Source organism: Providencia sp. UF-224, from assembly GCF_058245955.1.
Genome location: NZ_JBSICC010000021.1, coordinates 1 through 57,671, shown reverse-complemented (window position 1 = coordinate 57,671; position 57,671 = coordinate 1). Strand labels below are relative to the sequence as shown.

General features: G+C 41.3%; 50 protein-coding genes, 1 other RNA gene and 1 other annotated feature (1 of these 52 running past the window's edge). Of the genes, 16 read left to right on the top strand and 35 right to left on the bottom strand.

Going from position 1 to position 57,671, the window contains the following annotated elements; genetic code table 11:
* The 4 genes from sufB to ydiJ all read right to left on the bottom strand — a co-directional run.
* Nucleotides 1–337, bottom strand: partial view of a Fe-S cluster assembly protein SufB gene (gene sufB, locus AC4IFO_RS17155; protein ID WP_219248685.1) — the start only. Its footprint begins 1,163 nt before the window's first position; the window shows 337 of its 1,500 coding nt (coding positions 1–337); it begins with the start codon at nt 335–337; its stop codon lies beyond the left edge, outside the window.
* Between the two features lie 16 nt (nt 338–353).
* Nucleotides 354–722, bottom strand: coding sequence for a Fe-S cluster assembly scaffold SufA (gene sufA, locus AC4IFO_RS17150; protein ID WP_047757040.1), 369 nt, complete (start codon nt 720–722; stop codon nt 354–356).
* Between the two features lie 408 nt (nt 723–1,130).
* Nucleotides 1,131–1,547 (bottom strand): 1,4-dihydroxy-2-naphthoyl-CoA hydrolase, encoded by a 417-nt coding sequence (gene menI / locus AC4IFO_RS17145; protein WP_490736202.1) that lies wholly within the window; start codon nt 1,545–1,547, stop codon nt 1,131–1,133.
* A complete protein-coding gene (ydiJ, locus tag AC4IFO_RS17140) occupies nt 1,547–4,600 on the bottom strand; it encodes a D-2-hydroxyglutarate dehydrogenase YdiJ (protein ID WP_490736200.1) in 3,054 nt (1,017 codons plus the stop codon). Before ydiJ ends, menI begins: the two co-directional genes overlap by 1 nt.
* A gap of 256 nt (nt 4,601–4,856) precedes the next feature.
* Here ydiJ and ydiK point away from each other — a divergent pair, with 256 nt between their 5' ends.
* Nucleotides 4,857–5,972, top strand: coding sequence for an AI-2E family transporter YdiK (gene ydiK, locus AC4IFO_RS17135; RefSeq protein ID WP_490736198.1), 1,116 nt, complete (start codon nt 4,857–4,859; stop codon nt 5,970–5,972).
* A gap of 224 nt (nt 5,973–6,196) precedes the next feature.
* Nucleotides 6,197–6,307: antisense sRNA RprA (rprA, locus tag AC4IFO_RS17130), an RNA gene on the top strand.
* 372 nt (nt 6,308–6,679) lie between these two features.
* Here rprA and ppsA read toward each other — a convergent pair.
* Nucleotides 6,680–9,058, bottom strand: coding sequence for a phosphoenolpyruvate synthase (ppsA, locus tag AC4IFO_RS17125; RefSeq protein WP_490736197.1), 2,379 nt, complete (start codon nt 9,056–9,058; stop codon nt 6,680–6,682).
* Nucleotides 9,059–9,323: 265 nt separating this feature from the next.
* Between ppsA and ppsR the strand changes: the two genes are divergently transcribed.
* The 7 genes from ppsR to AC4IFO_RS17090 all read left to right on the top strand — a co-directional run bounded on the left by ppsR (nt 9,324) and on the right by AC4IFO_RS17090 (nt 17,020).
* Nucleotides 9,324–10,184, top strand: a complete 861-nt coding sequence (ppsR, locus tag AC4IFO_RS17120) for a posphoenolpyruvate synthetase regulatory kinase/phosphorylase PpsR (protein WP_490736195.1) — start codon at nt 9,324–9,326, stop codon at nt 10,182–10,184.
* Between the two features lie 124 nt (nt 10,185–10,308).
* Entirely contained in the window at nt 10,309–11,358 is a 1,050-nt protein-coding gene (locus tag AC4IFO_RS17115; RefSeq protein ID WP_490736193.1) for a 3-deoxy-7-phosphoheptulonate synthase, read from the top strand.
* A gap of 231 nt (nt 11,359–11,589) precedes the next feature.
* Nucleotides 11,590–11,823 (top strand): hemin uptake protein HemP, encoded by a 234-nt coding sequence (gene hemP / locus AC4IFO_RS17110; protein WP_490736191.1) that lies wholly within the window; start codon nt 11,590–11,592, stop codon nt 11,821–11,823.
* 85 nt (nt 11,824–11,908) lie between these two features.
* Entirely contained in the window at nt 11,909–14,059 is a 2,151-nt protein-coding gene (locus AC4IFO_RS17105) for a TonB-dependent receptor domain-containing protein (RefSeq protein WP_490736189.1), read from the top strand.
* Nucleotides 14,060–14,151: 92 nt separating this feature from the next.
* Nucleotides 14,152–15,201: a hemin-degrading factor gene (locus tag AC4IFO_RS17100; RefSeq protein ID WP_490736187.1), complete on the top strand. Its 1,050-nt coding sequence runs from the start codon at nt 14,152–14,154 to the stop codon at nt 15,199–15,201.
* A 15-nt stretch (nt 15,202–15,216) separates the two neighbouring features.
* Nucleotides 15,217–16,041, top strand: a complete 825-nt coding sequence (locus AC4IFO_RS17095; protein WP_490736185.1) for a heme/hemin ABC transporter substrate-binding protein — start codon at nt 15,217–15,219, stop codon at nt 16,039–16,041.
* Nucleotides 16,042–16,648: 607 nt separating this feature from the next.
* Nucleotides 16,649–17,020 carry a helix-turn-helix domain-containing protein gene (locus tag AC4IFO_RS17090; RefSeq protein WP_206084025.1) on the top strand — a complete coding sequence of 124 codons (372 nt, stop codon included), beginning with the start codon at nt 16,649–16,651 and terminating at the stop codon, nt 17,018–17,020.
* Between the two features lie 86 nt (nt 17,021–17,106).
* Here the strand turns inward: AC4IFO_RS17090 and lplA are convergent, their stop codons facing one another.
* From lplA to btuC, 11 genes are all read right to left on the bottom strand, one after another.
* On the bottom strand, nt 17,107–18,123 hold the full coding sequence (lplA, locus tag AC4IFO_RS17085; protein WP_490736183.1) for a lipoate--protein ligase: 1,017 nt from the start codon (nt 18,121–18,123) through the stop codon (nt 17,107–17,109).
* 63 nt (nt 18,124–18,186) lie between these two features.
* Nucleotides 18,187–18,675 carry a C40 family peptidase gene (locus AC4IFO_RS17080; RefSeq protein WP_490736181.1) on the bottom strand — a complete coding sequence of 163 codons (489 nt, stop codon included), beginning with the start codon at nt 18,673–18,675 and terminating at the stop codon, nt 18,187–18,189.
* Between the two features lie 91 nt (nt 18,676–18,766).
* Nucleotides 18,767–19,168, bottom strand: a complete 402-nt coding sequence (arnF, locus tag AC4IFO_RS17075) for a 4-amino-4-deoxy-L-arabinose-phosphoundecaprenol flippase subunit ArnF (RefSeq protein WP_490736179.1) — start codon at nt 19,166–19,168, stop codon at nt 18,767–18,769.
* On the bottom strand, nt 19,165–19,512 hold the full coding sequence (arnE, locus tag AC4IFO_RS17070; RefSeq protein WP_490736177.1) for a 4-amino-4-deoxy-L-arabinose-phosphoundecaprenol flippase subunit ArnE: 348 nt from the start codon (nt 19,510–19,512) through the stop codon (nt 19,165–19,167). The genes arnF and arnE overlap by 4 nt, the downstream gene beginning before the upstream one ends.
* A complete protein-coding gene (gene arnT / locus AC4IFO_RS17065) occupies nt 19,509–21,167 on the bottom strand; it encodes a lipid IV(A) 4-amino-4-deoxy-L-arabinosyltransferase (RefSeq protein ID WP_490736175.1) in 1,659 nt (552 codons plus the stop codon). Before arnT ends, arnE begins: the two co-directional genes overlap by 4 nt.
* 7 nt (nt 21,168–21,174) lie before the next feature.
* A complete protein-coding gene (arnD, locus tag AC4IFO_RS17060) occupies nt 21,175–22,068 on the bottom strand; it encodes a 4-deoxy-4-formamido-L-arabinose-phosphoundecaprenol deformylase (protein WP_490736173.1) in 894 nt (297 codons plus the stop codon).
* Nucleotides 22,068–24,053 carry a bifunctional UDP-4-amino-4-deoxy-L-arabinose formyltransferase/UDP-glucuronic acid oxidase ArnA gene (gene arnA / locus AC4IFO_RS17055; RefSeq protein WP_490736171.1) on the bottom strand — a complete coding sequence of 662 codons (1,986 nt, stop codon included), beginning with the start codon at nt 24,051–24,053 and terminating at the stop codon, nt 22,068–22,070. The genes arnD and arnA overlap by 1 nt, the downstream gene beginning before the upstream one ends.
* Nucleotides 24,053–25,045 (bottom strand): undecaprenyl-phosphate 4-deoxy-4-formamido-L-arabinose transferase, encoded by a 993-nt coding sequence (gene arnC, locus AC4IFO_RS17050; RefSeq protein ID WP_206084017.1) that lies wholly within the window; start codon nt 25,043–25,045, stop codon nt 24,053–24,055. Before arnC ends, arnA begins: the two co-directional genes overlap by 1 nt.
* Nucleotides 25,045–26,190 carry a UDP-4-amino-4-deoxy-L-arabinose aminotransferase gene (gene arnB / locus AC4IFO_RS17045; RefSeq protein WP_490736169.1) on the bottom strand — a complete coding sequence of 382 codons (1,146 nt, stop codon included), beginning with the start codon at nt 26,188–26,190 and terminating at the stop codon, nt 25,045–25,047. Before arnB ends, arnC begins: the two co-directional genes overlap by 1 nt.
* Before the next feature lie 128 nt (nt 26,191–26,318).
* Complete coding sequence (btuD, locus tag AC4IFO_RS17040; protein ID WP_490736167.1) at nt 26,319–27,086, bottom strand: vitamin B12 ABC transporter ATP-binding protein BtuD; 768 nt, start codon at nt 27,084–27,086, stop codon at nt 26,319–26,321.
* A gap of 5 nt (nt 27,087–27,091) precedes the next feature.
* The gene (gene btuC / locus AC4IFO_RS17035; protein WP_490736165.1) at nt 27,092–28,093 is read right to left on the bottom strand and encodes a vitamin B12 ABC transporter permease BtuC; all 1,002 of its coding nucleotides are present in this window, start codon (nt 28,091–28,093) and stop codon (nt 27,092–27,094) included.
* Between the two features lie 107 nt (nt 28,094–28,200).
* Between btuC and AC4IFO_RS17030 the strand changes: the two genes are divergently transcribed.
* Nucleotides 28,201–29,343, top strand: coding sequence for a hypothetical protein (locus AC4IFO_RS17030; RefSeq protein ID WP_490736163.1), 1,143 nt, complete (start codon nt 28,201–28,203; stop codon nt 29,341–29,343).
* A 68-nt stretch (nt 29,344–29,411) separates the two neighbouring features.
* On the opposite strand, the gene ihfA is transcribed toward AC4IFO_RS17030, so the two are convergent.
* From ihfA to fos, 14 genes are all read right to left on the bottom strand, one after another.
* Entirely contained in the window at nt 29,412–29,708 is a 297-nt protein-coding gene (gene ihfA, locus AC4IFO_RS17025) for an integration host factor subunit alpha (RefSeq protein WP_206084012.1), read from the bottom strand.
* A 4-nt stretch (nt 29,709–29,712) separates the two neighbouring features.
* The gene (gene pheT / locus AC4IFO_RS17020; RefSeq protein ID WP_490736161.1) at nt 29,713–32,100 is read right to left on the bottom strand and encodes a phenylalanine--tRNA ligase subunit beta; all 2,388 of its coding nucleotides are present in this window, start codon (nt 32,098–32,100) and stop codon (nt 29,713–29,715) included.
* 14 nt (nt 32,101–32,114) lie between these two features.
* Complete coding sequence (gene pheS, locus AC4IFO_RS17015) at nt 32,115–33,098, bottom strand: phenylalanine--tRNA ligase subunit alpha (RefSeq protein ID WP_048606990.1); 984 nt, start codon at nt 33,096–33,098, stop codon at nt 32,115–32,117.
* Nucleotides 33,099–33,221: 123 nt separating this feature from the next.
* Nucleotides 33,222–33,349, bottom strand: a sequence feature (Phe leader region).
* Nucleotides 33,299–33,343, bottom strand: a complete 45-nt coding sequence (gene pheM / locus AC4IFO_RS17010) for a pheST operon leader peptide PheM (RefSeq protein WP_219249469.1) — start codon at nt 33,341–33,343, stop codon at nt 33,299–33,301. Its footprint overlaps the feature before it by 45 nt.
* An 87-nt stretch (nt 33,350–33,436) precedes the next feature.
* Entirely contained in the window at nt 33,437–33,793 is a 357-nt protein-coding gene (rplT, locus tag AC4IFO_RS17005) for a 50S ribosomal protein L20 (RefSeq protein ID WP_004263714.1), read from the bottom strand.
* A gap of 45 nt (nt 33,794–33,838) precedes the next feature.
* A complete protein-coding gene (rpmI, locus tag AC4IFO_RS17000; protein ID WP_004263702.1) occupies nt 33,839–34,036 on the bottom strand; it encodes a 50S ribosomal protein L35 in 198 nt (65 codons plus the stop codon).
* A 95-nt stretch (nt 34,037–34,131) separates the two neighbouring features.
* The gene (gene infC, locus AC4IFO_RS16995) at nt 34,132–34,671 is read right to left on the bottom strand and encodes a translation initiation factor IF-3 (RefSeq protein ID WP_219249470.1); all 540 of its coding nucleotides are present in this window, start codon (nt 34,669–34,671) and stop codon (nt 34,132–34,134) included.
* Nucleotides 34,672–35,052: 381 nt separating this feature from the next.
* Complete coding sequence (gene infC, locus AC4IFO_RS16990; RefSeq protein WP_071524538.1) at nt 35,053–35,592, bottom strand: translation initiation factor IF-3; 540 nt, start codon at nt 35,590–35,592, stop codon at nt 35,053–35,055.
* 3 nt (nt 35,593–35,595) lie between these two features.
* Nucleotides 35,596–37,524, bottom strand: coding sequence for a threonine--tRNA ligase (gene thrS, locus AC4IFO_RS16985; RefSeq protein ID WP_490736159.1), 1,929 nt, complete (start codon nt 37,522–37,524; stop codon nt 35,596–35,598).
* A 258-nt stretch (nt 37,525–37,782) separates the two neighbouring features.
* Nucleotides 37,783–38,370, bottom strand: coding sequence for a hypothetical protein (locus AC4IFO_RS16980; RefSeq protein ID WP_490736157.1), 588 nt, complete (start codon nt 38,368–38,370; stop codon nt 37,783–37,785).
* A 70-nt stretch (nt 38,371–38,440) separates the two neighbouring features.
* Complete coding sequence (locus tag AC4IFO_RS16975; protein WP_490736155.1) at nt 38,441–38,890, bottom strand: methyltransferase family protein; 450 nt, start codon at nt 38,888–38,890, stop codon at nt 38,441–38,443.
* 99 nt (nt 38,891–38,989) lie between these two features.
* Nucleotides 38,990–39,388, bottom strand: coding sequence for a hypothetical protein (locus AC4IFO_RS16970; RefSeq protein ID WP_490736153.1), 399 nt, complete (start codon nt 39,386–39,388; stop codon nt 38,990–38,992).
* A gap of 149 nt (nt 39,389–39,537) precedes the next feature.
* Complete coding sequence (locus tag AC4IFO_RS16965; RefSeq protein WP_490736151.1) at nt 39,538–40,047, bottom strand: GNAT family N-acetyltransferase; 510 nt, start codon at nt 40,045–40,047, stop codon at nt 39,538–39,540.
* Nucleotides 40,048–40,064: 17 nt separating this feature from the next.
* Nucleotides 40,065–40,478 (bottom strand): fosfomycin resistance glutathione transferase, encoded by a 414-nt coding sequence (gene fos, locus AC4IFO_RS16960; protein WP_490736149.1) that lies wholly within the window; start codon nt 40,476–40,478, stop codon nt 40,065–40,067.
* Between the two features lie 462 nt (nt 40,479–40,940).
* On the opposite strand from fos, the gene AC4IFO_RS16955 reads away from it, so the two are divergent.
* The gene (locus AC4IFO_RS16955) at nt 40,941–41,645 is read left to right on the top strand and encodes a MarC family NAAT transporter (protein ID WP_219248748.1); all 705 of its coding nucleotides are present in this window, start codon (nt 40,941–40,943) and stop codon (nt 41,643–41,645) included.
* On the opposite strand, the gene AC4IFO_RS16950 is transcribed toward AC4IFO_RS16955, so the two are convergent.
* Nucleotides 41,639–42,298 carry a transglycosylase SLT domain-containing protein gene (locus tag AC4IFO_RS16950; RefSeq protein ID WP_490736147.1) on the bottom strand — a complete coding sequence of 220 codons (660 nt, stop codon included), beginning with the start codon at nt 42,296–42,298 and terminating at the stop codon, nt 41,639–41,641. The genes AC4IFO_RS16955 and AC4IFO_RS16950 overlap by 7 nt on opposite strands.
* Before the next feature lie 284 nt (nt 42,299–42,582).
* Here AC4IFO_RS16950 and AC4IFO_RS16945 point away from each other — a divergent pair, with 284 nt between their 5' ends.
* The 4 genes from AC4IFO_RS16945 to AC4IFO_RS16930 are packed head-to-tail and all read left to right on the top strand — an operon-like array spanning nt 42,583 to nt 46,123.
* Complete coding sequence (locus AC4IFO_RS16945; RefSeq protein ID WP_219248751.1) at nt 42,583–43,494, top strand: metal ABC transporter substrate-binding protein; 912 nt, start codon at nt 42,583–42,585, stop codon at nt 43,492–43,494.
* Between the two features lies 1 nt (nt 43,495).
* On the top strand, nt 43,496–44,386 hold the full coding sequence (locus AC4IFO_RS16940) for a manganese/iron ABC transporter ATP-binding protein (protein ID WP_490736144.1): 891 nt from the start codon (nt 43,496–43,498) through the stop codon (nt 44,384–44,386).
* Nucleotides 44,383–45,264, top strand: a complete 882-nt coding sequence (locus AC4IFO_RS16935; protein WP_490736142.1) for a metal ABC transporter permease — start codon at nt 44,383–44,385, stop codon at nt 45,262–45,264. The genes AC4IFO_RS16940 and AC4IFO_RS16935 overlap by 4 nt, the downstream gene beginning before the upstream one ends.
* A complete protein-coding gene (locus AC4IFO_RS16930; RefSeq protein ID WP_430252239.1) occupies nt 45,257–46,123 on the top strand; it encodes a metal ABC transporter permease in 867 nt (288 codons plus the stop codon). The genes AC4IFO_RS16935 and AC4IFO_RS16930 overlap by 8 nt, the downstream gene beginning before the upstream one ends.
* An 86-nt stretch (nt 46,124–46,209) precedes the next feature.
* Here the strand turns inward: AC4IFO_RS16930 and AC4IFO_RS16925 are convergent, their stop codons facing one another.
* The 4 genes from AC4IFO_RS16925 to AC4IFO_RS16910 are packed head-to-tail and all read right to left on the bottom strand — an operon-like array spanning nt 46,210 to nt 56,337.
* Nucleotides 46,210–47,559 (bottom strand): hypothetical protein, encoded by a 1,350-nt coding sequence (locus tag AC4IFO_RS16925; protein WP_490736140.1) that lies wholly within the window; start codon nt 47,557–47,559, stop codon nt 46,210–46,212.
* Entirely contained in the window at nt 47,556–53,849 is a 6,294-nt protein-coding gene (locus tag AC4IFO_RS16920) for a protein kinase domain-containing protein (RefSeq protein WP_490736138.1), read from the bottom strand. Before AC4IFO_RS16920 ends, AC4IFO_RS16925 begins: the two co-directional genes overlap by 4 nt.
* 15 nt (nt 53,850–53,864) lie before the next feature.
* Nucleotides 53,865–54,494: a 4Fe-4S single cluster domain-containing protein gene (locus AC4IFO_RS16915; RefSeq protein ID WP_490736136.1), complete on the bottom strand. Its 630-nt coding sequence runs from the start codon at nt 54,492–54,494 to the stop codon at nt 53,865–53,867.
* Between the two features lie 4 nt (nt 54,495–54,498).
* Nucleotides 54,499–56,337 (bottom strand): AAA family ATPase, encoded by a 1,839-nt coding sequence (locus tag AC4IFO_RS16910; protein WP_490736134.1) that lies wholly within the window; start codon nt 56,335–56,337, stop codon nt 54,499–54,501.
* Between the two features lie 269 nt (nt 56,338–56,606).
* On the opposite strand from AC4IFO_RS16910, the gene AC4IFO_RS16905 reads away from it, so the two are divergent.
* Nucleotides 56,607–57,473: a fructosamine kinase family protein gene (locus AC4IFO_RS16905; RefSeq protein WP_490736132.1), complete on the top strand. Its 867-nt coding sequence runs from the start codon at nt 56,607–56,609 to the stop codon at nt 57,471–57,473.
* The last annotated feature ends 198 nt before the right edge of the window (nt 57,474–57,671 follow it).

Genomic DNA, 57,671 nt, shown 5'->3' with positions numbered 1-57,671 from the left:
TTGCTTGGGTTGCCCCAGATTGTGAACCACAGGTATCATCACACGAGCCACAAGATGGCGCGGAATAATAGCTGTAATCCTGATAATCAAGATTTGGATATTGGGCTTTGAGCCAATGTGGCTCTTCCATGCCTTTCCAATGATTAAAGGCATCAAGGCGGAATTGTAACATCCACTCAGGCTCATTACGTTTCGCTGAAATAGCGCGGACAACATCTTCGTTGATCCCTTTTGCCATTTCATCTGTTGCGACTTCCGTAAAGAAGCCCTCTTTATAACGCTGGTCATCAAGCCAGCTTTGAACATCATCGCCAACTTCTACATTGCTCTGTGACATAATCTGACTTCACATGTTAAACGCCGAAGCTTTCACCACACCCACAGGCATGTTGGGCTTTCGGGTTATTGAATTTGAAAATTTGATTCAGCCCTTCTTGGACGTAATCAACGACTGTGCCATCAATAAATGGCATTGCTTCTTTTGGCACATAAAGGTGTGCCCCATCGAGTTCAAATAACAGGTGGTTGTCGGTTGGGTTTTCGATCATTTCAAATACATAACCGAAGCCCGCGCAGCCAGACTGTTTAACGCCGAGTGAAAGCCCTTTGGTGTTTGGGTTTTGCACCATCAATTTTTTGATTTGTTTTGCAGCGCTTTGTGTCAGGCTAACTCCCTGCCAATTGTTTTCATCAAATGAAAATGTCTCTACACCGTCAGTCATATTGACCCCACATTTCTTATGGCTTTTCAGCCTGTTATCAGGAGATTAACTCTGTCTACCCTATGGTAATGATTACCTATGCTACTTCAACCATTTGTTTTAAGAGGTTATAGCTATTTTAGTACTTTTTTTACTCAAACCAAGGTCATTTATTGAACAAAAGCAACCAGAAAACCATCTAAAACAATGAAAAATAACGAATAAATAGAGTTACATTTTTTATTTAATTTTGTACTAATAAATACACAAAAATGACACAAATTAATAAAGATGCATTTATTATACAACTTAATTTATTTGATAAAAATGAAAATGCATTCATCTGAATATGTAGATGGGGGCAATTAATAAAAACAACAACTCGTTTTCGAGATATTTTCCCGAAAACGAGGTAGACAAAGAAAGGAGTTATTCAAATAAAACGGCGGTTGTCAGACGTGATGTGCAACACAACTTGCCTTGCTCATTGAAAATTTCAATGTTCCAGACTTGCTGACGCCGGCCGAGATGGATGGGCTTGCAAACGCCACGTACAATACCTGAACGCGCTGCACGAACATGGTTCGCATTAATTTCAACACCGACCACACGCTGTTCACCTTCGGTGCACATATAACCTGCGATAGATCCTAATGATTCAGCCAATACCACGGATGCACCACCATGCAGCAACCCAAAAGGCTGCTTTGTTCGTTCATCCACCGGCATCGTGCCTTCCATATAATCGTCACCGACTTTGGTGATTTCGATACCAATGTGCCCTAGCATGCAAGTTTTTGACATTTCAGCTAATTGTGCTAAATCAAATTGACGTTTCCAAATCATTAAACAATCTCCAACAAAGCTTGAATCGGGTGTTTTATTAACGTATTTTCCATGCGTTTTACTTGGCTGCGGCAAGAGTAACCTGAACTTAAACAACGCTCTTTTGGCAGTGACGACATCGCCCCTTTCCAAGATAAGTTATAAATTCCTTTTGAGTTTTCAAAGTTTGCAACCTCGTGCCCATAAGTCCCTGCCATTCCACAACAGCCCACACTCACATTGTTAAGCTGCTGACCAAAGCGAGCAAATAAAGATGCCCATTGATTCGCACTGTTTGGCAGTGCTGTCGACTCGGTACAATGCCCGAAAAAGTACCATGGCTGTGCTGCACTTGTTTGTGCAATTTGTGGTTCAGGCAAAGTAATTAACCATTCATGCGCCAACATTACCGTAAATTGGCACTGGTCTTTACCTAAAATTTCATGATATTCATCGCGATAACACAAAACTAACGCAGGGTCGACGCCCACCATTGGCAATTGCAGCTTTGCCACACGATTTAAGAAATCTGCCGTTTTACGGGCTGTTTTCGCAAATTTAGCCAGAAAACCTTTAATATGTTGTGCTTTACCATTTGGGGAAAAAGGCAGTAAAACAGGTTTATAACCTAATTTTTCGATTAATCGCACGAAATCCGCAACCACTTTTGCATCGTAATAACTGGTAAAAGGGTCTTGCACCACCAAAACATAGTTTTCCCGTTGCCCAGCGCTCATTCCTTCAAGTTGCTCTAACGTTACGGCAACCGCCGCATGGCCTGAAAGCTCTTGTTTTAAGGTGGGTTGCGAAAACAGCGGTAAATCCACCATACCAATAGTGCGTTCACTTAATTTTTGCACGATGTTTTGACGCAAGAAAAAGTTAAAAACACCCGGCACTTTTGATAGCAACGGCGCGCTGGCTTCCACATTCGCGACGATATGGTCACGAACTGGGCGCAAATAGCGCCCGTGATATAACGCTAAAAATTTCGCTCTAAACGATGGCACATCAATTTTAATTGGGCACTGCGTTGAACACGCCTTACACGCCAAACACCCTGACATCGAGGCTTTCACTTCATGGGAGAAGTCATAATCCCCTAGCTTAGCTCGCCACGTGTTGCGTGTTTTATCAATCAGTCCACGTAAAGATGGTTGGCTCTGCGTGATACCTTTCTCAAGGTGCTCAGGTGTCACACCTTGCTCTGCAAGTAATCTTAGCCATTCACGCACTAACGTCGCACGCCCTTTTGGTGAATGAATACGCTGACCGCTGATTTTCATCGATGGGCACATTGGGCTTTTTACATCAAAGTTAAAACAGAGCCCATTACCATTACAATCCATAGCACCACGGAACTCTTGGCGCATCTGCACAGGGATTTGACGATCGTAAGTGCCGCGTTTGATGCCATCAACTTGTTTCATTGGCGCATCTAAACCCGCAGGTGGGCATATTTTGCCCGGGTTCAAACGGTTGTCAGGGTCAAATGCCGCTTTAATATTACGTAATTCACCGTACAGCACGTCACCAAAGAACTCAGGGCTATACTCCGCGCGGAAGCCTTTGCCATGCTCCCCCCAAAGAAGCCCACCGTATTTCGCTGTTAATGCAACAATTTCATCAGAAATTTGTTTCATTAATACTTCTTGCTGTGGATCGCACATATCCAACGCAGGGCGCACATGTAGAACCCCTGCATCCACATGACCAAACATACCATAGTTGAGTTTATGGTTATCCAGCAACGCCCTGAATTCAACAATATAATCCGCAAGATGCTCAGGTGGAACACATGTATCTTCAACAAATGGAATGGGCTTAGCGGCCCCTTTGCTGTTCCCCAGTAACCCAACCGCTTTTTTGCGCATATTATAAATGCGAGTGATATCCTCAAGATCATGACAGGTTTGGTAGCCAATCACGCCGGCTTGATTGCTTGACATTAATTCATCTAAGCGTTGGCATAGGCTTTCAGTCAATTGATTGATTTCATCTTCATCGTCGCCGCTAAATTCAACGATGTTTAACCCTAACATTTCTTTATTTGGCACATCTGTAATTAAGGCTTTAACGGAATGCCAAACGATGTCTTCTTTTGCAAGGTTAAGCACCTTTGAATCAACCGTTTCAACAGATAACGCTTTGGCCTGCACCATAAAAGGCGCATTACGCAAAGCAGACTCAAACGAGTCATATTTTACGTTGACTAAGCGACGTACTTTAGGGAGAGGCGTAATATCCAATGTCGCTTCTGTGATAAAGGCAAGGGAGCCTTCTGAACCCGTTAAAATACGCGTGAGGTCAAACTCTGTTAATTCATCATTAAGCACATGGCGTAAATCATAGCCTGTTAAAAAGCGGTTAAGCTTGGGAAATTTCGCTTCAATTAACGGACGTTGCTCAAGGCAGCGCTCTAATACTGTTTTATAGATACGCCCGACTACTGAATCTTCAGACGCAATCGTTTGGGCGAGTGCAATAGGCATAGCCCGTGTATCGAGGCATTCACCTCCCAATACCATGGCCTTAACGCCTAATACGTGGTCAGAAGTTTTGCCGTACACCAGAGAGCCTTGGCCCGACGCATCTGTATTAATCATCCCACCTAATGTGGCGCGGTTACTGGTCGATAATTCAGGCGAGAAAAAATAGCCGTATGGTTTTAGAAATTGATTAAGCTGGTCTTTTATGACCCCCGCTTCAACTTTCACCCAACCCTGCTCTGGGTTAATTTCTAAAATACGGTTCATATAGCGGGACATATCCACCACAATCCCTTCCGTTAAGGATTGTCCGTTTGTTCCCGTACCGCCGCCACGAGGGGTGAAAGTGAGCTCACGGTATTTTTCTTGCCCTGCAACGCGTGTAATAATTTGCACGTCAGCACTGGAGCGTGGAAAAACAACGGCTTGGGGCAACAACTGATAAATACTGTTGTCTGTCGCCATGGATAATCTTTCTGCATAACTGGTGCCAGTATCACCCGTAAAACCGTGTTCTTGTAGCTCATGCAAGAACGTGATGACGAGTTGGCTGAGATGAGGTGCTTCTGATATACGCGGGATCATTATTAACGATGACTCTTGTTGTTTAGTGTTCGCATTACTCGTTATGTACTATCTTTATTTTAAGTTGCACAATAGTGTCTTAGGTTTATGAAAAGCTGAGTTCACAGCCTGTAAAGACAGTACAGCCGCTGATGACATTGTCATCATGAACCATATCACAATATTGTTTTTTTTAACCGTGAAAAATAATTACGTTATTTTCGCCTTAAAAAACCCGACACATGCAGAATTTTCATTTGTTAAGGATCAATCATTAATGGAAAAATCGCAAAAACGTTTGGATCTTCCCAAACTTATTTTCGGGCTGCTATCCATCGTTTTAATGATAGCGGCCTGCTTTTGGGTACTTAATCCCTTTATTCTTGGTTTTGTTTGGGCAGGAATGATGGTCATTGCGACTTGGCCGCTACTATTACGCCTCGAGGCACGCCTATGGCATAAAAGATGGCTTGCTGCCTTAGTCATGGTTCTTCTCATTTTACTGTTGTTTGTGATCCCCCTGGGTATCTTAATCGGCAGCATCATTGAAAATAGCTCCCCGCTCATTGAGCTGGCAAAATCGCCATCTAGTCTCACATTACCCGATTTAGAGTGGCTAAACACAATCCCTATGGTCGGTGAAAAGATTTATTACGCATGGCATAGTCTTGTTGCCAGTGGCGGCAATGCCCTTCTGGCTAAAATTCAACCTTATTTTGGGCAGGCAGCTGGTTGGTTTGCGACACAAGCAATTAGTGCTGGGCGTTTTATTTTCCACTTAATGTTGATGCTTCTCTTCAGTGGCCTGTTATATCTAAAAGGCGAATCAGTGATGCTAGGCATTCGCCACTTTGCGGTTCGCTTAGCGGGGATCCGAGGTGATGCGGCTGTTGTCTTAGCCGCTCAATCCATCCGCGCAGTTGCACTTGGAGTGGTGGTAACCGCACTGATCCAAGCGATTGTGGGTGGCGTTGGTCTTGCACTCTCAGGCATTAGTTACGCCGCTATTCTAACGGTATTGCTGTTTATCTGCTGCGTCGCCCAATTAGGGCCATTATTAATTATGATCCCTTCAGTATTATGGTTATTTTGGACTGGCGACACTACGTGGGGCATTATCTTGGCTGTTTGGGCTGCTGTTGTTGCGACTATGGATGGGGTACTACGACCATGGTTAATTAAGATGGGCGCTGACTTACCGATGGTACTTATTCTTGTCGGCGTCATCGGCGGAATTTTATCATTTGGTATGATAGGCCTGTTTATTGGCCCTGTTGTTTTAGCGGTTTCATACAGCTTATTAAAAGCTTGGATGAACGAAGTCGCACTCCCAAGCGAAGACTTAAGCGAAACTGAAAAATTTCTTGAGGAAGAGTTCTTGATTAAGAAATAGTTTTATTAACCGAAACAGATATGTTTATTGAATGCATGTCTGTTTCATTAACGGGTTCATTCTCATTAATATTTAGAAACAATATTTAACATTCTAATGTTAGTATTCAGCTTAATTTATGTTAACATAAAACCATTGAATATTTCTCTTTACGTAACAATAGCTAATATTAATATTGAGAGTGTTCTTAATGATTGGGTAATTTAATTAGTTTATTATCCTGTCATTGAATCAAATGAATCCAATCACTATGCTGACCCCTTATAAGCGTAATGATATAACCGAATTGCTGTGTGTAGTCTTTGCCTGTCAGCCCATGATAGGCTTTTTTTTTGCCTAAATATTCAATATGAATAATATTCACATCCAAATTAAATCATCAGTTTATAAACATTGATTGAAGTCAACTTTCAATTTATTTAAAATAAGTAAATATACTCCCTTCGTATTATGTTCTACTCTTTCTTTTTTAATTAATCACGTTAATGATTAACTCATCACCACGCATTATTACACCCATTATGTGTAATAATTCACGTTAATTTAGAATATACATGACATATTAAATGCATAATCATTCGCGTCTCCTTTATATCTATCTTATTAAGCCATTATTATTACCAATTGCAATAATAGGAATTACAAATTGGTAAAAAGGCCGATTAAGTATTCCCTAATCGGCCTTTTCTATTAATGAATAGTTTTTGCTATTGGTTTTCTGCGATTGTTAGCCACGTTTGAACCACAGTATCTGGGTTCAATGATAAGCTATCAATACCTTCGTCAACTAGCCACTGAGCAAAGTCTTGATGATCAGATGGCCCTTGGCCGCATATTCCCACATATTTATTCTGTCGTTTCGCCGCTTTTATCGCCATAGAAAGCATCGCTTTAACAGCATCGTTGCGCTCATCAAATAATTCAGAAACAACGCCAGAATCCCTATCTAAGCCTAATGTCAACTGAGTCATATCGTTAGAGCCGATTGAGAAACCATCAAAATGTTCAAGGAATTGATCGGCTAACAGTGCGTTTGATGGAATTTCACACATCATAATCACTTTTAAACCGTTCTCACCACGCCTTAAATCATGCTTCGCCAGCTCTGCAATGACAGACTCAGCTTGTGCAACAGTACGCACAAACGGGATCATCACTTCAACGTTAGTTAAGCCCATAGTGTTACGCACACGCTTAACTGCCTCACATTCCAACGCAAAACATGCGCGGAAGCTATCAGATACGTAGCGCCCAGCCCCACGGAAACCTAACATTGGGTTTTCTTCTTCTGGCTCATAAATATCGCCACCGACTAAGTTAGCGTATTCATTAGATTTAAAGTCAGATAAGCGAACAATCACCCGTTTTGGCCAGAATGCAGCCGCTAACGTTGAGATCCCTTCAGTTAATTTGCCGATATAAAACTCAATCGGGTCTTCATAACCTGCCATCATTTCACGAATTTCAGCTTGTAATTCAGGCGATTGTTTATCAAATTCCAGCAGTGCTCTTGGGTGAACTCCAATCATACGGTTAATGATAAATTCCAGACGCGCTAAACCCACACCTTCGTTTGGTAAACAGGCAAAATCAAATGCACGGTCAGGGTTACCTACGTTCATCATAATTTTGACGTTCAGATCCGGCATATCACTCACTTCTGAGCTGTGAATTTCAAATGCTAACTCACCGTCATACACAAAACCTGTATCGCCTTCAGCACAAGAAACCGTCACATTTTGGCCTTCTTGTAAGCGCTCTGTTGCATCGCCACAGCCTACTACCGCAGGAATACCCAGTTCACGAGCAATAATTGCTGCGTGACATGTACGCCCACCACGGTTGGTGACAATCGCAGCCGCTTTTTTCATGATAGGTTCCCAGTCAGGGTCTGTCATGTCAGTGACCAGCACATCACCCGGCTGAATTCTATCCATTTCGTTGAGGTTATGGATAACTTTCACTTTACCAGCGCCAATACGATGACCAATGGCACGCCCTTCCACCAGCACTTGACCTTGCTGTTTTAACTGATAACGTTCCATTACTTGCTGATTAGAACGTACAGTTTCTGGCCTTGCTTGAACAATATACAGACGCCCATTATGGCCATCTTTTGCCCACTCAATATCCATTGGGCGACCGTAATGTTTTTCAATCTGCAATGCTTGGCGAGCCAGCTCTTCAACCTCAAGATCTGTCAAAGAGAAACGATTGCGTAACGCTTCTGGTACATCTTCAATTTGCACTTGTTTGCCGTGCTCTTTACTGTTGGCATACACCATTTGTAATTTTTTAGAGCCAAGGGTACGGCGCACAATTGCAGGGCGGTTATTTTTCAATGTTGGTTTGTGAACATAGAACTCATCGGGATTCACCGCACCTTGCACCACCATCTCACCTAAACCATAAGCTGAAGTGATGAAAACAACCTGATCAAAACCAGATTCGGTATCAATGGTGAACATCACACCCGATGATGCTAAATCAGAGCGAACCATTCTTTGTACACCCGCAGATAATGCCACACCACGGTGGTCATAGCCTTGGTGCACACGATATGAAATTGCACGGTCATTAAATAAAGAGGCGAATACGTGTTTAATCGCAACTAAAACCGCATCAATACCTTGAACGTTTAAGAATGTTTCTTGTTGCCCTGCAAATGAAGCATCTGGCATATCTTCTGCTGTCGCAGACGAACGCACAGCAAATGAAGCTTCCGCTTCACCTTCAGAAAGCTGAGCAAACGCATCACGAATATCTTGTTCCAACTCCTTCGTCAGTGGGGTATCAATCACCCATTGACGAATCTGAGCACCTGCTACAGCCAGTTGGTTCACATCATCAATATCCGTTTCATCTAGCAGGTTGTAAATGCGCTGATTTACACCGCTCTGCTCCAGAAAATCATTAAACGCCTGTGCGGTTGTCGCGAAACCGTTAGGTACGGATACACCCAGATCAGATAAGTTAGTGATCATTTCACCGAGAGAGGCATTTTTACCTCCCACACGGTCAACATCATTCATCCCTAATTGGTTATACCAAAGTACATTACACGGAGTGAGGCCATTTGTGGACATTGAAAGCGATCCTTTTATAGCAATTTAGTGACAGAGTACAAATCGTAAAAAATCTCGTTGGCGAAATATCGCCTCGTGAAATAGACTAGCACAGACGCTATGAGAAGATGGACAGGTGAATCGTTCCATCAATTAAGAAAACTTTTTTGTTCTAAAAATCGTTCAAAAAATGGCTATACTTCCCCCTATAAACTAATTTTTAAACTTTAAACAAAGATAATATCTCTCGATAACCAGTGATAAATACAATAAGAGACTAATAACGATGACCGAATTAGAAGCAATGAATACAATAGCCAGCCAAGTTCAACGCACTGTTTTCTTTATTTCTGATGGTACAGCGATTACAGCTGAAACTTTAGGGCATGCTGTGCTCTCTCAATTCCCCCTTTCATTTACCTCTTATACCTTACCGTTTGTCACTACACCGACCCGTGCAGAAGAAATCAAGCAAAAAATAGACGCACTTTATACAGAAACACAAATTCGCCCTTTGGTGTTCTATTCCATCATCTCCCCTGAGGTTAAACAAATAATCACCCAAAGCTCTGGGTTTTGCCAAGATATCGTGCAAAGCCTTGTTGCACCAATTCAAAAGGAAGTTGGTTTGGAGCCTGAGCCTAAACTGAATCGAACCCACGGTTTATCTATGCAGAATATGAATCAATACGATGCACGTATTGCTGCAATTGAATACACACTGGCTCACGACGATGGTATCTCTCTAAGAAATCTTGACCAGGCTCAAGTGATTTTAATTGGCGTTTCCCGCTGCGGTAAAACACCCACCAGCCTTTATTTAGCCATGCAATTTGGCATTCAAGCGGCAAACTACCCATTCACAGCGGATGATATGGATAACTTGCAGCTGCCAGTAGCACTACGCCCGTATACCCACAAATTATTTGGTTTGACCATTAGCCCAGAGCGGTTAGCCGCAATCCGTGAAGAACGTCGTGAAAATAGCCGCTATGCCTCTATTCGGCAGTGCCGAATTGAAATTGCTGAAGTGGAAGCGTTATTTAGGCAGAATAAAATCAATTACTTAAATACTACTAACTATTCTGTAGAAGAGATTTCTGCAAAAGTGATTGATACCATGGGGTTACAAAGACGCATATTTTAGTGAATATAAAATAAAAAAAAATATTCATTCAATATACGTTGGAGGTTGAAATTAAGCCATATTCGTTTATTGTGATCTTTATCACTTATATGGCGACAGCCTATTCAAGTTTTTGAGAACAAAAATGCACAAAACTGATGAGTTACGTACTGCGAGAGTGGACAGTTTAATCACGCCACAAGCTCTCGCTGATGAATTTCCTATATCCGCAGAAGTTGCCGAAAACGTGACAGCGTCACGAAAGCGTATTGAGCAGATTTTATCCGGTCAAGATCCACGTTTGCTGGTGATTGTTGGTCCATGTTCTATTCATGATATTGATGCTGCCATCGAATATGCAAAGAAACTTCATGAACTAAAAGAGCGTCATCAAGACCGCTTAGAAATCGTCATGCGCACCTATTTTGAAAAACCGCGCACTGTTGTGGGCTGGAAAGGCTTAATCTCTGATCCAAACTTAGACAATTCATGCCAAGTCAATACGGGTATTCGCCTTGCCCGCAAATTATTGATTGAAGTTAACCAAATAGGGTTAGCCACTGCCACCGAATTTCTTGATATGGTGACGGGTCAATATATTGCTGACCTAATTAGCTGGGGCGCAATTGGTGCGCGTACAACTGAAAGCCAAATTCACCGCGAAATGGCCTCCGCATTGTCTTGCCCTGTTGGTTTTAAAAATGGGACAGATGGTAATATCAACATTGCCATTGACGCGATTCGAGCCGCAAAAGCACAACATATGTTTTTATCACCAGATAAAAATGGCCAGATGACTATTTACCAAACCAGCGGTAACCCACATGGACATGTCATTATGCGTGGTGGTAAACAGCCAAATTACAGTGCGGGTGACCTTGCCGCAGCGTGCGACAAACTGCGTAAATTTGAACTGCCAGAGCACTTAGTGGTTGATTTTAGCCATGGTAATTGCCAAAAAATTCATCGTCGCCAACTTGAAGTTGCGCGTGATATTGCAGAGCAAATTAAAGATGGTTCAACCGCAATTAGCGGTGTGATGGCGGAAAGCTTTTTAGTTGAAGGCACACAAAAAGTCAGCCCAGAACAACCCTTGGTTTATGGTCAATCTATTACTGACCCTTGCCTTGGTTGGGATGATACAGAACAACTGATTGAAATTCTTGCTCAAGCCGTGGAACATCGTTTTAAATAATTTTTCGCCCTATCTCCCCACTCGCTTTGATTAATCACTCATCAAAGCGAGTTCAAACCATCACCCCAAGAAATAAAAAATCAAGATTAATACCTATCGCGATATTAATACCTATTATTTTTTAATTATCACCTCATTTAATCCAAAAAATTCTTGACCCTCCACTCCGTTAACGATAATAATTCTCACTGCTAACACGCTACTTGTTAGAAATCCCATGAGAAAAATTTTATGACCTTATTGAAAAAGACAAATCAAATGGTATCGCAGACCCTTTTTTTAGATAAAAGTGAAGAAAGACATTCGGTACCGATTGAACCAAAACCTACTCAGGCGATACTAACAACACGCACGGTTGATAGTCAGCAGTTACTTAATAAGGATGGCAAAGTTGAAATTTTACACCGTGGGGAAATTTACCAACTAAAGCAAACACGCTCAGGTAAATTAATTCTAACGAAATAAATAAGTTATACCGACAATCTATAGCACGCCACCCAGATAGCATCAAGGCAGCCAGCTTAAACTACACATAAGGAAAGGATTTCCTATGCTATTTAACCTGATGCCTGCATCAATTTCTAACAATCAACACAAATACAAATTTCGTTTTTCAACGCTTGCTACCGCTTTAGCTGTGACCAGTACTAGCCAAATCGCCCTTGCCCAACAAGAAACCAGCGACATTATTCATGTTAGCCAATCACCGTTTAATCATGAAAAAATTGCTGTTGCTCAGCAAGTTGATGTTATCGACGCCCAAGCCCCTGAATTACAATCTGCCACTTCCGTTTTAGATTTACTCAAAGGGCAATCAGGGATACTCGTCACAGGCGCAGGAAGTACGTATGGGCAAAGCCTGCAAATGCGAGGTTACGATAGCCGAGGTGTGAAAATCACTGTCGATAATGTCACGCAGGATTTTAGCTCCGGCTTGTTTGATGCTACCTTTATTGACCCGACTCTGGTGAAAAAAGTCACTGTTCATAAAGGCGGTGGTTCTCTTCACCATGGTGGTGGGGCATTGGCAGGGCTTGTTTCAATTAAAACACTCAACGCGTCAGATTTATTAAAACCTGATCAACATTTTGGCGGGCATGTAGCTACAGGCATTAACAAAAATGATCATAGTTACCGTGCAGGGGCGACACTATTTAGTCGTATTGACGCCTTCGATACCATTTTGAGCTACCAGCAACGCAAAACACAACTCGATAACCCATATGAAGTTCAAGGGTTAGATACTCATGAAGAAATTCACAACTGGATGTTAAAAACAACCTGGTTTGCTCAACCGTCATATCAAGCGGCGATACAACTTAGAGAATATCGTAATAACAGTATAACCCAAAAACAACCGAGCATTTCCTTTAACCAAACGATGTTCCCAAATACCCCACATGAAAGGGGAGCCCTGAAAAGAGACATCCTAATTAACCAGCATTTCTCACCAAATAATGCACTTAATTGGCAAGCTGACTGGGATTTATACTACTCAAGCCTTGCACTAGATCAATTAGACCTAGTTAAAATTAAGAAGACCCCAAATGAATACCATGAAGAGAATAGAAGCCAATATACCTATGGCACTAAATTCACCAATAGCTTAATGCTACCTATGCATAACTGGGCAAATAACACGATTCAAAGCGGATTTGAATATTATCAGCAAGAGCAAAAATCCAATGAATACTCAATAAGTTACCCTAACGCTAATCTATCAAATGGTTCTGGTTGGCTAAACAACGACCTCACATTGCAACACTTACCCATTACATTCTCAGCGGGAACACGTTTTACTTATTATAAAACCTCACGTAAAGAGATTGCTGAAGATAGCCATACAAATTGGTCATCACGGGTCGCAGTAAGCGCTACTCCATCACATTGGCTAAATGTATTTTCTTCATATTCCGAAGGCTACCGAACACCTCGCATGGCTGAGTTATATAACAATTCCCAACACTTTCGTGTTCCCGGTATTGGTTATCAATCGGACTTTATCCCTTCCCCTGACTTAAAGCCTGAAATCAATAAAACGATTGAAACAGGTATGAAGTTGAGTTTTGATGAACTTGCCTTTGCAGGGGACTCCCTTCAGTTTGGTACCACGCTGTTTCACACCAAAGCGAAAAACTATATTACTGTCGATGCTATATATAAGCGGAAGGTGGGCCGAGATTTTATGTATTTCTGGCTACCCGAAAAGATTTATTACACCAATACCCCTTCCGCTACCATAGAAGGTATTGATAGTTTTATTCACTATAAAACACATTGGTTTAACCTAAATATTACCCATAACATCACTATTGGAAAGGACGATGAAAAACACCATTCACTTTCTTCACTTCGTCCAAGCAACTTGGTTGCTCGTTTTGATGCACCTATAGCCAGCACAGGGTTCAATCTTGGTTGGATTGGCGAATTCGCAGCTAAAACCCAATTTGATGGGGATGATACCTACATATTACCAGATCAAAAATCAGTAGAGAAATTAGACCGTTACCGCCGTGAAGTCATTCAATACCCCGGTTATAGCCTTCATGATTTTTACATCAATTATCAAGCTGATCAGTTTATTAAAGGGCTAAGCGGTACTTTAGCCCTTAAAAATGCGTTTGATAAAAACTACGTTTCGTCTATGGGCATTCCACAAGAAGGCCGTAATTTCTATTTTAACGTGAATTATAAATGGTAACGAAATAATAGAGTCGTCGAGTTGGGGTTATTAACACTGTAAATAACCCCAATTAATTGCCGTTAAAAACAACCGAGAAAAAGGAAATCAATATGGATTCAATATGTTATGAAAATTATCAACAGATAAAACAACAATTCCCTGATAAACACGCTCGGGACTTAGCAAATCAACTTAACATCACCGAAGCCGAGCTTTTATTTCATAGAGTTGGCCATGATAATGTAAAACGACTCTCAGGTAATTTGCCTGAATTACTCCATGCACTCGCCACCATCGGTCAAGCAAAAGCGATCACTCGTAATGATTACGTCGTGAATATCCAAACGGGGCGATATGATAACCCCCGTTTCAGTGACCATGCAGGTCTATTCTTAAACCCAGGGCAATTAGATTTACGCATGTTTTTTGCGCAATGGGATTCCATGTTTACGCTGACAGAAAAAGTCGGCAATGAAGTGCGACACAGCATTCAATTCTTTGATAAAAATGGCGATGCCATACACAAAGTATACACTTGTGAAGATACTGATATGAATGCATGGCAAGATATCATCGACCATTATACTTCTATTGATAATCCCCCATTGATGCTAGAAACGGTATCTTCATTCTCAAATAGTGAAATTAGTGATGAAGTAAAAAAACAAATTGAACAACAATGGCGCGATATGTCAGATGTTCACCAGTTTTTTACTTTATTAAAAACACACAACTTAAGTCGTCAACAAGTGTTCCGTGCGGTAAGTAATGAGCTTGCTTGGCAAGTTTCTACCAATGCACTATCACAATTACTTACGCTCGCTTATCAAGATAAAAATGAAATAATGCTTTTTGTCGGTAATCGGGGATGTGTACAAATATTTACTGGTGTTATCAATAAGCTCTCACCATTAAAAATTGAAAGCACACGAACAGATTGGCTTAATGTTTCTAGCAATCATTTTAATTTACATATTATTGAAAATGGCATTTCAGAATGCTGGGTAACCCGTAAGCCAACGCAGGAAGGTTTTGTCACAAGCTTAGAGGTTTTTGATAACCAAGGAAACCAAATCATTCAAATGTATGGGCAACGAACAGAAGGCGTACCTGAACAAACTCAGTGGAAGCAACAAGTGCTTTCCCTACCTCGTATTTAATCACTGAGTTATTTTATGCAATATTGGCTTCTAATGTTAGTAATGCTGTGTATATCAAGTCACTCATTATCAAAAGAGCGCATCATTTCATTGGGGCATGATGTAACCGAAATTATTTTCGCCCTTAAGTTTGGTAAAAATATTATTGCGCGTGAGTCTTCAGATCTAATACAGCTATTCCCACAACAATATGAAACTATCGGGAATATTAAGAAAATTGATTATCAACATCTAATATCAATGGAACCTACCCTCGTATTCGCAAGCGATCAGGCAAAACCCTCTTCAGCCTTGTTGTTACTGCAAAACAAGGGTATACCTGTCATAAATATTACCCGTGGTGTGACATTAGAAGCCATTCCAGAAAAAATAAAGCTAATTGCAAAACACCTTGAACGAAACCAACTAGGAAAAAAGCTCATCAAAAACTTCCAAAATGAACTGGCACAAATCAATACCACTCCCCTAGATAAAAAAGTCTTATTTATTATTAATAAAGGCGGTGTTTTACCCTTAACTGCTGGCGCGAATACAACCGCCGATAAACTCATTACAGCAGTTGGTGCTAAAAATATCATGGCGACCAGTAAACGATACCAACCGCTTTCACCTGAAAGTATTATCGCAAGGCAGCCTGACTTGATTATAGTTTGCCATGAAAGTGCTAAAGCTCTCGGGGGGGCCGAGGGAATTTGGCGGCTCCCCGGCATGTCAATGACACCTGCGGGCAAAAGTAAGTCATTAGTGGTAGTGAATGAAACAGGCATGTTACACTTTAGCCTAAGTACACCCAAAGTGATGGCACAGATACGTCAAGCATTAGAAAAATTACCTGAATAAGATTTCAGCATATAGGATAATCTTTGGCAGTAAAATTTGTTATTTTTTGATTTTAATGAATTTAAATGCAAAACACTCTCTCGATTTTTTCGAGCAAATAACGCCAATAATCAATTAATTCATCTTTTACCTTTTTAATTTTCAAAATTTAAACCTAATTAAAGCCAATTATTTCAGTATTGAAAAGATACTAAATATTAAATCTCAAATTTTGAATACTTACAGTCATTTTAACCAATACAATTAACTCGGAATTTCCTGTCTATTGTTATAAAAAATACACAATTAATTTTTCAATTATTTACTTGGTTAATAAAATCGAACGGTTCGAACAAAAAATTTGAACGAGTATTTTCAACCTAATTCCTATTGTACAAATCACAAAAAATAAAATGGTAACAACTTGATTATCAACGCATTTAAACATTCATCAGTGTATGTTTAAAATGTTGATTTTTTCAATAGCTATCATACCGATAGCTATTCTCATTCAAAAAAAGCACGTTTAGCCTATCGATATATCGGAAAAAAAGGAAGAATAGACTTCAATTTCGTGAGTTATTATTAGTTATTAATGAACAATAGCCTACTTGAGTAGGAGGTAAACATGTCAGAAAGTGTAGTCAACGATATCGTTAAATGGCTTGAAAGCCAGTTGCAACGCAATGAAGGCATCAAAATCGACACAATAGCCGATAAGAGTGGTTATTCTAAATGGCATTTACAGCGTGTTTTCAAAGAAATGAAAGGCTGCACGCTTGGCGAATACGTCCGTAAACGTCGTTTGTTAGAAGCTGCTAAATCATTACGTGAAGGCAACTTACCAATCCTTGATATTGCTCTGCAATATGGATTCAGTTCACAAGCTACATTTACTCGTATCTTTAAAAAACATTTTGATACGACCCCAGCAAAATTCCGTCAAACCGGTGAGCTGCCAGAATGCAAAAGTTTTATGACATGCAGTTGTCATAACTAATGAGTTTCATTTCAAGATCATTCCTTCCTATTTAGTTGTTAGTTTTTTTGAAGTCTATGTCTGAGCCGACAATGTCGGCTCATTTTTTAACTTAACTCGTGTACTAACCAGTTCTCTAAATCACTGAGTTGATCTTGTAACTCAGGCCATTGCTGTTTCATCTGACCACATAACATTCTTATCGTTTCTGTTTGATACACTTTCCCCAACATATGCTCACTTAACCACTCAAGAGGTGTGGGGTCTAAGCTGTCAGTAAAAAACTGGCAACGTGTGATTACGCCTTTTTCAATATCAAAGTGGAACTCAATCCCGCCCCATGGAAAACGAGTATCTGAATAATGAGAAAACGCAGGCGCTTGGCCAAAGTTCCATTCCCAACTACTTTGCTTGGCAAATGTTTCCGTAAAATTTGGCAAGTCAGGTAGTTTTTCAGGGGAGATATATTCCGCTTCAACCGTTTCGCCAAAATGGCTAAAAAAGCTTTCAATAATGCCTTCACAGACCATTTCGTGGCTAATGTTTGGGGCGAGTTCAGAGAGATTTGCGACGCGAGATCGAACCGAGGTGATCCCTTTTGCCTGCAGTTTTTTAGGGTCTGGGTTAAGGTAATTGGCTAACCGACTTAAGTCTGCATTAATCAACAAAGTTCCATGGTGAAAACCGCGGTCTTTCGTTTCGCGATAAGCAGAACCTGAAATTTTTCGTGGACCATTTTCTGTGTTGAGCACTAAATCATTACGTCCTGAAACTTCAGCGGAAATCCCCACATTCGCAAGTCCATCAACAATGATTTGCGTTGAAACCGTTTTATCGTACTCAGGCTTGCCCGCCATAAACGTAAAACAGGTATTGCCTAAGTCATGAAAAACAGCACCACCGCCACTACTACGACGAGCAAGACGAACATTGTCTTCTTCCATTCGGCGAGTGTTGCATTCTTTCCACGGGTTTTGTGCACGGCCAATGACCACGGTATCGGCATTACGCCATAAAAACATCACACGCTGATCGGCTGACATTTGCCTAAAAATGGTTTCTTCAACAGCAAGGTTGAACCAAGGATCAAAAGATTCTGAAATGAGTAAACGTAATGTTGACATGAAGCTATCCTAAAAACAAAACTTGCTCTTAAGATAGCATAATCACTAAAGAAAATTGCGAGTTTAAATGCGTCTGGCTTGCCAGAACACTTTTCGCCAATACACGTTATCCATGGATGAACGGATCACACCTTTGCTGGTTGATGCATGAATAAAGGTATTGTCCGTATCATAAATACCAACATGCAGCCCATTTTCGCCAGAACCGGTTTTAAAAAACACCAGATCCCCAGGCATTAAGTCCGTTTTATCAATGCGTGTACCAAGTTGCGTTTGGTCGACGGTAGTTCTAGGTAGTTGAATCGCAAAGCGGTCATTAAACGTTCGATAAACAAAACCTGAGCAATCAACGCCGCTTTGACTCATCCCACCATAATGATAAGGCGTGCCATACCATTGTTCTAGCTGGTCTTTTAACTGAGCGATGGTCATTATAGGGTCTGACAGCTGGGTTTTTAGCGGTGGTGGTGCAGTACGCTTAACGGATGTTGATGAACAACCAATTAAAACCAAGCACAGTAATAACGGCAAGTGTTGTATTTTAATCACCATAAAGCACCTTAATCATTCATCTTATTGCTATATTTAACTTATATCATAATGGCTAATGAATAAAAAACAAACAATTCATCATATTGTACTATTAATGCTTATCAGACAATTTAGTTGGGCGACTAATTAACCAAACACCCAGTAAGATAAATGCAATACCAGCGACTTTCAACCATGACGCAGGCTCATTAAACCAAGGTAAAACAACGGCTAAGATATACACAAACACATAGCTTAAGCTAATAAGTGGATACGCTTTATTCAGAGCAATATACTTTAAGGCAAACAACCAACACAGCATCGACAAGGCATAACACACTAACCCTAAAAAAATAATGCTTAAGCTAGTGATATTTGCCAATAACCAATCAACTTGCAACCAATGCCAACCTAAAGAAAATGACGGTAATGCAACCACCCCCATCTTTAAACTGAGCTGCGCCACGGTCACTAATAAGGCGCTACCAATCACCCATAAATAGCCTTTATTCATACGCTGATACTCATGAGTAATATCCCTATCATAATAGCAACCACACCAAGCCAATGGTTTAGCCCCGTTTTCTCTTTGTATACAAACTGCCCAATCAAGGTGATCAGGACAAAATTAATACTTAACATTGGGTAAGCAATGCTCAGAGGCATGGTCTCAAGCAGTTTTAACCAAAACAACATACCAAGGCCAAGCATTAAAACAGCAAACACCAGCCACTTAAGGGCTGATGCTGCTTTATTTTCTTTTTCGCTTTGCCAACTAACCACGGCTTGTTTCTGAGCAACTTGCCCAATACAAGTCAGTACACTGACGAGCAATAATAACAATAATTGTGCAATCATTGTTGATGATACACCGCGATTGCCATACGTGAGTTTTTAATCACTTCATCTGGCTTAGGAATATCAGGAAGCTCTTCGTTACGGCCTAATAAAAACACTACCGTGACCTGCCCTTCTTTGCGTGCTTTCTCCAGCCACGCTGCAAATGCGTCTGGCTTAACGATACGGTGTTGGCTATCTGGATACTCTAAACCGTAGCTAAGTTCACCACTGCTATTATACAGATAGATATTTGAGTTTTGCGTTTCCCACGCTAACCCCGCTGCTACGCCTACGTTACTTGCCATCAAATACTTACTGTTCATTAATAAGTCATGGTTTTGATGAATAAAATTCTGAGGTAGCTTGGAATCGATAGTATTATTTGGTAAAGCACTGCCAATACATAAGCTAATTGCTAACGAACATGATGCCGCCCACAACCAATACTTAGCGTTTAGCACTGTGCATAAATATCCAATTATCGCCCAAATTGAGAAAGCCACCACGCCTAAAACCATTTTCGACCATTCATCGGGCTCATATAATGGTTTTTTAATCACTGTGCTCACAACAATGACAGCGATAACTGCGGCAATTCCCAATACGACATTAATGATTCCGTTTACTTTTAGCGCTCGCATGGTGCCATTTCTTACACAATCAACACCATATTTCGCCATCAGTAACGCCAGTGGCGCCATAAAAGGCAGCATGTAAGTGGGTAATTTACCACGTGAAATACTGAAGAACAGGACAGGTACAATAAACCAACACAGTAAGAAGAACATATCTGGGCTTGATTTTCGTTCTTTCCAGCCTTTTATGATTGCTCCTGGCACTAACCCAGCCCATGGAAGCGCTCCCAATAATATAATGGGAATGTAGTACCAAAATGGCGCAATGTGTTGCGCATCATCAGCAGTAAAGCGCTTAATGTGTTCAACCCAAAAGAAATAATTCCAGTAATCAGGCTCTTGCTTCGCTATCGCCAGCGCCCACGGCAAACTAATGATAACCGCAGAAATAATGGCAAGTGGGCCATATTTGATCAGCTCAAGAAAGCGTTTTTGGTATAGAGTGACAGGTAGCATGACAATAACTGGAATGGCTAAAGCCAAAAAGCCTTTGGTCATAAAGGCCATACCACAGGCTAGCCCTAAACAAACCCATGCTGCCAGTTTTGTCTTGACCTCCCTCGCCTTCATTGCCCATAAGCAACAAAACATACTTGCTGCAATCCACAGCGATAACATTGGGTCAAGTACACTGTATGTTCCGATTGAAAAGACCAAGAACATAGAGATGTAGATTAAGCTTGCAACATAAGCAACGTGGTTATTACGCCACATCATTTTTGCCATGCGATAGACAAGTAACGCACTAAGAAGAATACAAAAAACAGAACCGAAGCGAACCGCGAAATTAGTTTCACCAAAAATCATTTGGCTAATATTATTTATCCAATAGCCTGCGACAGGTTTTTCAAAATAACGCACGTCTAACATGTAAGGGACAATCCAATCCCCACGTTGAAGCATTTCCCGACTAATTTCTGCATAGCGGGTTTCATCTGGTTGCCAAAGTAAACGGCTGTTCAACGGCAACAAATAAGTTAGGATAAAAAAAAGAGCCAGCAGAGAGGCTCCTACTTTGCTCGCTCGATTATTTAACATCGCGTGTTTATTCCTCTTCTTGGCAACCCAGCCAACCTTCACGCCCTGGGAACGGTGCTCTCACCACTCGCCCTTTTGGTAATGAATTCAGATCGTCAGGTAGCAATTCGCTTAATGTACAGAATTGGATTTCTTCTTGTGAAATTCGTTCCAATAATTGTGAAAATTGTTCTGACTTGGACATTCCTTCCACTTCAGTGTGAATAGTATAGACTGGAACGCCGCTATCATCTTTAATTGCTTGAAGAATATAATCATTAAATGCTTCATCGCTGATAACCGTACCAACCACTTCGTCATATGTCGGTAATGTCACAGGGATTTGCACTGTCCCTAACGAGCCATCACGCAAAATAGGCCTGAAAGGAAATTTTCCACGACAATCGCTGTTATAGTCAAAATTAAACTTTTGCTTAACCTCTAACACACGCTCATCACCTCGCCAGCCCGCAACAGCAGAGCAGGTAACCCTTTGCCCAATTGCACATTCAAGTGCATCCACGCCGAGCTTAACTTGCTCAGCCAGTTGAGCTTCACTCCATTTAGCCACTTTGGCTTGCCAGCCTTGATGATCCCATGCATGTAAGCCAACTTCATGACCTGCATCCAATGTTTGTTTCATCAAGTAGCCTAAATCCTTAGCAATTTTTTTGCCCGGCCATGCTGTACCAGCTAATAAAATATCTAACCCATAAAGGGATGCGGCATTAGACCTGAGCATTTTCCACAGAAATTTAGGACGCAAAAGGCGCCATAAATGGCGCCCCATGTTATCGGGTCCTACACTGAAGAAAAAGCTGGCCTGAATGTTGTGCTCTTTAAGCACTTTGAGTAATTGTGGAACCCCTTTTAACGTACCTTGGTAGGTATCCACATCAATTCTCAAGCCAACTTTTTTCATTAGTCTTTGTTACCTAACTCTTCAACAGCACCTTGTAAGAAGAAATCTAAGGTTTCTTCGATGGTATCTTTCATGTCGATAGTCGGAACCCAGTCAAGTAAACGACGCGCGTTCTCAACACTTGGTTTACGGTGCTCAACATCTTGATAGCCTTGGCCATAGTAGCTGCTGCTTTCAATTTCACGGAAGCCTGCAAATGGAGGGAACTTGCTACGCTCTGGGTGTTTTTCAAAGCTAGCTAACAACATTTCTGCCAGTTCACGAATACTTGCTTCGTTCGTTGGGTTACCGATGTTGATGATTTGACCATCACATTTGCCGTCTTTGTTTTCGATAATGCGGAACAGCGCTTCGATACCGTCTTTAATATCGGTAAAGCAACGTTTCTGAGCACCACCGTCAACCAGTTTGATTGGCGAACCTTCAACTAAGTTTAAAATCAACTGAGTGATCGCTCGTGAACTACCAATACGTGCAGAGTTTAAGCTATCTAAACGTGGTCCCATCCAGTTAAACGGACGGAACAAGGTAAATTTCAGGCCTTCTTTCGCGCCGTAAGCCCAAATAACTCGGTCAAGTAACTGTTTAGAAACAGAGTAAATCCAGCGTTGTTTGTTGATTGGACCAACAATCAGACGTGACTCATCTTCATCAAACTCTTTATCATCACACATACCGTAAACTTCTGAGGTAGATGGGAAAATAATACGTTTGTTGTATTTCACGCAGTAACGAACCACTTTCAGGTTTTCTTCGAAGTCTAATTCAAAGACACGCAGTGGGTTGCGGGTGTATTCGATTGGTGTTGCAATCGCAACCAGTGGCAGAATGACGTCACATTTTTTGATGTGATACTCAATCCACTCGGTGTGAATGCTGACGTCGCCTTCAATAAAGTGGAAACGTGGGTTACCAATGAAGCGTTCAATTGCAGATGAACCGATATCCATACCATAGATATCATAGTTACCATCTTTTAACAGGCGCTCAGTTAAATGGTTACCGATGAAGCCATTCACGCCTAAAATCAGTACGCGAGTACGACGTTTAACTTGTGCAGTTGGTTTAGCACCAACACGAACATCAGTTACGATACCCATTTCGTTTGCAAGACGGTTACCTTGCATGTAAAGACCCGTTTCGCTTTGACCGCTAACCACTTCAATCGCGCCTTGCCCACAAGCAATACGCAGTGGATCATTAGAAAGAACAGTCCCCGCGGTTTTGCCTTGGTTATCATCTAGCACACGAGCGCGCCAAATAACCATTTTACGTGCACCTAAATAGGTGAATGCACCTGGGTATGGCTCTGTCACTGCACGAATTAGGCAGTTAATTTCTTTTGCACTACGGTTCCAGTCGATTTGACCATCTTCTGCGGTACGACGACCAAAATAAGTCGCTTGGCTTTCGTCTTGAGCAACCGTTTTGTAGCTACCCGCTTCAATCAGTGGCAGTGTTTTATCTAATAAGACTTCCGCTGCTTCACGGACTTTCGCGTGTAATGTTAATCCAGTATCAGTGTCAGTGATTGCCACTTTCTCTTGCGCAACGATGTCGCCAGCGTCAGCTTTTGCGACCATTTTATGTAAGGTTACGCCAGTTTCGCTTTCACCGTTTAATAATGCCCAATTGATTGGCGCACGACCACGGTATTTTGGCAATAATGAACCATGCAGGTTAAATGCCCCTTTCGGTGCAATTGCCAGCAATTCTTCACTTAGCATGTCGCGGTAATAGAAAGAGAAAATCACATCAGGTTTCATTTCGCGAATACGTTCAATCCATAATGGATGATTGACGTTTTCTGGAGCAAAAACAGGAAGTTCCATGTCCGCGCTTAGGCGTGCTACGGAAGAGTAAAAATGGTTTTCATTTGGGTCATCAGTGTGTGTAAATACAGCCTGAATATCAAAACCCGCTTTTTCAAGCGCTTTTAGCCCTACGCAGCCAATATCATGATAGGCAAAAACAATAGCTTTCATTAGTCTTCTTCCTGATTTTTGTCGGATTTAAGGTCTGCACCGACGACTTTTTGAATAAAATAACGAGGTCTCGCACGTACATCATTGTAAATTCGACCGATGTATTCGCCCAGTAGACCCATAGCAACAAATTGTGCACCAATAAACATAAATAGCACAGCGAACAGAGTGAATACGCCATCTGCGGCCCACTCTGCACCAAAAATCAAACGTAATGCAATTAATAGCACTGCAAGTAAAAAACCGCCTGCTGCAATGACACTACCAACAACACTGAGCAAACGCAGTGGCGCTGTCGTTAAACAGGTCAGTAAGTCATACATTAAATTAATCAGCTTCATAAAGCTGTATTTAGAATCACCAAATTCACGTTCCGCATGCGCCACATCAATTTCGATGGTTCTACGAGCAAATGTATTGGCTAAAATCGGTATAAATGTGCTTCTTTCATGGCATTGCAACATCGCCTGAATAATATGGCGACGGTATGCACGTAACATACAGCCATAATCACCCATTGAACGACCCGTTGCCTTAGTGATCATCGCATTAATCATCTTAGATGCCGTCTTACGGAACCAAGAGTCTTGTCGATTAGCGCGTCGCGTTCCAACAACATCATAGCCTTGCATCGCTGTTTGTACTAAGCGAGGAATTTCTTCTGGCGGGTTTTGTAAATCTGCATCAAGCGTAATCACTAAATCCCCATCAGCTTGATTAAACCCAGCCATAATCGCAGAATGCTGACCATAGTTACGGTTAAGGATAATCGCAATCACATGGTTATCAGGGTTTTCTGCTGCTTGAGTTAACATAGCAGCTGAACGGTCGCTGCTGCCGTCATCCACTAAAATTAATTCATAGCTTTGTGTTAATTGCTTGCACGATTTAATCGTACGCTCAAGCAATTGAGGCAAGCTCTGCTCTTCATTATAGACAGGGATTACCACTGAGACTTTTTTAATCTCATCAAATTCATCTGCGTGTGACACTATTTTGACTCCAAAAGAACTGCTTCCACCGCGTTAACAACCCGCTCAACATCTGCATTCGTCATATCAGGGAATAAAGGCAACGAACACAACGTCTCGCTATTCCATGTCGATTCTGGCAGTGTTAATTTAGGGTATTTTTCACGGTAATATTTTTGCGTATGTGCTGCTCGAAAATGTAGCCCCGTCCCGATATCGTGAGCTTTTAATTTTTCCATGAACGTATCACGGTCAATTCCACATATATCTTTATCTACGCGCACCATAAATAAATGGTTAGCATGTAAATGTTCATACTCAGGAACTTTGAGCATTTGTAATGGGGATTTTTCCAACAATTTACGGTAATGCGCGGTTAATTCAGCGCGACGTTGATTCAACTGTTCCACACGGGACAATTGCACGACCGCTATCGCAGCATGAATATCGGATAAATTATATTTAAAGCCCGGCTCAACAACTTCTGCCTGTGGTTTACGCCCTTGCATTTGTCTATCAAATGCATCAACACCTAAACCATGAAATTTAAGTGTACGAACACGCTGAGCAAGTTTATCATCATCAGTTACAACTAAACCACCCTCTGCGCATGTCACATTCTTAATGGCATGAAATGAGAAAATGGATGTGCCTTTCTCGCCGATCCATTCCTTTTTATAGCGTGTACCTACCGCGTGAGCCGCATCTTCAATTAACGCGACGCCTGCTTTTTGTGCGATTGAACGTAATGCGTCTAAGTCACAAGGTGCACCAGCATAGTGAACAGGAATGATAGCTTTTGTTTTTGCCGTTAACGCTTTTTCTACGGCTTCGGGTTGGATCATCAAAGTATCGCGGTCAACATCAATCATGACAGGTGTTGCACCCAGCAACTCAATCATATTAATTGTCGAAACCCATGTTTGTGACGGTGTGATCACTTCATCACCAGGCCCAATCCCTAAAGCCATCAAAACGACATGCATGCCCGCGGTTGCAGAGGACAATGCAATTGCATGTTTACAGCCATAACGTTGGCAAAAATCTTCTTCTAACTGATGATTCTGTGGGCCTGTTGTAATCCAGCCTGAACGCAGAACCTTTTCAACTGCCTTGACCTCTTCATCACCAATTGCTGGTTTTGAAAATGGTAAGAAATTGCTCATATTGTTTATAGCCTAGTTTTCATTGTGAATAGAATATTCTAGTTAATTGTACTTTAACCGAACCTCAACACCGACGAACATTGCTGCATTATCCCGCATAAAAACGAGTGATTAAAACAACTTTTTGGTTAATCGTCAAAATTAATAATTTGCCATTGTCTATAGGATGTGCTCTGACTTATCTTAATCTCGGTTTTAAAAATGTCAGATAAGTTATTTTCTGTCATCACATCAGTAGGTTTTCCTGATGCAAACAATTGACCTTGTTTTAACAACCAAATTCGCGATGCATTTTTATAAGAATGATTCAGGTCATGCCCACTCATTATAACGGTTCCTTGGCAATCACAAAAATATTTAATCCACTTATCTAACATTGCCTGTTGAATAATATCCAAATTATTGGTCGGCTCATCAAATAAAATGATTTTTCCCGTTAACTCTTTATCATCCCAAACTTGTAAAAATGCAGCACAAACCCTGACGCGCTGCCATTCACCTCCAGAGAGTTGATAAATCCCTTTATGCAAAAGCGGTGATAATTGAAAATCATCACACAGTTGCACAAAAACATCCGCCGCTGCCTGTGTTGAAGGTAAAAACAGTTCGAGATATTGGAACACCTTGATAATAGGTGTATTACTCGCAAGCTGAACAAAATAAGCCCGTTGTTTCGCTAGCTGAGTAAGAGAGCAATGGCGAATATCTTCACCGTTAAACCAAATTTCACCCGTAACAGGAAGATACCCACTTAGTGCGGAAAGTAACGTACTTTTCCCTGCACCATTGGCGCCTAAAAGATGAATTTGCTCACCTGCAAATACAGATTCAGTAAAATTAATGAGGCGGTTTTCTGAAGTAATATTTTTGATACCAATAATCATCAGTGTATTCATTAGGTTTACCGCCATTGCTGGTGACGAATAAGCAGCAGAATAAACATTGGTGCGCCCAATGTGGCAGTAATGACACCAATGGGAACTTCTGCATTCGCAATTAATAACCGCGACAATAAATCAGCCAATGACAGGCCTAATGCGCCCGCTATTGCGCAAGCGGGTAACAGTAAACGGTTATTAGTTAAGCCACTTAAGCGTAGAATATGTGGGATAACTAAACCAATAAAGCTAATTGCCCCAGCAATAGCAACACTCAAACCAATTAATACACCACTAATGATAATGAGAATAATACGCCACTTATGTACTGATATGCCTAATTGATAAGCTTGGAGAGAACCTAAAGAAAGGTAATTTAATATTTTACCTTGGCATGCTACCCATAGTAAAAATGGAATACAAGCGGCGACTAGCCCTATCTGCCGCCAATCAACGCCACTAAAGCTTCCCATCATCCAATATAATAGTTGGCGTAAATCGAGGTTACTGCTCATGTATACCATCCACGTCATACACGCTCCGCTCACCACTCCAAGAGCAACACCAACGAGCAATAAACTCGCATTATTCAGGTTTTTTCGTTTGGCAAAATAAAGCAATAACGATGTGAGTAACAAAGCACCAATAATCGCACTCGCACTGAGCACTCCATAATGTGTGACGCCTGATGACATTAATACCGTGAATACGACTGCTACACCAGCGCCGTTGCTGATCCCCAATAGACCGGGTTCTGCCAGTGGATTTTCGAATAAAGCCTGCATAACCGCCCCAGTAACCGCCAACCCTGCCCCGACGACAATAACGGCAAGCATTCTAGGCAATCGAATTTGCCAAACAAACAGTTGTGCTGAGTCATTCATCCATTGATTTGGCCAATACCAGGTCTCTCCAGCACTGATTGACACTATCGCAATGATGCAAAGTGTAAGCAGCAAGAATGCAATCAAACGAATGTCTGATTTATTTTGTTGTTCTTGTAGCTGCAATAGAGAGTGGTTCATTGATAGATTAACTTATTTATTAGTGAGTTAAAAGATTATAGCTTTTTATGCAAGAGATAGCACATAAATGAATCTACACTCATTTTTTCAACTTTGGAGTAATACATGTGGGCTCTTTAGAAATAAAAACTGGTGCAAGTCCGATACACAGTAATCACGCTAATAAAGAACAATGGCCTGAAAGGATAAAAAATAGGTCTTTTATTCATTCACTAAAAACTGTCAAAAACACAGTAATTCAATCCATTATTTCTATATATCATAAACTCAGGTTCATACTAAAACAGAAGTTTGAAAACATTGAGACTGTAGATAACCCCGCATATCATAAAAATACAGCAACAAACTCACAAGTACCTATCAATAATCGACTTCCTGACTACTTTGAGAATACACCCCCCAAACAATTTGATACTGCACAGCCTCAGGAAAAAAACAAAATTCAAGATGACTTATCACCTCTGCTCCAAACTCAAGGTGTCAACCTAGATATTCAAAAAAAGACTATAATTGCTGATAAAGCCAAAAGTATCTACTTAAAAAATATTGAATTAATCAATCAGTACTCTGATATACCTAAAGATAAAAAAACAGATTTCAATACCATGAATAAGGCTATTTTCGCTTTGCTGAGTAACCCAGAATACATTAAACAGGAAGGTTTCTTTAGAATAAATGGTGTTCAATCTAAGATACCTGATCTCTTAGTCGAACTCGCGAGCAATGCAGATTTTAATCAACTGCTAATAAACAATAATAGTTTTAGGCAAAATGAACTTACTGGTGTGATTAAAGTGTTACGAAACGACATAATGACTGAGCATCCAACAGAAAAAAACAAACATAATGAGCTAGTAAATACATACAAAGAATCGATTGATCATGAAAATGCAACAAAAAAATATGTTGCAGATATGAATTTAAACAAGCGAGATAAAATTTTACGGATAGCCTCAAACAACGCGGAAAAAAGATTACCTAGTCTGCAAGAACTACCATTACATTTGCAAATTTGTATGCCACTGTTTGTTGAAGCCGCTATACATTCAAAAGAAAACAGAATGGAACCAATGCAAATTGCTACTGCTTTTGGTGGAGGATTGAGCTCAGCCAAAAGAACACCCGTCGAAGAAATGGAGTTTAAAAAATTAAACAAAGAGCAACAAAAAGAATTGCTTAAGCAAGAAACTGATCATATGAATCTCTCGAATGAACTTCTTATGAAGTTAATTAAAAAACAGCTTAAATAATTTAAGTTACTGCAAAAACAAAAGACCGCCTAGGCGGTCTTTTTCTATACCAAATTGAATTGATATGATTACTCTTTTGGCGTTGCTTTTTCCACGCGGCTTTTTAATTTTTGGCCTGGGCGGAAAGTAACAACACGTCGTGCAGTAATTGGAATATCTTCCCCAGTTTTTGGGTTACGTCCGGGACGTTGATTTTTATCACGTAAATCAAAGTTACCGAATCCAGATAATTTTACTTGCTCACCGTTTTCCAAAGAAAGGCGAACTTCTTCAAAGAAAGTTTCGACCAGTTCTTTAGCATCACGTTTGCTAACACCCAATTTTTCAAACACATTTTCTGACATTTCAGCTTTAGTAAGCGCCATAGGTTTAGTCCCTCAAGGAGGCTTGGAATCGCTGTTTTAACGCAGCAACACACAGATCAACGGTAGCGGTAATCTCTTCTTCTTCCATCGTACGCTGGGTATCTTGGAAGACGAGACTGATAGCAAGGCTCTTATAACCCTCCGCTATCCCTTCACCACAATACACATCAAACAAGTTTATGCCAACTATATGATTTATGCCAACTTTTTTACACTCTGCCAAAACTTCTGCAGCTGCTACATTTTCTGGCACGACCACAGCGATGTCACGGCGATTCGATGGATAGCGTGAAATCGCCTTAGCTTCAGGGATGACACGTTGTGCTATCGCATCACTACGAACCTCAAACACCACCGTACGACCATTTAAATCGAGTTTACGTTCTAATTCTGGATGAACAACACCAATAAAGCCAATATGTTCATTTTCCAGATAAATCCCAGCACTTTGCCCCGGATGTAATGCAGGATGTGCTTCAGATTTAAATGTAATTTGATTTAGTTTCCCAGTCAATTCAAAAACAGCTTCAAGATCACCTTTTAAATCAAAGAAGTCAACAACTTGTTTATCTAATGACCAATGTTCTTCAAATCTATTGCCCGTGATCACACCTGCAAGCATAGGTTCCTGGCGAATTCCATATTCTGCTTGATTATCAGGAATAAAGCGCAGCCCCGTTTCAAATAAACGAATTCGGTTCTGCTGACGATTTTGATTATAGACAACCGTGCTCAATAAACCAGTCCACAGCGATAAACGCATTGCTGACATATCAGCAGAGATTGGGTTTGGTAATAGAAGCGCGTCTTGTGCAGGATGCAATAAAGACTGAATTTTCGGGTCTACAAAGCTATAAGTAATCGCTTCTTGATAACCACGGTCAACTAATACCGTTTTAATGCGTTTTAACGGCAGGTTCGCTTCTTTATGATCCGTCATAATGAGGTCAGCGCGTAATGGCACATCAGGAATGCTGTTGTAACCATAAACACGTGCAACTTCTTCGACTAAATCCTCTTCGATTTGCATATCGAAGCGCCAGCTCGGAGCAACAACATCCCACGTATTTTCTGAAACAGTCACTTTGCAGCCTAAGCGAGTTAGAATATCGGTGACTAAATTATCTTCAATAAAATGACCAATTAAACGGTCTAATTTATGACGAGTCAGTTTAATATTTGCCGCTTTTGGTAAATGCTGTTCGCTAGTAACATCAATAATTTCACCGACTTCACCACCGCAAATTTCCACGATCAACGCTGTTGCGCGCTCAATCGCTTTGAATTGCAGTTGTGGGTCCACACCACGCTCAAAACGGTGTGATGCATCAGTATGCAAACCATAGTTACGAGCACGGCCAGTAATCGACAGTGGATTAAAGAATGCACATTCTAATAAAACATTTTTTGTTTCTGTGTTTACACCAGAGTGTTCACCACCAAAAATACCCGCAATACCCAATGCTTTAGACTCATCGGCAATCACTAACGTGTCTGATTTTAGCGTTGCTTCGCTGCCATCAAGCAGAACCAGCTTTTCACCGTCTTTCGCCATACGCGCAACGATAGCACCGTCTAAACGGTCTAAATCATAAGCGTGCTGCGGTTGGCCCATTTCCAGTAAGACATAGTTGGTGATATCCACAACTGCATCAATAGAACGAACACCGCCTCGGCGCAGTTTTTCTTTCATCCATAATGGCGTTGGTGCAGAAACATCGATATTTTTAATCACACGGCCCACAAAACGTGGACAGGCTTCTGGCGCTTCAACACGAATTGGGAAAGTGTCTTTCGTGGTGACTGAAACTGTATTAATTGCAGGTTCAGTTAATTCTAACTTATTGATAACCGCTACATCACGCGCAACCCCTAAAATGCTTAGGCAATCTGCACGGTTTGGTGTAATGCTAATTTCGATTGCATTATCATCCAATTTTAAATATTCACGGATATCTGTACCAATAGTTGCATCAAGTGGTAATTCAATAATGCCACTGTGGTCATCAGAAATACCCAGCTCTGAATATGAGCACAGCATACCTTCAGACGGCTCACCACGTAATTTCGCCGCTTTAATTTTAAAATCACCCGGTAATACCGCGCCGACTGTTGCAACTGCGACTTTTAGGCCTTGGCGACAATTTGGTGCACCACAAACAATATCTAATAAACGCTCACCACCCACGTTGACTTTTGTCACACGTAGTTTGTCTGCATTTGGGTGTTGACCACATTCAACCACTTCACCGACAACAACGCCGTGAAACTCACCAGCAACACCTTCAACGCCATCAACCTCGAGGCCTGCCATAGTGATTTGGTCTGATAATGCTTCGCTACTGATCGCCGGGTTCACCCACTCGCGTAACCAGAGTTCACTGAATTTCATGAGATAAACCCGCCTTATTTAAACTGTTTGAGGAAACGAAGATCGTTTTCGAAGAATGCACGTAGGTCAGAAACACCGTAACGTAACATTGTCAGACGTTCCATTCCCATACCAAATGCAAATCCAGAGTAAACTTCTGGATCAATACCTACATTGCGTAATACATTTGGGTGTACCATTCCGCAACCTAATACTTCCAACCATTTTCCGTTTTTACCCATCACATCAACTTCGGCTGAAGGCTCAGTAAACGGGAAATAAGATGGGCGGAAACGTACCTGAACTTCTTCTTCAAAGAAATTATTCAGGAAATCATGCAATGTGCCTTTTAAGTTGGTAAAGCTAATGTCTTTATCAACAATCAAACCTTCTGTTTGATGGAACATTGGGGTGTGAGTTTGGTCGTAATCATTACGATAGACGCGACCCGGAGCAATAATGCGGATTGGTGGTTGTTGCCCATTCATAGTACGAATTTGCACACCTGAGGTCTGAGTACGTAACAAACGTTTTGCATCAAACCAGAATGTATCGTGATCTGCACGTGCTGGATGATGAGCAGGAATATTCAGCGCATCAAAGTTATGGTAATCATCTTCGATTTCAGGGCCAGTCTCTACGGAGAAACCTAACTCGCCAAAAAACTCTTCAATTCGCTGAATTGTACGGGTCACTGGGTGTAACCCACCATTTTCCATTCGACGCCCAGGTAATGACACGTCGACTTTCTCTGAAGCAAGACGTGCATTGAGGATCTCAGCTTGCATTGCATCCTTGCGGGCATTCAGCGCATCTTGAACCTGTACTTTGGCTTCATTTATCACAGCCCCTGCTGCTGGACGTTCGTCAGCTGGCAGATCACGCAACGTTTTCATCTGGAGTGTGAAATGGCCGCTTTTGCCTAAAAATTCAACACGCACTGACTCCAACGTAGCAACATCTTGGGCCTGTTCAATGGCTGCTTTTGCCTGTGCAACCAACTCAGCGAGATGTGGCATTGTTTCCCCTTTATGACCACTTGGTCTTTTTGCTAGTTATTCACTAAATTTATTAAGCTCCACATTCCATTAAGTAATGGATGAGTACCTAACTGATTTTACTGTATTTAATCTAAAACTAAAAACAAAAAAGCCTCCCTAAGGAGGCTTTAGCGTAACTTTTCGTTTCTTCTTTCTTTACGCGAAAAAGCCCCCGAACTTCAGGTGCTAAAGTAAAAAAAGAAACGAAAAATAACAGCGTGCATTGATAACTTTCCAATAAAATACGTTACTAAAGTAGTAACATAAATAACTATAAATGAAAAGAGGAAGTTACCCTCCTCTTTTCAAGCAAACAATTAAGCTAAAGCGCCTTTCGCTTTTTCAACTAAAGCAGTGAATGCTGCTTTATCGAAAACTGCGATGTCTGCTAAGATCTTACGGTCGATTTCAATTGAAGCTTTTTTCAAGCCATTGATGAAGCGGCTGTAAGACAGGCCGTTCTGACGAGCCGCAGCGTTGATACGCGCGATCCACAGTTGACGGAACTGACGTTTACGTTGACGGCGGTCACGGTAAGCGTATTGACCAGCTTTGATTACCGCTTGAAACGCTACGCGGTAAACACGTGAACGTGCACCATAGTAACCTTTCGCCTGTTTCAGAATTTTTTTGTGACGTGCACGTGCGATTACACCACGTTTTGCGCGAGCCATAAGCTATCTCCTATCGTCTTTATCTTAATTAACTAAATTGTTTACTTATGCGTAAGGCAGGCAAGCAACTACCAGACCCAGATCGCCTTTAGATACCATTCCTTTCGGACGTAAATGGCGTTTACGCTTAGTTGACTTTTTAGTCAGGATATGACGAAGGTTTGCATGCTTACGCTTAAAGCCACCGCCTGCAGTTTTTTTAAAGCGCTTTGCTGCGCCACGTACAGTTTTAATCTTTGGCATTTCTTTAATTTCCAACTTCGCATTGTTATTAACTACGAATTAACTAGGCGAATAACGTTCATATTGCTATGAATGAATATTACTTGCAGGCCTAATTATTTCTTCTTCGGTGCTAGCACCATGATCATTTGACGCCCTTCAATTCTTGAAGGAAATGATTCAACAGTAACTAACTCTTCCAGATCTTGTTTGATGCGGTTAAGCATCTCCATACCGATCTGTTGGTGAGCCATTTCACGACCACGAAAACGCAGCGTTACTTTAACTTTATCACCATCTTCTATGAAGCGGATCAGGTTGCGTAGTTTGACCTGATAATCGCCTTCATCCGTACCAGGGCGGAATTTAAGTTCCTTCACCTGAACAACTTTTTGTTTCTTTTTCTGCTCTTTTTGAGACTTGCTCTTCTCATAAAGGAATTTGCCGTAGTCCATAATACGACAAACTGGCGGTTCAGCATTTGGGCTAATTTCAACAAGGTCTACACCTGCTTCTTCAGCTTTTTCAAGCGCTTCGCGCGCGCTCATAATGCCTAACTGTTCACCGTCTAAACCTGTTAAACGGACCTCAGGAACACGGATTTCATCGTTGATACGATTTGGACGTGTTGTTGGGATTCTTTTTCCGCCTTTAATACTTCATTCCTCCAACTGGATAAAGAGATTTGCATATTCTCTCAAGCATATACACCCGTTATTTTATTAAAAATTAACGTGCGTACAATATTCTTTGTTTGTCAGCATTTATAAAAACCGACAAAGCGATTCGACCGCGGATTTTAATGCTTCTTGCCCGATTACTCAAGTAAATATTGAAATAAATCGCGCTAACGTATTTGAAAACTTAGCATTTGCGTAAGATTTTTAATCTCAGGAGGGTCGAAACTGTCAATTTCATACTCGGTTTTACACTCAAAAAAACGCGATAAGTATACGTAAAACCATCTCATTTTATTGAAAAAATACGTTAAACAGCGCCCAAATGAACGCTGTTTAACTATTACCATACTGGCTTAATTATTTTTTCTTTGGTGCCAATACCATGATCATCTGGCGCCCTTCAATTCTTGAAGGGAATGACTCCACTGACGCCAGTTCATCCAGATCAGTTTTGATGCGGTTAAGCACTTCCAGACCAATCTGTTGGTGTGCCATTTCACGACCACGAAAACGCAGCGTAACTTTAGCTTTGTCACCATCTTCCAAAAAGCGAATTAAACTACGCAGTTTAACTTGGTAGTCACCTTCGTCTGTTCCTGGACGGAATTTAATTTCCTTCACTTGAACAACTTTTTGTTTTTTCTTTTGTTCTTTCTGAGACTTACTCTTCTCATAAAGATATTTACCGTAATCCATAATACGGCAAACTGGCGGCTCAGCATTTGGGCTGATTTCGACTAAGTCGACACCGGCTTCTTCTGCTTTAAAGAGTGCTTCACGCACGCTCATGACGCCTAGTTGCTCACCGTCTAAACCAGTGACACGGATTTCAGTCGCACGGATCTCGTCGTTAATACGATTTGGACGTGCTGTTGGGAGTTTTTTTCCGCCTTTAATACCTTATTCCTCCATCTGATTGAGTTGACGACTGCGGATCTCTTTTAGCAGTTCTGTTGTGAATTCGTTGACATCAACGCTGCCTAAATCTTTACCACGACGGGTACGTACGGCAACTTTACCTGATTCAACTTCTTTATCACCACAGACTAACATGTAAGGGACACGACGCAGTGTGTGTTCGCGGATCTTAAAGCCGATTTTCTCGTTACGTAAGTCCGCTTTCGCACGAATGCCAACACTTTGCAGCTTGCTTACTAATTCTTGAACATAGTCGGCTTGACCGTCTGTAATGTTCATAACAACCACTTGTTGTGGTGCTAACCATGTTGGGAAGAAACCTGCATACTCTTCAGTTAAGATCCCGATGAAGCGTTCTAATGAACCTAACACCGCACGGTGGATCATAACAGGAACGATGCGTTCATTGTTTTCGCCCACATAGGAAGCTGTTAAACGACCCGGTAAGAAGAAGTCTAACTGAACAGTACCGCATTGCCATGCACGGTCAAGGCAGTCGTACAGTGTAAACTCAATTTTCGGACCGTAGAATGCACCTTCACCCGGCTGATATTCAAATTCAATGCCTTTTGATTTTAGTGCATTCGCTAAATCTTCCTCAGCCTTATCCCACATCTCATCAGTACCGATGCGTTTTTCAGGACGAGTTGACAGTTTAACGACAATTTTCTCAAAACCGAATGTCGCATAAACGTCATAAATCATTTCAATACAGCTAGTCACTTCACTTAAGATTTGCTCTTCAGTACAGAAGATATGCGCATCATCTTGCGTAAAGCCACGTACACGCATTAAACCGTGCAGTGCACCTGATGGCTCATTACGATGACAGCTACCAAATTCTGCCATACGCAATGGTAAATCACGGTAAGATTTTAAACCTTGGTTGAAAATCTGTACGTGACCTGGGCAGTTCATTGGCTTAACACAATATTCACGGTTTTCAGAAGATGTAGTGAACATCGCATCTTTGTAGTTTTCCCAGTGACCTGTTTTCTCCCACAGTACGCGGTCCATCATGAATGGGCCTTTAACTTCCTGATAGTTATATGCTTTCAGTTTTGTACGTACAAAAGTTTCCAGTTCACGGAAGATTGTCCAACCATCGTTATGCCAGAATGCCATACCCGGCGCTTCTTCTTGCATGTGGTATAAGTCTAACTGTTTACCAATTTTACGGTGGTCACGCTTAGCCGCTTCTTCTAAACGTAATAAATAAGCCGCTAATTGTTTTTTATCAGCCCATGCTGTGCCATAAATACGTTGCAGCATTTTGTTATCGCTGTTGCCGCGCCAGTAGGCACCTGCCACTTTTTGTAATTTAAAGTGGTGGCAAAAACGCATATTCGGTACGTGCGGGCCACGACACATATCCACATATTCTTCGTGATGATATAAACCAGGGCGGTCGTCTTGGCTAATATTTTGATCCAAGATTTCGACTTTATAGTCTTCGCCACGGGCAACAAATGTCTCGCGAGCTTCCGCCCAAGAAACACGTTTTTTCACCACGTCATAATCTGTTTTGGCAAGCTCAAGCATGCGCTTTTCAAGCTTTTCCAAATCTTCCTGCGTCAGCATATGGTCTAAATCGATATCATAGTAAAAACCATTATCGATAGTTGGACCGATAGCCATTTTGGTGTTTGGCCATAATTGTTTGATTGCATGACCCAATAAGTGGGCACAAGAGTGACGAATAATTTCGAGTCCGTCATCATCTTTACTCGTAATAATGGACACGTTTGCATCATGTTCAATCATTTCACATGCATCAACACGTTCACCGTTGATACGACCAGCGATACATGCTTTTGCTAAACCCGCACCAATATCGCGAGCCACGTCCATCACAGAAACAGGATGGTCAAACTGACGCTGACTTCCATCAGGAAGAGTAATAACAGGCATTAAAAAATCCTTATCAGCAGTGGTGACCCACACGCCAGATCACTTGCTTGATTATTCCAAAGTTTATAAATCAATACGTTACTAACGATTTCTCACTTCACTGTGCGAGATATGTACACAATTATAGGCAATTCAAGTCAACATAAATTGATACATCGCTAGTTACTCAACTATCAATGATAACACAGACATATTTTATGGCGATAGCGCAAAGGCGTTTATTGTGCCTCAATATATGAAAAATCAACACCTTCCCGATTAAATGGCGAATAAGCTCTCCAAAGCAGGAATTCGTTTTTCTTTTTTCATGAATGAAAGGCGATACCAATGGGATCCACTGGGTGCAACTAACTCTTCAGTAATTATCTTATTTTGTTTAATCGCAATGTAATTCTGTAAGGTGTTCCATAGCGAATACAAAATATACGCCGCAAACATCAATGAGAATATTTGCACATAAATATTATTCACAAAATAGATTTGCTGAAGGATATACACGCAAAAAACAGCTTGAATAAGCGCCCTTAATATAAGCGCTTTACCAAAGAACGATTGACCCTGCTGTAAAATAGCAAAACAAGGATTCGCTAAAGATTGTCTTTTCTCTTCGACAGGAATGCCTTGGATATAAACCATCCAATCAGAAACATCACTGTTTTTTAAAATAAGTCCCTTTTCTTTCATTGCATGAATTTTAAAAGAAACGACGACTGCCCAGGCCACACCGATTGCCAGCAAATAGGCAATAAACCCGCTGACCGAAAAAAAACCTAAAAACAGGCTTATTACAATTAAGCATGCTAGCTTTCCTGAATTAATCCAAAATGGTGCAACTTGGTAGTTCATTGATATTCCTAATAATCAAAGTAAAAAGTAATGATTATTATAATTGAGAAAGCGTCTCATTAACATTAATTTATAACCAACGTCGAGTCTGTTTGCGATAACGTTCCCATTCCTCACTGAATGCAGTTGATAAAAAGCGTTCTTCTTGCGGGATGGTATACAAATCTGTCATCAACCAAAAAACTAAGCCAGAGACTAAAAAATAAGGTGAATGTGAAAAAAAAGCCAATGCTAAACTCATGGAAGTAAAAGCTAAATACATCGGATTTCGGGATAGTCGATAGGGACCATTAGTAACAAGGTGCGTTGCTTGAACACTTGGATTTGGTGATGTTTTATGTTTATAAAAATAAAATAAGCTCGTAGCCACCCAACTGACACTTTCGAGAGCGACTAAGATACCGAGGATCCCCATCCAACCTGAAAACTGCCAAACTAAAGCATCGTGTTTGAATAAAAAATAAACTGCCACACCATTGGCGACTAGCCAGTTTAATAATGGATATTTTAAAATTCTCATTATGCTGCCTTTAACTCTGAATGAGGTTAATCAGCATAGCATAAAACAACGAGGGAACTTTGTGTTGTCTCTTGTGGAGTGAATAACAAATGCAAAAAATTAATTACTGCGTCCTAATGAAAACACGCTTTTTAGACCTTCTAATTTGCTGTATTCCTGTTGGCATACTAAATTACGAACATCTGAAGGCATCGAGTCTACTCTAGCTTGTATATTTGCTAGTTGTTCATCCAGACTATTCATACCTTTTATATCCACAATGTCTTGATTCACCTTTAGGTAATCAGCAAAACTTTGTAGGTTGTTTTCCAAACTATCACAAACATTATTGCTGACAAGGCCTTGCGGCAATACAGAACTTAATGACGCAGGGATCACTTGTGACAAACTTGGGTAAATATTTTGTTTCCATTGCTGAGGAAAAACAATGAGCATTATTGCGATAGCTAAAATAAATAACATTGATGCCCCAGCAAACGTCGCTATCAGCTTTTTCATACTCAATCCTACAATTCAAAATAACTTGAGCATAGGATATACAACTGTGCGTAAAGCAATTTTTAAAATTAAAAATACTTTGTAAAGAAAATTCTAGCGACTTTCGGCTATTTAAAGAAACCTTATCTTTCCTATTTAATGAGACAGCTTTAAGTTAATTGCTTATAAAAAAGTGTCGTCCCTTCAAATTGACCTTGTGAATTAACCACAAAGCGCGGAATTTCACCAACCTCGATGTATCCTTGTTTTCGATATAATACCGATGCAACATCTTGACTACGGGTATCGAGCACTAATAAAGTCCGATGATTTTCCAGTGCTATTCTCTCGGCATAATTGAGCAACTCCGTTGCAATCCGGCGTTGTCGAAACTGGCTATGAACCATCAATTTTTCAACATCCCCACGATGCAAGCCATTAGCCTTTAAGCATAATGCAATTTGCACAGCACCTACTATTTTCTCATCATCAATACACACCATAAGAAAACGTTTTTTTTGCATTAAATCTGACTTTATTTGTTGCCAATAATCTAGTGCTTCATCAACCGCTAGTGGGGCATGAAACCCTACAGAAGCACCCTGTTCGACACTATCAATTAATAACTGGGCTAATTGTTGCTCATAATTGTCTATTGTAGAAAGTGTTAAGATTTCCATATATTCCTTCTTACCAATTAATAAAACTCCATACCGTCATAAGGTGCGAATTGGCAGCTTTTTAAACGTTGGCTTAAATCACCAACATGCAACTCTAGCTTATGCCCATCAGGATCGAGAAAATAAAAAGAGTCCCCTTCACTCTTATTTTCTTTCCACATCACAATTTTGTTTTCTTTTAGCGTATTAACTAGCAGAGGAAAATTACTCTCTGAAACGGAAAATGCATAGTGAGTATAATCTGTTTCGCTCGAAGCCAAATGTTGACGTGATGTATCAACGGACAAACACAACCATAAATCACCACACGAAATATACGCCCCATGGTTCCACTTAGCATGTAATTTCATCCCTAATAGCGTTTGATAAAAATAAATGCTTTTTTCTAAGTGTGTTATAGCCAAAGTTAAATGATTAATGCCATTCAACATATTATTTATCTCTTTTTATATATTAAAAAAATATCTTTTAATGAATTTACATAAATTACCAGTAAAACACATTGCAAAGGATATAATCACTAACACATCGACATTAGACAACCTGTTAATAGATGCCCTTGACCTTTTTATGGCCCCCATAAGAAGGTTTTTTTTTGCCTAGCAAAATTGCATACTTTTAGCGCAGACAGCTATCTGTTTGTAAAATAAGTATTTACCCAAGTTACTCACAAACGAATGCGGCAGTTATCCACAGTTAATGTGAACAACTCCACTCATCACTGATGAATTATAGTACGCACTTATTCCTAATCTTCATTGCTTTAATTCCAATTCAATAATAAAACATTAACGCACTTAAAAATGCTAAGATACAGATCTATAACAAATTTCGTTATTATTTAGGTTAAGGAAATTCACTTACTTTTATAATTAGGAGCTTGATATCCCCCTATGACAAATTTCCTCGAACTCTTTCAAGCCGTTGGCATTGGCCTCGTTTTGCTCCTTCCGCTAGCTAACCCCTTAACGGCAATTGCAGTTATGCTGAGCATCTCAGCAAATATGACCAAAGAGCAACGCAATCACCAAGCTTTTCTCGCTTCAATCTATGTTTTTGCCATAATGACCATTGCTTTTTATGCAGGGCAACTTGTGATGAATACATTTGGTATATCAATACCAGGTTTACGCATTGCAGGTGGGTTAATTGTTGCTTTTATTGGTTTTGGAATGCTATTTCCAAATAATGACTCATCCGATGATTCATCAACAACACCATTAGATGACCCTAGCGTGTCCAAAAAACGCCAAGAATCGCCAAATATTGCCTTCGTTCCTTTAGCCATGCCAAGCACTGCGGGGCCCGGTACAATTGCGATGATCATCAGCTCAACTGCATCGCTGCAAGGAAATGTGACCTTTGCGCCTTGGGTGCTTAAAGTGGCACCAGTCATCACGTTTCTTTTAGCCAGTTTGATTGTGTGGATTGGTTTACGAGGGGCAACGTCAATTATGAGATGGTTAGGAAATAGTGGGATTGATGCGATCGCTCGCGTAATGGGCTTTTTGTTAATTTGTATGGGAGTGCAATTTGTTATCAACGGTATCGTTGAAATTATCGCGCAACTCCCACACTTATTAACGGAGTATCAATAAGACATCGCTAAGGCATTGTAGGCATTTTTAACTTTCCATAAATAACGTGGGGCCTGCGGTGCTGGATGCTTAGTTTGTACATGCTGATAAAATTCCTCAGGCGACAAGTTGTTAATCATCGCTATCGCCCTGCCTTTATCGTTATCAAAGGTTCTAAGCAGTGCTCCCGCCCCATTCACATATGCAACGACAGTTGCGTAATACAGTGTTTGTGGGTGGTTTATTCCCGCAAGATGCTGGTCCCTTAATATCCGAATATAGGCCGTGCCAATATCGATATTTTTCCGAGGATCTTTTAAATCACTTGAGCTGGGCTCGCCAGATTTACCTTGGAAACGATAAGCATCACGCCCTGCGGTTGAGGCTTTAATTTGCATCAAGCCAATCGCATTCGATTTGCTCACCACTTCTGGTCTAAAATTAGATTCAACCTCAATAATTGCCCGAATAAGTGTTTCATCAACGCTATAGCGCGAAGCAGAGTCACGAATGAATTCATCAAACGGCGTTCGAGGGAATGAGGTATTTTGTGCTGTTGTTGGTAACGTATTTTGGTTATCCAACATACGCGTTTTTGTTGTTTGCCTATCTGGCTCACTAGAGCAACCGGCAAGTAGCAGTAGCACAAAAGTACCGCTGATTATTTTTTTCACTGTTGTATCCTCTGCTATCAAAGCCAACGGGAGAATAACTAATCCCAAGAAAAATAAAATAATTTTTACTTAACTTTTACTTCAGGACGTGTTTTAGTCATACAAATTAATAATGAGTGATAAAAACCAATAATAACTATAGATGCAATTCCTCATTTTTTATGTTTATTTTTATAAATGATATTGATAATCATTATCAGTTGAGTTATAAAATGGAATTGTTATAAACCATAACAACCATACTGTTAAAAAATGTTAAGCCTAAAATGTCAGGGTCAACTTTTATGAAGAAGAATTTATCTCGATTATCTGCACCTTTACTCACCACTGTATTTGCATTAGCTGCAATGCTCTTTATTAGCCAACCGGCGTTTGCTAAAAAGTTTAAAGTGGTCACTACGTTTACCATCATTCAAGATATTGCTCAAAATGTAGCCGGAGACGCGGCAATTGTCGAGTCAATTACAAAACCCGGTGCTGAAATTCATGGGTACCAACCCACCCCCAAAGATATTATGAAGGCTTATGATGCCGATTTAATTCTATGGAATGGTATGAATTTAGAGGTTTGGTTCCAACGTTTCTTTGAAAACTTTAAAAATGTCCCTGCGGTCATTGTTACTGAGGGCATTGAGCCAATGCCAATTCGTGAAGGTGAATATAAAGACAATCCAAACCCACACGCTTGGATGTCCCCTGCGAATGCAAAAATTTATATCGAAAACATTCGTCAAGCATTGGTTAAATATGACCCTGAAAATGCTGAAACCTACAATACCAATGCCAAAAATTACACGCAACAGATTGAAGCCCTTGATGCACCACTGCGTGAACGTTTAAATCGCATTCCAGAAAATGAGCGCTGGTTAGTGTCCAGTGAAGGCGCGTTTAGCTATCTAACAAAAGATTATGGCTTTAAAGAGGTTTACTTATGGCCAATCAATGCGGAAGAGCAAGGTTCACCACAACAAGTTAAAAAAGTGATTGATACCGTACGCCAATATAATATTCCTGTTGTATTTAGCGAGAGCACTATTTCAGACAAACCCGCTCGCCAAGTCAGCAAAGAAACAGGAGCTAAATACGGTGGCATTCTATATGTAGATTCACTTTCTACCGCAGACGGCCCTGTGCCAACTTATATCGACCTGTTAAAAACCACTGTAGACACGATAGCCAAAGGATTTTCACAGTAATATGAATCACTCTAATCAGTTTGAGCACCCAAATTTGGTCGTTGATGATGCAACCGTGACTTACAACAACGGCCACACCGCAATTTATGATGCGAGTTTTAATATTACGGGTGGCTCCATTTGTGCACTCGTTGGAGTGAACGGTAGTGGTAAATCGACGCTATTTAAAACCATTATGGGGCTCGTCACCCCATCATCGGGTAGTGTCACATTAAATGCTCAACCTATTAAAGCGGCACTAAAAGAGAACGTCATTGCTTATGTTCCGCAAACCGAGGAAGTGGACTGGAACTTCCCCGTTCTAGTATCCGATGTCGTCATGATGGGGCGCTACGGTAAAATGGGTTTTTTCCGTATCCCTAAAAAAGAAGACAAAGATGCTGTGAAGATGGCGCTTGAGCGTGTTGACCTTGCTGGCCTTGAACATCGGCAAATTGGTGAACTTTCAGGGGGACAAAAAAAGCGGGTATTTTTGGCTCGTGCCCTTGCCCAACAAGGTAAAGTATTGCTGTTGGATGAACCTTTTACGGGTGTTGACGTAAAAACGGAAAATGCCATCATCGACTTGCTTCGCAGTTTGCGTGATGAAGGCCATCTCATTTTGGTTTCAACACATAACTTAGGGAGCGTTCCCGAGTTTTGTGACCAAGTCATTTTGATTAATCGTACTGTATTAGCCAGTGGACCAACGGAAACCACGTTCACCCAAAGAAACCTCCAGCAAGCCTTTGGTGGTGTGCTGCGTCACATCAACCTATCAGGACAAGAGCTGCATGATGACGATGACCCACGGTCAATTACTGTTATTACCGATGATGAACGAGCTGCGGTTTTCTATGGACATGATCACGATGCTCCGGTGAGAAAAAACCCACCTAAGGGTGAAGAATGATTGATCTGTTATTAGAGCCTTTTAAATACGATTTTATGATAAAAGCCATTTGGGTGAGTGCCATTGTCGGTGCCGTCTGTGCGTTTTTATCCGCGTATTTGATGTTAAAAGGCTGGTCATTGATGGGAGATGCCCTTTCCCACTCTGTCGTTCCGGGGGTAGCTGGAGCCTATGCATTAGGCCTACCTTACGCTGCGGGGGCTTTTTTTACAGGGATCCTTGCCGCACTTGCGATGACATTAATAAAACATTTAACTCGTCTGCGAGAAGATGCCGTTATTGGCTTTATCTTTTCCACGTTCTTCGCTGCGGGCTTATTAATAGTTTCATTGAACCCAACCTCGGTAAACGTACAAAGTATTATCTTCGGTAATATTTTAGGTATTGCAGACGCAGATGTGCTTCAAGTTGAAATTATTATCGGTGTGTCATTCATCGTTTTATTGTGCTTATGGAAAGACCTTTTGGCCGTCTTTTTTGATGAGAGCCACGCGCGCTCCATTGGTTTAAACCCATTACGCTTAAAAATCATTTTCTTTACGTTATTAAGCGCTTGTACCGTTGCTGCACTGCAAACCGTTGGCGCAATTTTAGTTATAGCTATGGTCGTCACCCCGGGCGCTACAGCCTACTTATTGACAGACCAGTTTAAACGCTTATTAATCATCTCTGTAACCATCGGTACGGTAACCAGCGCAGTTGGCGCGTATATCAGCTACTACCTCAATGGCGCTACGGGCGGACTGATCGTTACATTGCAGACCATTATTTTCTTATTGGCTTTCTTCTTTGCACCAAAGCACGGTATTTTTGCCTCTCGTCGCAAGGCGAAAAAAGAAGTGGCTCGGTTACACCAGCAAGGAGCCTCTCATGAGTGATTTTATTGACTTATTGATGGCCCCCTTCGCCTTTCCATTTATGCAAAAAGCGTTAATCACTGCCATCGTAACAGGCACTGTGTGCGCTATTTTATCTTGCTTTTTAGTGTTAAAAGGCTGGTCACTCATGGGGGATGCCATTTCCCATGCCGTTTTACCGGGGATCATTATTGCTTCTCTGCTCGGTATTCCTTTGGCTATTGGGGCATTCGCTTCAGGGTTATTCTGCGCTGTCGCGACGGGTTACCTCAAAGAAAATAGCCGAATAAAAGAAGATACCGTCATGGGGATTGTGTTTTCAGGGATGTTTGCCATCGGTTTAGTGATGTTTGCCAAAATCGATACCGAGCAGCACCTAACGCATATCCTATTTGGTGATATTTTAGGGATAACCGACAGTGAATTTAAGCAAATTTTACTGTTTGCAGGGATTACCATTGCGATTATCTTGCTAAAACGTAAAGACTTTATGCTGTATTGCTTCGACCCGAACCAAGCACGTGTGATTGGCTTGCCCGTTAAGTTGATTCATTATGGGCTGTTGTCGTTGTTGGCCTTGACCATTGTGGCATCTCTACAAGCTGTTGGGATCATTCTTGTCATTGCCATGTTGATCTCGCCAGGGATTATTGCGTTTGTTCTCTGTCGTAGTTTTGGCAAAATGCTGATCGTCGCCATTATCGCCTCCGTCACATCTAGCGTGATTGGCACTATTCTTAGCTTCCATATTAATGCAACGACAGGGCCAACCATTGTTGTTACTCAAGCCGTTTATTTTGTTATTGCCTTAATCTATAGCAAGTTGGTATTAGCGCGTAAACGGAGCCAAACAAATCCCCAAAGTATGCATACGGCTTAAACTGAAATCATACTCTTATCTAAAAAGGCTGAACTAACTAATTGTTAGAACAGCCTTTTTTAATATTCACAAATTATGCGTCACTGTTATTTACGCAATGTGCGAGGTTGTTGATTTATAACGGTATTTCTCTGCTGCTCTGCGTCTTCCAAATCATAAACTTTCATTTCACCGCTTCCTGCGGGCAATGCACGTTCAACCACCAACTCCGCGTCTGATTGTGCCACGAACTCTTGCAATTGCTGATGCTGACTACACCAAATGGCATCAACATCTTTATCTCGTTGGGTGTCTCTTTGTGAGGATAACGCCACCGTACGTGTTTGAAAGCGGGCTTGTTTTCCGCCCAACTCTAAACCATACCCCGGCGTTGCAGGGTGCCTGACTACGACTTTGCCATCATCCATCCACGCTTTAATATCCGTCTCTTGAACTTGATAGCCCAGCTTACCTAAACCATCTAGCACCACTCTTCTTTGCGCCTCTGCGACAAACGCCTGTTCTGCCAAATTAATTTTTGCTTCTAATTGTTCAGCCAGTGACATCAACACAGTAACTGAACTTGAATGTATTGAAGCTAATGCTTCATCAATAATTTTTGCATTCTCATCATCAGAAAAAATAGCGAGCTCTGCACAAAGCTGTTCGATTTTTTCAACTAACTCAGTGTGTTGCTGGCTTTCTTTCAACTGTTTAGCCAAGATCAAGATGAGTGAATCAGCTCGTAAATGGCGCGGTGAACTTTCATTCATTGCTTGAATTTCAGTAAGCTGTTGCTGTGCGCTTAGTGCTTCAGTCAAACTTCCCACCAGTTTAAGCTTTTCAATCATCAATAAAATTTGCTCACATTGCTTGGCAAACGGCGATAATGGCGCACCGTGCTGCCAAAATTGTGGCACATCTTCAGATTGTGCCTTTAACTGTTCAAGTAATTGATTAGCAAAGGGTGAAAGTTGGCTTTGAACGTCATCTAGGGCAGTGAGAGCGCGGAAAATTAATGAACCCGATGCCTTTTCATTCATCACTTCGCGACTTTCCAGCTCTGCAATTAACTGTTTTTCGGCAGGTAGCTTTTCTCGAACTAACGCTGCTAATGCTTCAAAATTATGTTGGCGGTGCGTATTGGCTCGAGCCACTAGTGCTTGCTGCTCAAGTTGCTGTTCACGAACAGTTTGTATCTCTTGTTTCAGCGTGCCATTAAATTGTGCCAATTCATTCTTCAGCGTAGTGAGCTGACGCGCAGATATTGTGCTGATATCATTCGCTGATAGTTGCTGAAATAATGTGACTATTTGTTCAATACGTGGCTGGTGATACTGTGTTGTATTGGCCATTTTTTGCCATTGCTGGAACATTTTACGCGTCACTGCCAATTGCCGACGGCACTGGATTTCATTCATTTCCCTAACGCTGATACGATGAACTGATGAGCTCATAATTCACTTTCCTGATGTATCGCCCTATTCGTTGAGCCAGTTAAACTGATTGATGCATTAACAATCGCATCTTGTAGTTGCTGTTGCGCTGTCACTCTATCGTTATACCATTCAATAATAGAAACTCGATAACGCTGCGGTATGACACGGCTTAAAATATTGCTTCGCCATAGTTCCCTTGACCTAGCCGTTTGCAACAGTGGATGAGATGGCATATCACACTCAATACCAATTAATAATTGCCCTGTTATCTCATCTTCAATAATACAATCAAAATGAAACACTTCTTTTTGCGTTGATACTGTCACCTGCCAACCATTTTGCTGAATAAATTCAACCACTGAAGTGACAAAGGCACTTTGTTCTACATAGGTATCTTGCACGGCCAGCTGTGTCTGGCACATGCGGTTAAGCAATTTTTGATTTTCGTTTTGTCTCAATGGGTTGCAAGCATCTTTCGCATACGCTAAATAGCCTTGTAAGTAATCCCGCGGGATCTCCGGCTTACGGTAGGTTGTCAGTAAATCGGATATTTCCTCGATAGGCATCGATGACATAATAACCACTTGCTGTCTTGCACGTGTAATCGCAACATTTAAACGTCGTTCGCCCCCAGCTTGCCCCAATACACCGAAGTTACGCCTAAATGTCCCCTGCGCATTACGGCCAAATGTGGTGGAGAATAAAATGACATCGCGCTCGTCTCCTTGCACGTTTTCCACATTTTTGACAAAGAAGGACATATCTTCTTCATCACGAAAGCGTTGGTTTTCTTGTGTGTAGGCGGCCAAAAATTGCTCGTCCTGCTCAGCCCTCAGTCGAATTTGTTGGTTAATCAACGAGGTCTGCTTTTGGTTGAAGGTGACCACTCCCACTGACGGACGCTGCTCGAAAGGAAGTTGCCACACCGTTGCAAGATGCTCAACAACTGCCGCCGCTTCCGCCTCATTACTTTGATTAACATACATACCATTAACCGCCACCAGCTGTAATGGCTTAATTTTACTCACTAATTTGGCTGAAAATTGTGCTGGAATATTCAACCGATTTTCATAAAAAGCAAAATTTGAAAAATTGATCAGTTCCCGATATGCCGAACGATAATGAATATCTAAGGTGTGAACTGGCAATACGGTACGCGCCAAATGTAGCAAATCAGGGCAATCACTAATTTGCCGATAATCCCATTCTTCATTCGCATCGATTTGCTGTTCATCCACCTCATCCTCAGTGTCCTCAGTGTCCTCTTCGACCAGTTTTCCTGTGAAGAATTTAGAAGGCGGCATTTGCTTTTCATCACCACTAACAATCGCTTGTTTCCCCCTAAACAAGGTAGACAATGCAAATTCAATGGGCATTTGCGACGCTTCATCGTAAATCACACTATCAAACATTGCCGCTTGCAATGGTAGGACTTGGCTTGCTACATCTGGTGTCATCAGCCAAATCGGGCGTAATTGCATCAAACCAATTTCACGCCCTTCGTTAATAAATTCCCGTAAACGGCGCGCCCTTGGCCCTGCAAGGCGCGTAATTTCTTCCCATTCACGGCGGCTTCCCATTTGAGACAAATCATAATTGCGTGTTAGTGCCACACGGTTAAAGAGTTGCAGTTCTTTTTGTGCCTGCTCAAGTTCGGCTAAATCCGCCATAAATTGCCGACTATTGGCTGAAAGTGCCGGTAATTTAGCCTCAAATTGACTTTTCACAAAATGATAGAAACCGTAGCTAACGGTCTGTATTAGTGCTGCAACCCAATCTTTTTGGTGATTGTTTTCATGAATATATTGTGTGATGACAGGGTGTAATACCGCTAAGGTTTGCCAATGTTGTGGCGTAAAATTGGCAGTTTCCTCTCTAAATAATTGATACTGAATCAACGAATTTCTTTTCTCAGCAATTTGGACTAGTTCATTCGTAAATGATTTTCCTTCATCAATTGCCTGTTGGAACCGTTCAATCGTTTGTGATGAAAAAACAGGTGCAATTCGCTCTAATTGGCTCTCACTTTCTACTCTTGCTTTAAACTTTGTCATTGCAGATTGAATTTCATGGCACTGGCGTTCAAATCCAAACTGCTGTTTCTCGATAATAGCAGGTAAAAAATGGGAAATTTCAGGGTATTGAGCCAATAACTGGCTCGAACTCTCCACCCATTTTAATTGTTCAATTAACTGAGGTAATCCAGTTCGCCAACCTGGCTGAAGTTCCATACCAATCAATTGATAAATAGGTATAATTTCTTTTTCAAGTAAGCGCCATTGTTGCTCTACACCTATCGTTTTATGCAATACAGCCAAGCTATCCTGATTTAACCCACTTTCAGCCATAAATTGCTGTAGCTGATTATGGCGACCATAATAAAACGGGTTGAAAAATCGTAACCAAGACCCCTGTATTGACTCCGTTGTTGCACGGGATAATTCCGCTAATTTTTTCGATTCTATTCCCTTAAATAACGGGAAAAGTAGTGAATCTGTATTTGCCTCATCAATCATTAATAAGCGTTGATAACGCTGTTCTAATTGTTCAATGACGGTTTTGCCCGTCGTGACTGAACCGTGCAAATCGATAAACAACGCTAACCACTGGGATAAACTTTGCCATTGTGCTGGCGTTTGTTGGCCAAAATGTGACGTTAACTGCGCAAGAATACGTTCATGGTTTGTCAGTTCAGTGAGTGTAATACCGTGATAATCGGATTGGTAAGCCTGATCACGTTGCTTTTCCACATCAATAAATAATGTAATCTGTTGATTAAATAACAGATATTGATGCTCGTTCACAGAAAACTGCGCTAATGCTTTTAATGGGCTATTTTCATAATCTAATTGCCACCATATTTGGGCATGCTGTTTAATGTCATCGAGAAGTTGGGCTAATTTAGGTTGATTAAACTCTGTAAATACTTGAACTAACGCATCATCATTGATATTCAAACGCTCTAAAACGTCCACCTGAATTAAACTGCTTAAAATCTGTTTATAAGATAACTGCCAATGGGTATCGACATCATTGAGGGCATGGTAATAAGCATCCAATTTTTGCTCAAAAAGCTGTACTCGGCTAAATAAACGGGTGCGTTCTGCTTGCCAATCTTGTTCAAATAACGTGCTACTTTCTTTATTCCACAGTTGCTCAATTTGTTCACGCACCGCCAAAATAACCTCACGGTTTTTTTGGTTCTGACGAATAAGCTGCGCCCTATCACCTAAACCATTAGCCACCAATCGCTTGTATACCACCTCAAGTGCCGCAGGCTTTTGGCATACCACTAACACGGTCTGTTGATGGCCTAATGCATCGGCAATAAGACTAACAATCGTTTGGCTTTTCCCTGTTCCCGGTGGCCCTTCAATCAATAGCCCTGTTTGTTGTTGCGCGGCTTGAACAACACGCTCTTGAGACGGATCGGCAAGGGATAACGCAAATGGGCTCAGGATATTTTCGGGATTAACAACACGTTCCGGTAAACTTGCTGAGCTGACTTTAAGTAAGGTAGACAATGCTGTTTGCGCAATGGACATATTGGCTATTTGCTGTAAGTCACCACTCATTGCCTGACCAATAAATGACGTGTGGAATAGCACTGCCGAGCAGGCAACCTGTGCATAGTTTTCTTCTACAGGATCAGTTAACGAAGGCAATGGAAGTAACTGCGTACCTTGTATTGGCAACAGTGCAGACAGGCTTTCCATCATTTCATCAATGGTCACCCCAGCTTTTGATAACAAAGCGTCTAAAGCACCCTGCCACTTACTTATTTCGGGGATCCCCACAAAGCTCGCTAACGCAGGGTTAAGGCGGACGGCACCTCGCTCGTGGTCAAAATTTAATTGAATAGGGCTTTGCTGAGCAATCGCCGATTGCATTGAAATTGGCCATAAAAATAACGGCGCAATACGGGGTTTAATTTGATTAGGCTGAGTATTCAACACTAAAAAAGGAAAGCCCAAATACATGCCATTAATACCCGTATCCCGTTGATACAATTGCGTATCTGCTTGTAGCATTCTTAAGCGGGTATTCACGCCTTTACGCTGTAGCAGCATATCGCTATCAATGGTCATCAACCCTTTTTTGCGGTTAAGTAAGTGCTCCAATAACGCACTTGCACTGCGAAGCGTACTATCACACTCCGTTAAATCAATGCGTCCTGTATTTGGCGTTAAACGCATGCGAACTAAATTGCCTCGCTGCGTCACCGCGGTTAGTTTTTGGTTAAAAAAGCGTAAGACTTCAAGCACATACTTTTGTGATTCAGGGACTTGCCAGTGCTCTATTGGTATCGCCAGTAGCACGAGTGTTTTCTCTAGCGAAAGCCTGCGCATCAATAAAAACTGGTCAACCCAATTGTCTAAAACAGCCAACCCGACACGTTTGAAATCACTCACTCGCTCGCTAAGTTGTAAATACAATGCCTTACGTGTTAATGAAAGCTGCATTTTGGCCATTTCATGATCAAAATTATCAATATCATTTTGTTTAGCGAGCTCAAACGCCTGCTCAATCAATGTGTCTAATGAAATAAACTGGCCAATATCCGCACTCAATAGCAGAATGTAATCAATCTCTTGCGGATTTTGCTTATCAAATAACCCTTGTAAACTTTCATTATGGGAATCAGGAAATTGCGCATGTAAGAGCTCCCACCTTGCAGATAATTGATTGATTGAAGTAATCAATAAATACAAACGCAAGCTTTCTTCATTTAATAGAATATTGAGTTGGTGGGCTCGCTCTCGCACCAAACATTGGCGATGATAAAGCTGCACTAGCCAATGCTGGGGGTCGATATCTTGAATGTATCGATTAAGCGGCTCGCTAATCAGTGTAAAAGCTAAACGGGGATTTTCTAGCAGCCATGCAGGCGTGATGATCTCACCACGGTAAATTAATGGGATGTTTTCATTGATAATTTTTAAAGCAAAAGTCAGCTTAATTTCATTGAGATTTTCTTGCTGGAAGTCGCTATCTAGCAATGTTTGTAGTTTCGTTAGTTGTTCGTGGCTGTTTTCAAACTGCACTAGCCACGAACTAACTTCACCCCGCAATAAAAGTAGTAACGCATCATCCCAATGGTTCGCTTGTGCTGCCACCAATGCAAATACGTCTGGTTGTTGGAATTGCTGTCCCGCAAACGTCAGCGTGTGGAGATGGCTTTGTCTATCGTTTTTTTGACTTTGTGGAGCTTGCTGGGGTTTTCCTTGTAGCCACGCTAAAACCTCTGGCCACTGCCAACGTAAGAAACGGTCTCTGCACAATAACCCGCGCAATAATAGTTGGATATTAGCAGGTAAATCTTCTGGTAAATCAACGCCATTAGTCATTACTTGGATAAGAAAAGCATTATCTTGAATATGGTCGAAACACCGCCCTTGGGTCAGTTGTTCTAAGAGGATAATCCCGAGACTCCACCAATCGGACGCTGCACTGACACCACCAGCAAGAGTTTCAGGCGCTGAATAACGGGAAATATCCAGTGGCGTAACAATATCAAGGTCAAACTCAGATAAACAGGCAGAACCATATTCAATCACTACAATATCAAGAGGATGGCGCTTGCGAATAAGCAAATTAGCGGGGCTCAAATTACGGTGTCGTAACCCATGCTCCGCAAATGCCGCGATTGCCTGCCCCATTTCATCTACAAGTTTAGGAATTTCATCTGCCTGCCAAAATTCACCTTGCTGGATAAACTGACTTAGTGACCCGCCCTCAAGCATTTCAGTGACATGCCATGCGCGGTTTTCAAAGCGGCCATACTCATAAAACTCAGGAACATGGTCTGTTGGAATGCGTTTAAGGACTTGGTAAACCGCGGGATCAGGCTCCTCTCCCTTTTGGTAGAGCGTCAGTACGCCGTTTTTTTCTTCAGTACAATGCGTAACGAAGTAGCGTTCACGGGGGCTATCACTGCCATTAATTCGTCTTTCTAAGCGCCAAGCGCCTATCTGCTGATGGGGTGACGACAAAATCTCAATGACTGGCTCTGCTGCAACATCCGCCCCACACTCAAGACAAATAAAATCATCTTCAGCCATAAGGTGACCATTTTCACAATGACGCTGTTGGTGATTTTGGGTTTCACCATTATTGCCAAAAGGGGCTTCAACGGGGCTAGTTTGTTGTACTTCAGGGCGCCACCCTTCAGGATGAATAGGCTCAAGCGTTAAATCCCAACCGCAAAGTTGTAAACTTCCTTGTTGTGTTTGAGTTTGCCCTGCACAAAATATTTCAGTTAACGGCCGTTCTGTTAAACAATGCGGGCAAAAGCGTATCATCGTCATCCTTCTCTCTCGTTACTATTTTTTGAGTTGTTTTAAGGTGTTATCTTGTAGGGCAAGGAGGTGACTTAACCGTTGCATATCGCCTCGTTCAGGGATCCCCGCCAGAAATAGCCGCCCTTGCTCATCAAAGGCTAAATCCAGTTTCTTATCTTCTGGCATTGCAACACGTTGATATTGTTTAAATAATGACTTCCCAAGCGGTGTTAGAAGATGAAGCTGTTGATTATCACTGCCCCTTAACATTAAAGTTTGCGGCATTTCGACGTTAAATGGCTCACTGATCAATGCATCTATGTAGGGGGACATTTGAGCAACGCTATCTTCAATCACTCCCCATTCATAGCCGCTATATACTAGAATATTTCCTTTAAATCGCTGTTTTATTTCACGTAATAATGTGAGCAAGGCGTCTGGTTGCTCAAACGGCTCTCCCCCTGAAATGGTAATGCCATCTGCGTATGGTAACCATTCTTGGACTTGGTCAATTAATTGTGTCACTGTGAAATGGCTGTCTTTAACTTGCCACGTATCAGGGGATAAACACCCCTTGCAACGCAGAGAACATCCTTGAAACCAAATACCAATCCGTTTTCCCGGCCCTAAAGTTGTGACAGGAAAATGAATACGTGAAACACTAATATTCATTAGGTTAATTGCCTACTGCGGTTAACGTAACTTGTGCATTTTCACCCATCTGAATCGACGTAATTTGATAAGCACTATTGGCTTGTATGTCTTGGTCGAAAATTGCTCTCGATAATGGGTTAATCAAATACATTTCTAATTGATTACGTATTCCACGCCCACCATTGGACAAATCTGCCAAACAGTTAATTTTTAACGCGTCTTTAGCTTCCACAGATATTGAAATAGTCAAAGACTGTTTTTCTAAGCCTGACAATATGTTATCCACCATTTGCTCAAAAATTTGCTCAGCAACATCAGGGCGGATAAAGTCAAAAACAATGATATTTTCCCCTATGCGATTGAGCAATTCTGGGCGGTTAAGTACCAGTTTAAAATGGCGCTCTATTTCATTTTTCACATTGCGCGTCACGGTTTCAAATGGCTCATGAGGTTGGACATTTGCCACTCGCTCGCCACTAGCGTCTAAGCGATAAATACCGAGGTTAGACGTGAAAATAATTAATGCTTCAGAAAAATAAACGCGATCGCCGCGCCCTGACGTTAATACACCATCATCGATAATCTGTAAAAACTTATCCATTAAATGGGGATGGGCTTTTTCGATTTCATCAAACAAAACCACACTGAATGGCTTTTCGCGGATTGCGTTAGTTAATTCACCCCCTGAATCATACCCAACGTAGCCAGGAGGGGCACCAATCAGTCGTTGGCCTGCATGTTCAGCACTAAATTCTGACATATCAAAGCGGATATACGCACTTTCGTCACCAAACAGTAATTGAGTCACCGTTTTAGCCAATTCTGTTTTCCCAACACCCGTTGGCCCCGCAAGAAATAATACGCCACGAGGGCGCCCACCTTTATTGCTACCGACACCCGTCATTGCCCGTTTGATGATATCCAATAAATGTGTGACAGCATGCTGTTGCCCTTTTACTCTGCGGGAAATCACTGCTGGGGCATGATGAATTTTTTGCTTATCAATCTTTTTCCACGGGTCTTCCGTGATCCCGACTTTGTATCGACGAACCGCATCGCTAATACTGGTTGCTGGCACCTGTTCGATACGCGCCAACTGCACAATGGCAGTTAAATCCAGCAGCAACAGCCCTTCTGTTTCATCTATAAAATCATTAATTAATGAGGATTTATCAGCTTCTGCTAAGCCATTAAAATCCGCCAACGAAGCCAATAGACTAGGTGCTAACAAACGGCGTACTTGGCCATCGGGTTTAGCAACGGGAATGGCTCGAATACGTGGGTTATTCACCACAAACCAATCAGGTAAATCCGTTTCTTTTTCCACTATCCAAAAAACGGTATTAAAAAATGGTTGATTTTGATCCCCTGCAGGCCTTGCCTTTCCTTGGTGTGATGCAACAAGTGCGCGGGTAAATAAACTGTGTTCTGCGGACGTAAGGTTATCGCGATGAGAAATTAAACAAGAGGCAAAGTCGATACATAAGGCAGTAGGCTGTTGTTTATCATTAATCAACCGCTCAAGCAGGTGATTTAACATATCGATACCACCCGCCGCTTTACCCTCAGCAACATTTAACCCTAGTCGTTGCATAACAGCATCCGTTTCTTGGGTGTTATGTGCAGGGTTTGCTAAACATTGAAAACCGACCAAGGGTGTATAAGTCAGCACATATGCATACCCTGCTTTAAATAAACTATTAAATAACGATTGGTTAAATGGCAAAGGTGTCACAATGGAAGGCGCAATTTCACTGGCTTGTAAATCACGTACATTGCCGAACAATACAAACTGACTTTTCAGCGGAATAAATCGCAATAAGTCCCTTAACCAACGTGGATTTTGAAAATCAGTGTGCATAGTTTTCCCTTGTTATTTAACTTTTTTGCAGTTTACCTGAATAAGCTGAGGAACGCGCTGGCATATCACTATAACAAGAAAATATCTGAACATTCTCAATTTGATAAAAAACCGCTATCTTTAGGTTTGCAGCAATTTATTTTTACTCATAAAACTCTTAAATAATTATTTCGTGATAGGCGCTTCTTTTTAAACAATTATCACTGTTAATTCCTAAACTGTCGCTATAGTATTGTGTTAATGAAGACCAAAGCAGAGCGAGGTGAGTCATGTGGCAAGCAATGTGTCGTTTATTAAGTGAACACTTAGGTGAAGCGGAGCTGCGTAACAAAGTCATTCTCTCTGGTGGTGATATTCACCATACGTTAAGAATTGACTATGGCGAACACACCGTATTCATTAAACAAAATCGGCGTGAGTTTCTACCGTTATTTAAGCAAGAGGCTGAACAGCTAGAAATGCTCGCCAAAAGCCAAACCATTACCGTTCCCAAGGTATATGGTGTCGGCAGTAATAAGCACCATAGTTTTCTGCTTCTCGAATACTTCCCTTTAAAACCATTTGATACCACCAACGCTTGGCACTTTGGCCAGCAGCTTGCCCGCTTACACCAATGGGAAGAGCAACCTAGTTATGGCTTTGATTTTGACACCATGCTCAGCACTATTATCCAACCAAATGGCTGGGAAAAACGCTGGAATTCATTCTTTGCAGAAAAACGTATTGGTCTTCAATTACAATTAGCGTCTGAGAAAGGCATGGTATTTGGTGATATTCAGCAAATTGTCGATATTGTTAAAAATAAATTAGCCGGCCATCAACCTCAACCCTCTTTATTACACGGCGATTTATGGCCTGCTAACTGCGCCATTACTCAACAAATTGATGGTGTTCTTTATGATCCAGCATGCTACTGGGGTGATAGAGAGTGCGATATTGCAATGTTACCTTTATATAAAGATATTCCTATTCAAATTATCGATGGTTACCAAAGTGTTTGGCCGCTTCCACAAGGTTTTTTAGATAGACAACCCATTTACCAATTATATTTTTTACTCAATCAAGCGCATATTTTTGGCAATGAGCAAAGCTATCTACACGCCCAAAAGATTATTGATTCGCTATTAAAGGAATAATCAGGAAGGTCATAAAACGAGAATAACTTGGGCCACCTCTATAAGTCGGTGACCCAAGCCGCCGAATGAATCCAACAACTCTACAGTTTGAAGTATGACCAACATTTAATTTTCTAAATAGTTCCTATTATGCGTAGGCATCAAGTGCCGCTAATCGCTAGGAGCATACATAAGTATGTGACTAGCGTTAGCAAACGA

Coding starts and splice junctions, on each gene's coding strand:
- sufA (WP_047757040.1), bottom strand. CDS start 722: ATGACTGACGGTGTAGAGACATTTTCATTTGATGAAAACAATTGGCAG.
- menI (WP_490736202.1), bottom strand. CDS start 1,547: ATGATTTGGAAACGTCAATTTGATTTAGCACAATTAGCTGAAATGTCA.
- ydiJ (WP_490736200.1), bottom strand. CDS start 4,600: ATGATCCCGCGTATATCAGAAGCACCTCATCTCAGCCAACTCGTCATC.
- ydiK (WP_490736198.1), top strand. CDS start 4,857: ATGGAAAAATCGCAAAAACGTTTGGATCTTCCCAAACTTATTTTCGGG.
- ppsA (WP_490736197.1), bottom strand. CDS start 9,058: ATGTCCACAAATGGCCTCACTCCGTGTAATGTACTTTGGTATAACCAA.
- ppsR (WP_490736195.1), top strand. CDS start 9,324: ATGACCGAATTAGAAGCAATGAATACAATAGCCAGCCAAGTTCAACGC.
- AC4IFO_RS17115 (WP_490736193.1), top strand. CDS start 10,309: ATGCACAAAACTGATGAGTTACGTACTGCGAGAGTGGACAGTTTAATC.
- hemP (WP_490736191.1), top strand. CDS start 11,590: ATGACCTTATTGAAAAAGACAAATCAAATGGTATCGCAGACCCTTTTT.
- AC4IFO_RS17105 (WP_490736189.1), top strand. CDS start 11,909: ATGCTATTTAACCTGATGCCTGCATCAATTTCTAACAATCAACACAAA.
- AC4IFO_RS17100 (WP_490736187.1), top strand. CDS start 14,152: ATGGATTCAATATGTTATGAAAATTATCAACAGATAAAACAACAATTC.
- AC4IFO_RS17095 (WP_490736185.1), top strand. CDS start 15,217: ATGCAATATTGGCTTCTAATGTTAGTAATGCTGTGTATATCAAGTCAC.
- AC4IFO_RS17090 (WP_206084025.1), top strand. CDS start 16,649: ATGTCAGAAAGTGTAGTCAACGATATCGTTAAATGGCTTGAAAGCCAG.
- lplA (WP_490736183.1), bottom strand. CDS start 18,123: ATGTCAACATTACGTTTACTCATTTCAGAATCTTTTGATCCTTGGTTC.
- AC4IFO_RS17080 (WP_490736181.1), bottom strand. CDS start 18,675: ATGGTGATTAAAATACAACACTTGCCGTTATTACTGTGCTTGGTTTTA.
- arnF (WP_490736179.1), bottom strand. CDS start 19,168: ATGAATAAAGGCTATTTATGGGTGATTGGTAGCGCCTTATTAGTGACC.
- arnE (WP_490736177.1), bottom strand. CDS start 19,512: ATGATTGCACAATTATTGTTATTATTGCTCGTCAGTGTACTGACTTGT.
- arnT (WP_490736175.1), bottom strand. CDS start 21,167: ATGTTAAATAATCGAGCGAGCAAAGTAGGAGCCTCTCTGCTGGCTCTT.
- arnD (WP_490736173.1), bottom strand. CDS start 22,068: ATGAAAAAAGTTGGCTTGAGAATTGATGTGGATACCTACCAAGGTACG.
- arnA (WP_490736171.1), bottom strand. CDS start 24,053: ATGAAAGCTATTGTTTTTGCCTATCATGATATTGGCTGCGTAGGGCTA.
- arnB (WP_490736169.1), bottom strand. CDS start 26,190: ATGAGCAATTTCTTACCATTTTCAAAACCAGCAATTGGTGATGAAGAG.
- btuD (WP_490736167.1), bottom strand. CDS start 27,086: ATGAATACACTGATGATTATTGGTATCAAAAATATTACTTCAGAAAAC.
- btuC (WP_490736165.1), bottom strand. CDS start 28,093: ATGAACCACTCTCTATTGCAGCTACAAGAACAACAAAATAAATCAGAC.
- ihfA (WP_206084012.1), bottom strand. CDS start 29,708: ATGGCGCTTACTAAAGCTGAAATGTCAGAAAATGTGTTTGAAAAATTG.
- pheT (WP_490736161.1), bottom strand. CDS start 32,100: ATGAAATTCAGTGAACTCTGGTTACGCGAGTGGGTGAACCCGGCGATC.
- pheS (WP_048606990.1), bottom strand. CDS start 33,098: ATGCCACATCTCGCTGAGTTGGTTGCACAGGCAAAAGCAGCCATTGAA.
- rplT (WP_004263714.1), bottom strand. CDS start 33,793: ATGGCTCGCGCAAAACGTGGTGTAATCGCACGTGCACGTCACAAAAAA.
- rpmI (WP_004263702.1), bottom strand. CDS start 34,036: ATGCCAAAGATTAAAACTGTACGTGGCGCAGCAAAGCGCTTTAAAAAA.
- thrS (WP_490736159.1), bottom strand. CDS start 37,524: ATGCCTGTTATTACTCTTCCTGATGGAAGTCAGCGTCAGTTTGACCAT.
- AC4IFO_RS16980 (WP_490736157.1), bottom strand. CDS start 38,370: ATGAACTACCAAGTTGCACCATTTTGGATTAATTCAGGAAAGCTAGCA.
- AC4IFO_RS16975 (WP_490736155.1), bottom strand. CDS start 38,890: ATGAGAATTTTAAAATATCCATTATTAAACTGGCTAGTCGCCAATGGT.
- AC4IFO_RS16970 (WP_490736153.1), bottom strand. CDS start 39,388: ATGAAAAAGCTGATAGCGACGTTTGCTGGGGCATCAATGTTATTTATT.
- AC4IFO_RS16965 (WP_490736151.1), bottom strand. CDS start 40,047: ATGGAAATCTTAACACTTTCTACAATAGACAATTATGAGCAACAATTA.
- fos (WP_490736149.1), bottom strand. CDS start 40,478: ATGTTGAATGGCATTAATCATTTAACTTTGGCTATAACACACTTAGAA.
- AC4IFO_RS16955 (WP_219248748.1), top strand. CDS start 40,941: ATGACAAATTTCCTCGAACTCTTTCAAGCCGTTGGCATTGGCCTCGTT.
- AC4IFO_RS16945 (WP_219248751.1), top strand. CDS start 42,583: ATGAAGAAGAATTTATCTCGATTATCTGCACCTTTACTCACCACTGTA.
- AC4IFO_RS16940 (WP_490736144.1), top strand. CDS start 43,496: ATGAATCACTCTAATCAGTTTGAGCACCCAAATTTGGTCGTTGATGAT.
- AC4IFO_RS16935 (WP_490736142.1), top strand. CDS start 44,383: ATGATTGATCTGTTATTAGAGCCTTTTAAATACGATTTTATGATAAAA.
- AC4IFO_RS16930 (WP_430252239.1), top strand. CDS start 45,257: ATGAGTGATTTTATTGACTTATTGATGGCCCCCTTCGCCTTTCCATTT.
- AC4IFO_RS16925 (WP_490736140.1), bottom strand. CDS start 47,559: ATGAGCTCATCAGTTCATCGTATCAGCGTTAGGGAAATGAATGAAATC.
- AC4IFO_RS16920 (WP_490736138.1), bottom strand. CDS start 53,849: ATGACGATGATACGCTTTTGCCCGCATTGTTTAACAGAACGGCCGTTA.
- AC4IFO_RS16915 (WP_490736136.1), bottom strand. CDS start 54,494: ATGAATATTAGTGTTTCACGTATTCATTTTCCTGTCACAACTTTAGGG.
- AC4IFO_RS16910 (WP_490736134.1), bottom strand. CDS start 56,337: ATGCACACTGATTTTCAAAATCCACGTTGGTTAAGGGACTTATTGCGA.
- AC4IFO_RS16905 (WP_490736132.1), top strand. CDS start 56,607: ATGTGGCAAGCAATGTGTCGTTTATTAAGTGAACACTTAGGTGAAGCG.